General features: G+C 37.9%; 58 protein-coding genes, 1 tRNA gene and 3 pseudogenes. 41 read left to right on the top strand and 21 right to left on the bottom strand.

The genetic code is table 11. The annotated features are described in order from the left end of the window. The first annotated feature begins 3 nt into the window (after positions 1-3). Both JFU50_RS03225 and JFU50_RS03220 read left to right on the top strand, forming a co-directional pair. The gene (locus JFU50_RS03225) at positions 4-834 is read left to right on the top strand and encodes a hypothetical protein (protein WP_201181840.1); all 831 of its coding nucleotides are present in this window, start codon (positions 4-6) and stop codon (positions 832-834) included. 344 nt (positions 835-1,178) lie between these two features. Next, positions 1,179-1,361 (top strand): ComZ family protein, encoded by a 183-nt coding sequence (locus JFU50_RS03220; protein WP_053344991.1) that lies wholly within the window; start codon positions 1,179-1,181, stop codon positions 1,359-1,361. A gap of 47 nt (positions 1,362-1,408) precedes the next feature. Here JFU50_RS03220 and JFU50_RS03215 read toward each other — a convergent pair whose 3' ends face one another. After that, positions 1,409-1,630, bottom strand: a complete 222-nt coding sequence (locus JFU50_RS03215; protein WP_053344992.1) for a hypothetical protein — start codon at positions 1,628-1,630, stop codon at positions 1,409-1,411. 196 nt (positions 1,631-1,826) lie between these two features. Here JFU50_RS03215 and JFU50_RS03210 point away from each other — a divergent pair, with 196 nt between their 5' ends. The 4 genes from JFU50_RS03210 (at position 1,827) to JFU50_RS03195 (ending at position 5,873) form a co-directional block, all read left to right on the top strand. Continuing rightward, positions 1,827-2,762 (top strand): beta-ketoacyl-ACP synthase III, encoded by a 936-nt coding sequence (locus tag JFU50_RS03210; RefSeq protein WP_201221667.1) that lies wholly within the window; start codon positions 1,827-1,829, stop codon positions 2,760-2,762. Between the two features lie 54 nt (positions 2,763-2,816). Then, entirely contained in the window at positions 2,817-4,055 is a 1,239-nt protein-coding gene (fabF, locus tag JFU50_RS03205; protein WP_201181836.1) for a beta-ketoacyl-ACP synthase II, read from the top strand. Positions 4,056-4,238: 183 nt separating this feature from the next. Then, positions 4,239-5,009 carry a DUF2268 domain-containing protein gene (locus tag JFU50_RS03200; protein ID WP_201221666.1) on the top strand — a complete coding sequence of 257 codons (771 nt, stop codon included), beginning with the start codon at positions 4,239-4,241 and terminating at the stop codon, positions 5,007-5,009. Between the two features lie 108 nt (positions 5,010-5,117). Continuing rightward, entirely contained in the window at positions 5,118-5,873 is a 756-nt protein-coding gene (locus JFU50_RS03195) for a YjbA family protein (RefSeq protein ID WP_053344996.1), read from the top strand. A 56-nt stretch (positions 5,874-5,929) separates the two neighbouring features. On the opposite strand, the gene trpS is transcribed toward JFU50_RS03195, so the two are convergent. Beyond that, complete coding sequence (gene trpS, locus JFU50_RS03190; RefSeq protein WP_053344997.1) at positions 5,930-6,916, bottom strand: tryptophan--tRNA ligase; 987 nt, start codon at positions 6,914-6,916, stop codon at positions 5,930-5,932. 643 nt (positions 6,917-7,559) lie between these two features. On the opposite strand from trpS, the gene JFU50_RS03185 reads away from it, so the two are divergent. Continuing rightward, the gene (locus tag JFU50_RS03185; RefSeq protein ID WP_242486178.1) at positions 7,560-8,699 is read left to right on the top strand and encodes a putative glycoside hydrolase; all 1,140 of its coding nucleotides are present in this window, start codon (positions 7,560-7,562) and stop codon (positions 8,697-8,699) included. 52 nt (positions 8,700-8,751) lie between these two features. Here the strand turns inward: JFU50_RS03185 and JFU50_RS03180 are convergent, their stop codons facing one another. After that, positions 8,752-8,940: a hypothetical protein gene (locus tag JFU50_RS03180; protein ID WP_053344998.1), complete on the bottom strand. Its 189-nt coding sequence runs from the start codon at positions 8,938-8,940 to the stop codon at positions 8,752-8,754. A 96-nt stretch (positions 8,941-9,036) separates the two neighbouring features. Here JFU50_RS03180 and JFU50_RS03175 point away from each other — a divergent pair, with 96 nt between their 5' ends. The 6 genes from JFU50_RS03175 to pepF all read left to right on the top strand — a co-directional run bounded on the left by JFU50_RS03175 (position 9,037) and on the right by pepF (position 16,900). Beyond that, positions 9,037-9,624: a GNAT family N-acetyltransferase gene (locus JFU50_RS03175; RefSeq protein WP_201221664.1), complete on the top strand. Its 588-nt coding sequence runs from the start codon at positions 9,037-9,039 to the stop codon at positions 9,622-9,624. A gap of 785 nt (positions 9,625-10,409) precedes the next feature. Then, the gene (gene spxA / locus JFU50_RS03170) at positions 10,410-10,805 is read left to right on the top strand and encodes a transcriptional regulator SpxA (protein ID WP_034314502.1); all 396 of its coding nucleotides are present in this window, start codon (positions 10,410-10,412) and stop codon (positions 10,803-10,805) included. Positions 10,806-11,274: 469 nt separating this feature from the next. Beyond that, positions 11,275-11,943, top strand: a complete 669-nt coding sequence (gene mecA / locus JFU50_RS03165) for an adaptor protein MecA (protein WP_053345000.1) — start codon at positions 11,275-11,277, stop codon at positions 11,941-11,943. Between the two features lie 123 nt (positions 11,944-12,066). After that, positions 12,067-13,578, top strand: a complete 1,512-nt coding sequence (cls, locus tag JFU50_RS03160; RefSeq protein WP_201221663.1) for a cardiolipin synthase — start codon at positions 12,067-12,069, stop codon at positions 13,576-13,578. Positions 13,579-13,681: 103 nt separating this feature from the next. Next, positions 13,682-14,890, top strand: a complete 1,209-nt coding sequence (locus JFU50_RS03155) for a competence protein CoiA (RefSeq protein ID WP_201221662.1) — start codon at positions 13,682-13,684, stop codon at positions 14,888-14,890. A 192-nt stretch (positions 14,891-15,082) separates the two neighbouring features. Further along, positions 15,083-16,900, top strand: a complete 1,818-nt coding sequence (gene pepF / locus JFU50_RS03150; protein ID WP_056528213.1) for an oligoendopeptidase F — start codon at positions 15,083-15,085, stop codon at positions 16,898-16,900. A 1,018-nt stretch (positions 16,901-17,918) separates the two neighbouring features. On the opposite strand, the gene JFU50_RS03145 is transcribed toward pepF, so the two are convergent. The 4 genes from JFU50_RS03145 to JFU50_RS03130 form a co-directional block, all read right to left on the bottom strand. Next, the gene (locus JFU50_RS03145) at positions 17,919-18,818 is read right to left on the bottom strand and encodes a ClpXP adapter SpxH family protein (RefSeq protein ID WP_082527662.1); all 900 of its coding nucleotides are present in this window, start codon (positions 18,816-18,818) and stop codon (positions 17,919-17,921) included. Then, positions 18,815-19,219, bottom strand: a complete 405-nt coding sequence (locus JFU50_RS03140; protein ID WP_053345004.1) for a globin domain-containing protein — start codon at positions 19,217-19,219, stop codon at positions 18,815-18,817. Before JFU50_RS03140 ends, JFU50_RS03145 begins: the two co-directional genes overlap by 4 nt. 234 nt (positions 19,220-19,453) lie before the next feature. Beyond that, positions 19,454-20,113, bottom strand: coding sequence for a lytic transglycosylase domain-containing protein (locus tag JFU50_RS03135; RefSeq protein WP_342366267.1), 660 nt, complete (start codon positions 20,111-20,113; stop codon positions 19,454-19,456). Between the two features lie 24 nt (positions 20,114-20,137). Beyond that, positions 20,138-20,716: a CYTH domain-containing protein gene (locus tag JFU50_RS03130; RefSeq protein WP_201181814.1), complete on the bottom strand. Its 579-nt coding sequence runs from the start codon at positions 20,714-20,716 to the stop codon at positions 20,138-20,140. Positions 20,717-21,042: 326 nt separating this feature from the next. Here JFU50_RS03130 and JFU50_RS03125 point away from each other — a divergent pair. The 3 genes and pseudogenes from JFU50_RS03125 to JFU50_RS03115 all read left to right on the top strand — a co-directional run bounded on the left by JFU50_RS03125 (position 21,043) and on the right by JFU50_RS03115 (position 23,427). Beyond that, positions 21,043-21,664: pseudogene (locus tag JFU50_RS03125) on the top strand (GTP pyrophosphokinase). Positions 21,665-21,715: 51 nt separating this feature from the next. Beyond that, the gene (locus JFU50_RS03120) at positions 21,716-22,510 is read left to right on the top strand and encodes an NAD kinase (RefSeq protein WP_053345008.1); all 795 of its coding nucleotides are present in this window, start codon (positions 21,716-21,718) and stop codon (positions 22,508-22,510) included. 17 nt (positions 22,511-22,527) lie between these two features. Further along, the gene (locus JFU50_RS03115; protein WP_201221661.1) at positions 22,528-23,427 is read left to right on the top strand and encodes an RluA family pseudouridine synthase; all 900 of its coding nucleotides are present in this window, start codon (positions 22,528-22,530) and stop codon (positions 23,425-23,427) included. Between the two features lie 108 nt (positions 23,428-23,535). Here the strand turns inward: JFU50_RS03115 and prpE are convergent, their stop codons facing one another. Next, a complete protein-coding gene (gene prpE, locus JFU50_RS03110; protein ID WP_201181809.1) occupies positions 23,536-24,279 on the bottom strand; it encodes a bis(5'-nucleosyl)-tetraphosphatase PrpE in 744 nt (247 codons plus the stop codon). Between the two features lie 114 nt (positions 24,280-24,393). On the opposite strand from prpE, the gene mgtE reads away from it, so the two are divergent. Next, positions 24,394-25,767, top strand: a complete 1,374-nt coding sequence (mgtE, locus tag JFU50_RS03105) for a magnesium transporter (protein WP_201181808.1) — start codon at positions 24,394-24,396, stop codon at positions 25,765-25,767. A 149-nt stretch (positions 25,768-25,916) separates the two neighbouring features. Continuing rightward, on the top strand, positions 25,917-26,690 hold the full coding sequence (gene fabI, locus JFU50_RS03100; protein WP_056528230.1) for an enoyl-ACP reductase FabI: 774 nt from the start codon (positions 25,917-25,919) through the stop codon (positions 26,688-26,690). A 28-nt stretch (positions 26,691-26,718) separates the two neighbouring features. On the opposite strand, the gene JFU50_RS03095 is transcribed toward fabI, so the two are convergent. Genes JFU50_RS03095 through JFU50_RS03085 form a run of 3 tightly spaced genes read right to left on the bottom strand, consistent with a single transcriptional unit; the run spans position 26,719 to position 30,519 of the window. After that, on the bottom strand, positions 26,719-27,906 hold the full coding sequence (locus JFU50_RS03095; RefSeq protein WP_201221660.1) for a Ger(x)C family spore germination protein: 1,188 nt from the start codon (positions 27,904-27,906) through the stop codon (positions 26,719-26,721). Beyond that, entirely contained in the window at positions 27,903-29,426 is a 1,524-nt protein-coding gene (locus tag JFU50_RS03090) for a spore germination protein (protein ID WP_342366266.1), read from the bottom strand. The genes JFU50_RS03095 and JFU50_RS03090 overlap by 4 nt, the downstream gene beginning before the upstream one ends. Beyond that, positions 29,386-30,519: a GerAB/ArcD/ProY family transporter gene (locus tag JFU50_RS03085; protein WP_201221659.1), complete on the bottom strand. Its 1,134-nt coding sequence runs from the start codon at positions 30,517-30,519 to the stop codon at positions 29,386-29,388. Before JFU50_RS03085 ends, JFU50_RS03090 begins: the two co-directional genes overlap by 41 nt. 229 nt (positions 30,520-30,748) lie before the next feature. On the opposite strand from JFU50_RS03085, the gene JFU50_RS03080 reads away from it, so the two are divergent. Genes JFU50_RS03080 through JFU50_RS03070 form a run of 3 tightly spaced genes read left to right on the top strand, consistent with a single transcriptional unit; the run spans position 30,749 to position 32,042 of the window. Continuing rightward, the gene (locus JFU50_RS03080; protein ID WP_053345015.1) at positions 30,749-31,063 is read left to right on the top strand and encodes a hypothetical protein; all 315 of its coding nucleotides are present in this window, start codon (positions 30,749-30,751) and stop codon (positions 31,061-31,063) included. Between the two features lie 11 nt (positions 31,064-31,074). Continuing rightward, positions 31,075-31,662: a hypothetical protein gene (locus tag JFU50_RS03075; RefSeq protein WP_201221657.1), complete on the top strand. Its 588-nt coding sequence runs from the start codon at positions 31,075-31,077 to the stop codon at positions 31,660-31,662. 14 nt (positions 31,663-31,676) lie between these two features. Further along, positions 31,677-32,042, top strand: a complete 366-nt coding sequence (locus tag JFU50_RS03070; RefSeq protein ID WP_053345017.1) for a DUF1360 domain-containing protein — start codon at positions 31,677-31,679, stop codon at positions 32,040-32,042. Between the two features lie 305 nt (positions 32,043-32,347). On the opposite strand, the pseudogene JFU50_RS03065 reads toward JFU50_RS03070, so the two are convergent. Beyond that, positions 32,348-33,702 (bottom strand): annotated as a pseudogene (locus JFU50_RS03065) (IS1182 family transposase). A 390-nt stretch (positions 33,703-34,092) separates the two neighbouring features. Between JFU50_RS03065 and JFU50_RS03060 the strand changes: the two are divergent. From JFU50_RS03060 to JFU50_RS03035, 6 genes are all read left to right on the top strand, one after another. Next, positions 34,093-34,590 (top strand): YhcN/YlaJ family sporulation lipoprotein, encoded by a 498-nt coding sequence (locus JFU50_RS03060; protein WP_098174851.1) that lies wholly within the window; start codon positions 34,093-34,095, stop codon positions 34,588-34,590. A gap of 18 nt (positions 34,591-34,608) precedes the next feature. Then, positions 34,609-35,079, top strand: a complete 471-nt coding sequence (gene spoVAC / locus JFU50_RS03055; RefSeq protein WP_053345019.1) for a stage V sporulation protein AC — start codon at positions 34,609-34,611, stop codon at positions 35,077-35,079. A 3-nt stretch (positions 35,080-35,082) separates the two neighbouring features. Next, complete coding sequence (spoVAD, locus tag JFU50_RS03050; RefSeq protein ID WP_057217808.1) at positions 35,083-36,108, top strand: stage V sporulation protein AD; 1,026 nt, start codon at positions 35,083-35,085, stop codon at positions 36,106-36,108. A 16-nt stretch (positions 36,109-36,124) separates the two neighbouring features. Continuing rightward, on the top strand, positions 36,125-36,481 hold the full coding sequence (gene spoVAE / locus JFU50_RS03045) for a stage V sporulation protein AE (RefSeq protein WP_053345021.1): 357 nt from the start codon (positions 36,125-36,127) through the stop codon (positions 36,479-36,481). Between the two features lie 103 nt (positions 36,482-36,584). Next, positions 36,585-36,737, top strand: coding sequence for a YjcZ family sporulation protein (locus tag JFU50_RS03040; RefSeq protein WP_201221655.1), 153 nt, complete (start codon positions 36,585-36,587; stop codon positions 36,735-36,737). 118 nt (positions 36,738-36,855) lie between these two features. Further along, positions 36,856-37,110, top strand: coding sequence for a stage VI sporulation protein F (locus JFU50_RS03035; protein ID WP_053345022.1), 255 nt, complete (start codon positions 36,856-36,858; stop codon positions 37,108-37,110). A 66-nt stretch (positions 37,111-37,176) separates the two neighbouring features. Here the strand turns inward: JFU50_RS03035 and JFU50_RS03030 are convergent, their stop codons facing one another. Then, entirely contained in the window at positions 37,177-39,450 is a 2,274-nt protein-coding gene (locus JFU50_RS03030; protein ID WP_201225000.1) for an ATP-dependent helicase, read from the bottom strand. Between the two features lie 156 nt (positions 39,451-39,606). Here JFU50_RS03030 and JFU50_RS03025 point away from each other — a divergent pair, with 156 nt between their 5' ends. After that, positions 39,607-39,798, top strand: a complete 192-nt coding sequence (locus tag JFU50_RS03025; RefSeq protein ID WP_201221653.1) for a hypothetical protein — start codon at positions 39,607-39,609, stop codon at positions 39,796-39,798. 153 nt (positions 39,799-39,951) lie between these two features. On the opposite strand, the gene JFU50_RS03020 is transcribed toward JFU50_RS03025, so the two are convergent. The 5 genes from JFU50_RS03020 to JFU50_RS03000 all read right to left on the bottom strand — a co-directional run bounded on the left by JFU50_RS03020 (position 39,952) and on the right by JFU50_RS03000 (position 42,859). Beyond that, complete coding sequence (locus tag JFU50_RS03020) at positions 39,952-40,437, bottom strand: spore coat protein (protein ID WP_201181794.1); 486 nt, start codon at positions 40,435-40,437, stop codon at positions 39,952-39,954. A 236-nt stretch (positions 40,438-40,673) separates the two neighbouring features. Further along, complete coding sequence (locus tag JFU50_RS03015; RefSeq protein WP_056528256.1) at positions 40,674-40,937, bottom strand: hypothetical protein; 264 nt, start codon at positions 40,935-40,937, stop codon at positions 40,674-40,676. Positions 40,938-41,098: 161 nt separating this feature from the next. Beyond that, entirely contained in the window at positions 41,099-41,524 is a 426-nt protein-coding gene (locus JFU50_RS03010) for a GNAT family N-acetyltransferase (protein ID WP_201221651.1), read from the bottom strand. 4 nt (positions 41,525-41,528) lie between these two features. Continuing rightward, entirely contained in the window at positions 41,529-42,044 is a 516-nt protein-coding gene (locus JFU50_RS03005; protein WP_201221649.1) for a YjcG family protein, read from the bottom strand. A 92-nt stretch (positions 42,045-42,136) separates the two neighbouring features. Beyond that, positions 42,137-42,859 carry an alpha/beta hydrolase gene (locus JFU50_RS03000; RefSeq protein WP_053345028.1) on the bottom strand — a complete coding sequence of 241 codons (723 nt, stop codon included), beginning with the start codon at positions 42,857-42,859 and terminating at the stop codon, positions 42,137-42,139. A gap of 188 nt (positions 42,860-43,047) precedes the next feature. Between JFU50_RS03000 and JFU50_RS02995 the strand changes: the two genes are divergently transcribed. After that, entirely contained in the window at positions 43,048-43,605 is a 558-nt protein-coding gene (locus tag JFU50_RS02995; RefSeq protein ID WP_201221647.1) for a phosphatidylglycerophosphatase A family protein, read from the top strand. Between the two features lie 26 nt (positions 43,606-43,631). Here the strand turns inward: JFU50_RS02995 and JFU50_RS02990 are convergent, their stop codons facing one another. Continuing rightward, positions 43,632-43,853 (bottom strand): hypothetical protein, encoded by a 222-nt coding sequence (locus tag JFU50_RS02990; protein ID WP_201221645.1) that lies wholly within the window; start codon positions 43,851-43,853, stop codon positions 43,632-43,634. 206 nt (positions 43,854-44,059) lie between these two features. On the opposite strand from JFU50_RS02990, the gene JFU50_RS02985 reads away from it, so the two are divergent. From JFU50_RS02985 to JFU50_RS02955, 7 genes are all read left to right on the top strand, one after another. Continuing rightward, positions 44,060-44,131, top strand: a tRNA-Val gene (locus JFU50_RS02985). Between the two features lie 413 nt (positions 44,132-44,544). Further along, positions 44,545-45,069 (top strand): type 1 glutamine amidotransferase domain-containing protein, encoded by a 525-nt coding sequence (locus JFU50_RS02980; protein ID WP_201221643.1) that lies wholly within the window; start codon positions 44,545-44,547, stop codon positions 45,067-45,069. A gap of 446 nt (positions 45,070-45,515) precedes the next feature. After that, positions 45,516-47,618, top strand: a complete 2,103-nt coding sequence (locus JFU50_RS02975) for a YhgE/Pip domain-containing protein (RefSeq protein ID WP_201181785.1) — start codon at positions 45,516-45,518, stop codon at positions 47,616-47,618. A 393-nt stretch (positions 47,619-48,011) separates the two neighbouring features. Further along, positions 48,012-48,854 carry an ABC transporter ATP-binding protein gene (locus JFU50_RS02970; RefSeq protein WP_053345033.1) on the top strand — a complete coding sequence of 281 codons (843 nt, stop codon included), beginning with the start codon at positions 48,012-48,014 and terminating at the stop codon, positions 48,852-48,854. After that, positions 48,787-49,545 carry an ABC transporter permease gene (locus JFU50_RS02965; protein WP_053345034.1) on the top strand — a complete coding sequence of 253 codons (759 nt, stop codon included), beginning with the start codon at positions 48,787-48,789 and terminating at the stop codon, positions 49,543-49,545. The genes JFU50_RS02970 and JFU50_RS02965 overlap by 68 nt, the downstream gene beginning before the upstream one ends. 35 nt (positions 49,546-49,580) lie before the next feature. Beyond that, positions 49,581-50,594 carry an aliphatic sulfonate ABC transporter substrate-binding protein gene (locus tag JFU50_RS02960; RefSeq protein ID WP_201181781.1) on the top strand — a complete coding sequence of 338 codons (1,014 nt, stop codon included), beginning with the start codon at positions 49,581-49,583 and terminating at the stop codon, positions 50,592-50,594. 129 nt (positions 50,595-50,723) lie between these two features. Further along, positions 50,724-50,897 (top strand): hypothetical protein, encoded by a 174-nt coding sequence (locus JFU50_RS02955; protein WP_201221641.1) that lies wholly within the window; start codon positions 50,724-50,726, stop codon positions 50,895-50,897. A gap of 83 nt (positions 50,898-50,980) precedes the next feature. Here JFU50_RS02955 and JFU50_RS02950 read toward each other — a convergent pair whose 3' ends face one another. Next, positions 50,981-51,922 (bottom strand): DHH family phosphoesterase, encoded by a 942-nt coding sequence (locus JFU50_RS02950; RefSeq protein WP_201221639.1) that lies wholly within the window; start codon positions 51,920-51,922, stop codon positions 50,981-50,983. Between the two features lie 523 nt (positions 51,923-52,445). Here JFU50_RS02950 and JFU50_RS02945 point away from each other — a divergent pair. From JFU50_RS02945 to JFU50_RS02930, 4 genes are all read left to right on the top strand, one after another. Continuing rightward, positions 52,446-53,633 carry a CaiB/BaiF CoA transferase family protein gene (locus tag JFU50_RS02945; protein WP_201221637.1) on the top strand — a complete coding sequence of 396 codons (1,188 nt, stop codon included), beginning with the start codon at positions 52,446-52,448 and terminating at the stop codon, positions 53,631-53,633. Positions 53,634-53,647: 14 nt separating this feature from the next. Further along, entirely contained in the window at positions 53,648-54,853 is a 1,206-nt protein-coding gene (locus JFU50_RS02940) for an acyl-CoA dehydrogenase family protein (RefSeq protein WP_201183407.1), read from the top strand. A gap of 23 nt (positions 54,854-54,876) precedes the next feature. Continuing rightward, positions 54,877-55,188: a DUF3870 domain-containing protein gene (locus JFU50_RS02935; RefSeq protein WP_053345038.1), complete on the top strand. Its 312-nt coding sequence runs from the start codon at positions 54,877-54,879 to the stop codon at positions 55,186-55,188. 492 nt (positions 55,189-55,680) lie between these two features. Beyond that, the gene (locus tag JFU50_RS02930) at positions 55,681-55,884 is read left to right on the top strand and encodes a hypothetical protein (RefSeq protein ID WP_201181775.1); all 204 of its coding nucleotides are present in this window, start codon (positions 55,681-55,683) and stop codon (positions 55,882-55,884) included. Positions 55,885-55,947: 63 nt separating this feature from the next. On the opposite strand, the pseudogene JFU50_RS31900 reads toward JFU50_RS02930, so the two are convergent. Next, a pseudogene (locus tag JFU50_RS31900) lies at positions 55,948-56,025 on the bottom strand (CotG/ExsB N-terminal domain-containing protein); the annotation flags it as partial. Between the two features lie 150 nt (positions 56,026-56,175). On the opposite strand from JFU50_RS31900, the gene JFU50_RS02925 reads away from it, so the two are divergent. After that, positions 56,176-57,267, top strand: a complete 1,092-nt coding sequence (locus JFU50_RS02925) for a CotH kinase family protein (RefSeq protein ID WP_201224999.1) — start codon at positions 56,176-56,178, stop codon at positions 57,265-57,267. The last annotated feature ends 5 nt before the right edge of the window (positions 57,268-57,272 follow it).

Genomic DNA, 57,272 nt, shown 5'->3' with positions numbered 1-57,272 from the left:
TTTATGCAAACATTCATTGTCATTGGCTCTTATCAATTTGTAGGTTTCTATGTGACCCAATATTTATTGAATCAGGGCGAAGAGGTAATCGGAATTGATTGGACAGATTCCCAAGCAAGTCAGTGTATTATAGAAGAAAAGGAACTTGAAATTGGTCGAAGTGCTAATTATATATATTTTCCGATAAATAAACTTAGATTATTAGATATTTCCCAGCAGGACACTGTTTTTATATCTTGTTACGATATTAGAAAAGGTAAAATAGGTAGAATCAATTGTCTTATAGACGATATCGTTTTCTTTCTTGAGAAATGCAAAAAAAATGGCTTAGATAAAACGCCAAATATTGTGATTCTCATGCCTGTTGAAGACGATGTGGAGGATTTTCAGTCAATAATAACCTCAATTGAAGGAATTGCTTCTGTTAAAATCATATTTTTACCGACGATTTATGGCCCCTGGCAACCAGAAAGCATGTGCTTTGAAGCCGGAATCAACCAACTTGAACAATCAGCTATCAAAGCTACGCTTGCTCGTGAATATACCGAGGATGCGCTCTTTATTACTGATTTTGTGAACGCTTTAGAAAGAGTTGCTACCTTATCAGATAGAAACATCCAGCTGTGCAGCAGTATAGATGATCACTGGAATAAATGTGCCAAGTTTATTTTTGGAGAAAGTATTGATTACTTATTTATTCAACCAGCAACTAAGATAATAAAAGGGACCGTCTTTGAGGTGCAAAGTAAAACGGGTCCAGAAGAAGGTGTTTCCTTACAAAGGAAACATAATAAACGATTAAACTTACTTAAAAAGTGGAGAATGCGTGATTAAAGAGAGCCTTTGGTTAAACTCTAGAAGCACTGTTAAAAAGGGTGCGAGTAATTCAAGAAACTAAAAACATGAATATCAAATCCTATTTTAGGTAAATGTATATGACAAGGCAGGTACAGTATCAATAGACATTAATTCTAGGAAAAATCCAAAACCTGTTAATTTGGCCTGTATCTTATATGCCTCATACTTTAATGAATGGAATAAAACTATCAGGAAATTCATTTTTTAATGTCTGTGCCTTTACGAAAGGGCTACGGGGAATTATGATAATAATGAGATATTCTTTAAGTGAAAAAATGATTATCTGGTAAATTATCAAGTAGATAAGGAGGCAACTAAAAATGAGTTCAGATAAAACACTTGAATTTATGGGAATCGCTATGAAATACTTCCCAGAGGCTAAAGCAAAGCTGGAGGCAAATGGAATTCCTTTTTCAATGGATATGGCAGAGCCGTTCATGGACCTGTTTAAAAAAGTTATGCAAGAAGCTTATGAGCTTGGAAAACAAGATGCTCAGCGTTAATTAAGCTTAGGCTGTCCAGTCATGCGGACAGCCATCATTTTTTTCAGTTAATCTTTGTTTAAGAACTTGGTAATCAATGGGTTCATTTTCTGAATGGTTGGTTTGTATTGGTCATATAATCCCATTAATGTTTCTACGCTCACCATCAATTGCATGTAGTCAACTTTTGATTCCTCCTTTTGGAGTTCAGGCTCCGCTTTTCTACCAAACATCAAATCCGAAAAATGATCATCTTGTGTACTTCGATTGTTGCGAGTGAAAATGTCCATAATAAATTCCTCCTTTTTTCTATAATGTATGTCTATAAAACACCTTGGCGTAGGCCCTTGTCCGATTCAAGAAACAGATTCTTTTATACTTTCAAACTGTTAGCTCTTGCAAGGAAGAGTTTTTTTATATAAAATTAGTACCAGGTAATAATAGATGATGATAATTATTTATTAAAATAAATAAGGGGATGGCAAAATGAACGCTGGAATATTAGGGCTTGGACGCTACTTACCCGAAAAAATCGTTACAAATGCGGATTTAGAGAAAATCATGGACACTTCTGACGAGTGGATTCGGACTAGAACAGGTATCGAGCAAAGAAGAATAGCCGATGATAATACAAATACTTCTGATATGGCTTATGGAGCGGCAAACGCTGCATTGATAAATGCAGACATCTCAGCGGACGAGATAGATTTAATTCTTGTAGCTACCGTGACACCTGATCAGTCGTTTCCTTCTATTGCTTGTATGATTCAGGAGAAATTAGGAGCAAATAAGGCGGCTGCTATGGATGTTAGTGCTGCATGTGCTGGCTTTATGTATGCGATGATTTCAGCACAGCAATTTATTCAGTCAGGTGCTTATAAGCATGTGTTAATTGTTGGTGTTGAAAAGCTTTCAAAAATAACCAATTGGGAAGACCGCAATACTGCTGTCCTATTTGGGGATGGAGCGGGTGCTGCTGTCCTTGGGCCTGTTGCAGAAGGAAAAGGGATTCTTTCCTTCGAATTAGGTGCAGATGGAACTGGTGGTAAGCATTTATTACAGGAAGGAGATTATATTTCCATGAACGGACGTGAAGTGTTTAAGTTTGCTGTCCGTCAGATGGGAGAATCTAGCCTGAATGTACTTGATAAAGCGGGATTGACAAAAGAAGATGTGGATTTACTTGTCCCTCATCAAGCCAATATTCGAATTATGGAAGCTTCGAGGGAACGTTTGGGACTGCCAGTTGAAAAAATGACAAAAACCGTTCATAAATATGGAAATACCTCTTCAGCATCGATTCCGATTGCTCTTGTAGAAGAAATGGAAGCGGGCAGGATTAAGGAAAATGACCTAATCGTCATGGTCGGTTTTGGAGGAGGACTCACTTGGGGAGCAATTGCTCTAAGGTGGGGGAAATAAAAATAGAAAACAAAAAAATCGTACGAGTTTTATAAAAGGAAGGAGCCATTTCTAATGACTAATCGCCGTGTTGTTGTAACAGGTATTGGAGCAATCTCTCCAGTTGGTAATGATGCAGAAACTGGATGGAAGAATATAATTGAGGGGAACTCAGGGATAGGGCCATTAACACGCTTGAATGCTGATGATTTCCCTGTAAAAGTGGCTGCTGAAATAAAAGACTTCGATATTGAGACATATATCAATCGTAAAGAAGCGCGTAAGATGGACCGTTTTACGCATTATGCCATTGCTGCATCAGTTATGGCATTAAATGATAGTAAGCTAGAAATAACAGATGAAAATGCCACACGTGTTGGTGTTTGGATCGGTTCAGGTATTGGTGGACTAGAGACGCTTGAAACACAACATGAAAACTTTTTAAATAGAGGCTATAAGCGTGTAAGTCCATTTTTCGTGCCAATGATGATTCCGGATATGGCTGCTGGCCAGGTTTCTATCTTACTAGGAGCTAAGGGAATCAATTCTTGTACGGTAACAGCTTGCGCAACTGGAACAAATTCAATTGGTGACGCGTTTAAAGCAATTCAACGTGGCGATGCCGATGTAATGATCACAGGTGGTGCCGAAGCGCCGATCACGAAAATGTCGGTTGCAGGCTTCTGTGCGAACACGGCTTTATCGACAAATCCTGATCCAAAAACGGCAAGCCGTCCTTTTGATGCAAACCGTGATGGGTTTGTAATCGGAGAAGGAGCTGGGGTAATTATTCTTGAAGATTTAGAACATGCATTAAACCGTGGAGCCAAGATTTATGCTGAAATAGCTGGATATGGATCGACTGGAGATGCTTTCCACATTACGGCTCCAGCGCCTGGTGGAGAAGGCGGAGCAAGAGCGATGAAGATTGCGATTGATGATGCAGGTTTGAAACCGGAAGACATCCAATATGTAAACGCCCATGGAACAAGTACGCCTTACAATGATAAATATGAAACGATGGCAGTCAAAGAAGTCTTTGGTGACCATGCATATAAACTTGCATTAAGCTCTACAAAGTCAATGACTGGACATATGTTAGGGGCAGCAGGTGGAGTCGAAGCAATTTTCACCATTCAGGCAATCAGAGACAGCATTTTGCCACCGACTATTAATATTGAAACACCGGATTCTGAGTGTGATTTGGACTATGTGCCAAATCAAGCAAGGAAAAGTGAAATTAATGCGGCCATCAGCAATTCACTTGGGTTTGGCGGACATAACGCAACTATTCTTTTCAAAAAATATCAATAATTAATGTTAAGAGCAAATCTTTAGAGATTTGCTCTTTTTTTGTTTGTGATGGTCCATGGATCGAAGCGGTTACCTTCATTGATAGAAAGCTTTGTTTCATTCTTAAACATGTATAGGGAAATAATATGTGTCACCCGCAATTATAAAATCATACGATAGTTAAAAGAGGCGGGGGTGTATGGGATGGGTGTTATTTCAACAAATGAATGGTTGAAGAAGGATTTCGACCGCCCGGTTCAGATGATGGACAGACTGAAAGATAAATTCAACAACAATATTAATGGAGATATGATTTATCGCCACTTACAAAAGCACGGCATGTATTCTCCAAATCAAAAAACGAAAAGTACATGGGGAAACTTAACAGAAAATAATGTTTGGGAAAAGACACAAAGCCTTTTTACTTCTTATAAGAAGTTATGGGAAGGGCCAGACGTTCCCATTTATATCTTTCCTCTTATGTCTTCAGGTATGTGGAAGCAATCTATTGAAACGAAATCAGGATTGGCCTTTGAAGATAAATTGTTTCTTTTTTATGACAATGGTATAGCGGAAAGGGAAATGGAGGCCCTTTTGATTCATGAATATCATCATGTTTGCCGATTACACCAATTGAAAAAAGAACAGAAAGATTATACACTTCTCGATACGATGATTATGGAAGGGCTCGCTGAAAGAACTGTTTGTAAATATTTAGGAACGAAATATTTAGCGAAATGGACAAAGTTATATCAGGAAGACAAACTCCGGGGATTTTGGAGTAAGCACTTAAAAGCAAAGCATACCATAAAGCGTACAGACCCGCTTCATGATGTTCTTCTGCTGGGGAAGAAGGGGTATCCGTATATGCTAGGATACTGTACAGGATACTATCTGGCGAAGAATGCTGAAAAACTCTCTGTAAAAAAATCATTCATTATCCAATCTGAAGAATTCTTAACAGAAAAGAACTAATTTATACGTTCTATTTTTCTTAATCTGTTTTCTAGAATAGGAATAAAATGTCTGGTTCCTGCCTATACTGATTGACAAACAGAAATTTGTTTAAGTGAGGGATGAATGATGTTATATCTTCATGATGTATGGGTTAATTGGTTTGAAGGAGAAGAAAACGGCTATAATATTTGTCATTTTCATGAATGGAGGAAGGATGATGGGATCGAGCTATTAGATCAAGTTCCTCTGTTGAAAGTCTCAGCAACACTCTTCCACTACATAGAAAATGACTTATCAGAATTACCTAAGCCATTGCTTAGCGATGTCTATCAAAAAGCGTATGCAAGGAAAAACCATGAACGAATTCAGCTTGACTATTGTTTTATCGTTACCGATGGAAATGGAATTCTAGCTGTAGATACAATAGGTTATCATATTCCGATTCGGAAAAGCAGAATAATTCCTCGGCAGGAACAAATTGTTTATGACATGATAGAAAACCATGATGAGATGGATTACACTTTTACTGAAAAACCTACATCTGAGAAAGAATATCATATTTTATCGCCGTCACCCTTATTTATGAATGGATTGACAAGAAAAGAAAGACAGCTAAAGCAGCTTCTATTCATGGCCATGGATCAATTATTTACAGCGAAAAACACTGCTGAAATCCGTTATTGGTATACAGAATGGGCTCCAGAAAAATATGAGAGCATTCAAGAAATGGATTTTCAAATAGCTTGGCTTGAGTTATATGAGGAAATGAAGGAAGGCTGGTCAGAGAAACACCTACAACTATGCGAAAACTTAGTAAAGGGGCAGCCATTTTTTGAAAAGCTTTGGCAAGTAGAGACAGGAGATAGTCCATCAATATTATAGGAGCATTTAACATTCTTAAAAAGAAAAGACGATCCGATTAGGATCGTCTTTTTCTTTTATCTTTTTCTGCCAAGCCCCATACCGTTATACATTTTTCTGATCATTTTATTCGCTTCAATGTTCGCTTTTTCTGCACCACGGTCAAGAATTTCATCCAATTCAGGAGAATCAATTAATTTGTAATAGCGCTCTTGGATTGGTAAGATTTCTCCAAGTACTACTTCAGCTAAATCACTCTTAAAGTCTCCGTAACCCTTTCCTACGTATAATTCTTCAATTTCGGGGTAGGTTTTCCCGCTAAAGATGGAGTAAATCGACATTAAGTTGGAAACCCCAGCTTTGTTTTCCTTATCATAACGGACAATACCCTCGGAATCGGTAACCGCGCTCTTGATGTTTTTTTCGATTTGCTTTGGATCATCCAATAGGGCAATCGTGGCCTTTTTGTTAGAATCTGATTTACTCATTTTCTTAGATGGTTCTTGAAGCGACATTATACGCGCCCCTGCCGTCGGAAGGCTGATTTCCGGAATCTTGAAAATCTCGTTGTACTTATTATTGAATCGTTCAGCTAAATCACGTGTTAATTCAAGATGCTGTCTTTGATCTTCGCCGACAGGAACAACATCTGTACTATAAAGAAGAATATCGGCAGCCATCAGCGGAGGATAGGTCAGTAGTGCTGAAGAAACCCCTTCTTTACCGGCTGATTTGTCTTTAAATTGAGTCATACGCTCAAGTTCGCCAATATAAGAGATACTTTGTAATATCCAGCCTGCTTGAGCATGCGCAGGTACCTCTGATTGAATAAAGATTGTATTCTTTTCCGGATCGAGGCCAATAGCCAAATATAAAGCGGCTAATGTTTTAATGTTTTTTCTTAATTTAAGACGATCTTGTGGAACTGTAATTGCATGCTGGTCAACGATACAAAAGAAACAATCATATTCATTTTGTAAGTTAACAAATTGTTTCATTGCTCCGATATAATTCCCTAAAGTAACGGAACCGGATGGCTGAATGCCGGAGAAAATCCTTTTCAACTGCTAGTCACTCCTCTAAATACGTTTATTAAGTAAATGGATATTCGCTCTTCATTATTGTAAAGGATAAATAGAAAATGAAGCCACTTTTTTGAAAGTAACTGGCGCCTTATTAAGATAGGAAAGCGCTCATTTATATCTCGTGGAGGGGCCGTTTTGAAGTGATCACTTCGTGTATCGACGTCATTCCAGAAATACGAATTGTCCACTATAAATGTATTTTAGCATTTATTCATATTAAATGTATAATCGAAACAGCATAAAGACTATTATCGAGCCCATGAAAGGAAATTTTATTTCCTTCTATAACCATTCTGAATTATATAAGACGATTTCAAGAATGTGAGATTGTTTTTTATTTTTCAATGTGTAGACGATTTTGGGGAAGGATACAAGGTAATACGTTTCTAACAAAATTATCGTGTATGACAACGTAATTCAAAGGTACACATAGATTTTATTACCTTTTTTGAGACTAAAACCCAAAGTTTTTTTATTTATTAACTAGATATAGGAGTAAAGTTCAATCGTTGTGGTATTAAAGAAAGGGGTCTGTTGTAATTGTAAAATAAAATTGAAGACTGATGGCGAATGAGGTGGAGAAATGAAACCAATGACTAAATGGTTGATGACAGGGATGTGTATGTTCCTGATTCAGCAGCCTGTTCATGCAGAAAGTATGAACGAGACTAGATATGTAGCACTTGAAAGTAAAGAACTACCTGAGAGGGCCCCGCGTTTTGTATTTAATTCGGGTTTGAAGTTTGACTATCCGGATGCTGTGCGCGGAATTTATGTGACTGGACCTGCAGCGGGCGGCAACAAATTCAACGAACTTATTAAATATGTAGATGAAACCGATTTGAATGCGATGGTCATTGATATTAAGGATGACTGGGGAAACGTTACGTATAAGTCAGAAGATCCTGATTCTCCTTATGCTGGGATTGGTAAAGACCATATAAAAGATCCTAAGGAAATGCTGAGGAAAATGGAGGATAAACAGATTTATCCGATTGCCAGGGTAGTTGTGTTCAAAGATACCCTTCTCGCAAAAGAGAAGCCGGAATGGTCATTTTTAGATGAAAAAAAGGTATGGGAAAATGGTCGTGGAGAATCTTTCGTTAACCCATTCATGAAAGAGGTATGGGATTATAATGTTGGAATAGCTATTGAAGCGGCAAAGATGGGATTCAAAGAAATTCAGTTCGACTATGTCCGTTTTCCGGAAGGGTTTGAAAAAAAAGAAGACGAATTGAAATATAATATGGGTGACTATGATGAAGCAAAAATTAGTCATACTGCAAAAAGGGTACAGGCAGTAACGGATTTCGTCAGTTATGCGAAGAAACAACTAGAACCATACGGAGTGGATGTATCAGTGGATATTTTTGGCTATGCCGCTACGTTACCGGAAGCTCCAGGAATTGGCCAAAATTTCACCAAAATATCTGAAAATGTTGATGTTATTTCCTCGATGATATATCCAAGTCATTGGACATCTTATTTCGGTATCGAGAAACCTGATTTGGAGCCTTATGACCTCGTTAAGGAATATGCAAAATTGGAGAATAGGAAGCTGAAAGAACTGGAAGCACCACCGACTTCTAGACCTTGGCTTCAAGATTTTACAGCTTCTTATTTAGGGGCGGGGAATTATCAAAAGTATGGTAAGGAAGAAGTGGAAGCCCAAATTAAAGCTTTAAATGATAATGGAATTGATGAATATTTATTATGGAATGCAGCGAATCGGTATACCAAAGGGGTAGATTATACGCCGTGAAAAATGGATGACCGTTAGGGAATGGCTTTCGGTCATCCAATTTCTGTAGGAATTACCGTTTCTTATTTCCACCAACTTGATTCCATCCTGACTGAATTCGCTTTGATTGATCGAAAATATGAGAGTGACGTTTACCGCCAAACCATTTTTCGCCGATCCCATTCGTCACTACGCCATTCACGGCTGTAATGCCAATTACGCAAACCGCGACCAAAATCAGGTCTGTAAAATAACTAATCATCCTAACCCTCCTAATATTTTCAAGTTATTTAAGTTCTATTGTAGTGGATAAGAAAAATTGTGGAAAGTAAAAAGTAGTAAAAGAGGAGATTAAATTATGAATTGGTATGAAAAGTTAAATCAGTATTTTCCAATTGAAGAAATGAAGTCAAAAGAGCATATAGAAATTCTTTTAACGGATAAGCAGGAAATTTACAAAAAAGATGAAGGTCCTGACCATGTTTTATTATATGTGGAAGGGGATGAGTTTATTTTCATTGATTACCTATTTGTTTCCAAGAAATCAAGGGGGCAGGGGTTAGGAAGAAAACTGATTCAAAAGTTGCAAAAAAGGCAAAAAACAATATTACTTGAAGTTGAGCCTGTGCAAGAACATGATGATGATACATTAAAACGACTACGGTTTTATAAAAGGGAAGGGTTCAAGCATGCTTCTTCTATATCATATAGCAGGAAATCGCTTGCTACCAAGGAGAATACACCGATGGAAATCTTATATTGGCCATCTGATTCATCTATAGAAGACGAAGAGGTATTTAATTTCATGAAAGAGATTTACTCTGAAATTCATACCTATAAGGACAATCACCTTTATGGAAAGTCTTATCAAAATGTAGAGGATGTACTGAGTATAAGTATGGGGCATGAAACGGATATATTTGAAGAGATAAGCATGAATAACTAGAGCCGGTATATTACCGGCTCTACAGTCTTTTTTTGTTTTAAAATTTTGACCGTTGATTTCCACTCCAGGCACTCGCTTTCCGCGGGCGGTCTGGGAGCCTCCTCGGCGCCATTGCGCCTGCGGGGTCTCCCTTGGACGCGCTTTTCCCGCAGCAGTCTCGTACCTTCCGTTCCAATCAACTTTGTTTTAACATTTAGATAGAACTCCTTTTGTCTACAAACTGAGAGCCGGTAAAATTACCGGCTCTTTTCTTATGTATTTTTTGCTGGGCTACCGAATAAGAATTAACTTCTTGAATATTTACAAATCTCACCCCATTCTGATTCTTTTGATTTACCTTTTTTTTATGTTTATGGTTATATGTGCTAAAAGAATGGTTTTTTGAAAGAAAGGAGGATTTTGTTCTTCATTAAAGAAAATATATTAAAATGAACTTGTTTATTGACAAGGAATGGGGGTAAATAAAAGTAACGAACTAATTAAAAAAATATGAGGGTTAAGATGAGAGTTAAATGAGAATGGTAGCTAGGTATTTTCAATTAGAAAAAGTGGATTAAAATGTATTACATAAAAAAATGAATTAGCTATAGTACAGGCTAAACAAGAAGTTTTAAAGGATTTTTTCAATTTTGAAAAAGGGTATTCATTTTAAATAAATTAGTGTATAATTAACATTATGAAATACTTATTTAAAATTATTTCAAATTAGAGTGGTACTTATGAATACTAATAGTAGATTTCCCCTCATAGATCACCGATTCTATATTTAGGGAGTGTGAGTAAACATGGTAACATTATATACATCGCCTAGTTGTACTTCATGCAGAAAAGCAAAAGCATGGTTAGAGGAACACGAAATTGGATATAAAGAGAGAAACATTTTTTCAGAACCGCTCACGATTGATGAGATTAAAGAGATTCTGCGTATGACTGAAGATGGTACGGATGAAATCATCTCAACAAGATCAAAAACTTTCCAAAAATTAAACGTAAATTTGGAGAGCCTGCCTCTTCAAGAATTATATAAATTGATTAAGGAAAATCCAGGACTGTTAAGACGTCCAATTATCCTTGATGAGAAAAGGCTTCAAGTTGGATATAACGAAGATGAGATTAGACGCTTTTTACCACGTAAAGTTCGTACGTTCCAGTTACGAGAAGCACAACGTATGGTCAATTAATAAGGTTTTCAAGCTCTGCCGAGAATTGTGCAGAGCTTTTTCTTTATACATAACTGAATTCCCACTTAAATTTCACCTTTTAATCTGGATTTTAGGAAAATGCACCTTTTTGATATTAGCATTCGATTTGGCTACACTTGGTCACCTTTAAAGATAAAAGGTGAATGTAACTCACGATGTTATGTATATAATAGAGCATTAACTAAAATTAAAGGAAGTTCCGATATAGTTGCATGCGGATGAATTTTTTTATAGAATGTATGGAATATTAGGCAAACAATTGTTTTTTAGAAAAGTAATGTTTTTTATTTCCCTTCTTAAAGGTTTTGTCATAAAATGATGTAAAATAGTCTGTTTTAATGACTAACATGATTTACAGTATTCACTTACGGGTAAAGAGCTTTTAAGAGCAATTTTCGCTTGGGGGTTATTATCCCTTCAAAATGAGAAAGGAAGGGAGAGGGGAATCATGGAAATCGAACGCATTAATGACGATACAGTTAAATTTTATATTTCCTATATAGATATTGAGGAAAGAGGCTTTGATCGCGAAGAGATTTGGTACAGTCGTGAAAGAAGTGAGGAGCTTTTTTGGGAAATGATGGATGAAGTGCATCAAGAAGAGGAATTCATGATTGAAGGACCTTTATGGATTCAAGTTCAAGCTCTTGAAAAAGGCTTGGAAGTTTTGGTCACAAAAGCCCAACTTGCCAAAGATGGTCAGAAACTCGAGCTGCCTCTTTCAGAAGATAAATTAAAGGATTTGAATGTATCAGAGAAGATGGATACACTTCTTGACCAACATTTTCATGATAAGGATGAAGAAAGCGGTATTACCTTTGAAGATGGAATGATTGAATTCATCACAATATTCGAGGATTTCGAAGATGTTATTTCTTTAAGCAAGCGTCATGGCTTGGATAGCTGGACAACGAAACTTTATGTTTATCAAAATAAATATTACCTCTATATCGAATTTTCCGAGGCCGAAATTGACGAGGAAGAAATTGATAATATTTTAAGTCTTTTATTGGAATACAGTCAGGAGTCACCGATAACCGTACACATGCTAGACGAATACGGTAAAATAGTGATAGAAAATGATGTATTCGCAACGGTTGATAAATATTTCGTATAACTAATAACTGTGGAGCCGATTTCAGTAGAAATCGGTTTTTTTCGCCCTAGAATGAATGTTTTTATCTTAGACAGGAAGGTCTTATTAGAGTGTGCCTGTGTTTGTTAATTGGAGGTAGTCTAGGTGAAGAATAAAGTCGGCATTAGTCTGCTTATTCTCTTGTTGGGTAGCACGTGGTATTTTCTATTAAAGGAGATCAATGGAGGGCTCTTCGGTTATTTCAGTCTGATATTGACTCTTTTCTTGGTGATTATTGGATTTATCATCTTCCTCGAAAATCGGGATCCCGCCCATACCATAGCGTGGCTTGTTGTATTTGGTGCTTTCCCAATTATCGGTTTCATGTTTTATTTTTTGTTTGGACGTAATTTCCGGAAAGAACGGATATTTCGTAAGAAATATTTTTTAGATAAGCAAAGTTTCGTAAAAGTAGACAGCGAAGCAGAACTTAATTATCGGAAATTTAAGGAGATGGGGGAGCACCCCCAGAAGTTATTTTCTCTTGCACAAAGGCTTGGGAATAGTCCCATCTCATTTACAACTGAAACTCGAATTTTAACAAATGGAGAGGAAACATTTTCTAATATCATCCAGGAATTAAAAAAAGCCAAACATCATATCCATTTAGAATATTATATTGTTAGGGATGACCATATTGGTGGTGTTCTAAAGGATGTATTGATACAAAAAGTAAGAGAAGGGGTAAAGGTTCGTTTTATATATGATGCGGTTGGCTCTTGGAAGTTAGCCAGATCCTATATTTATGAGCTGAGGAATGTAGGGGTCGAAATTGTTGCCTTTGGCCCGCTGCGTCTCCCTCTATTAAATAATAAATTCAACTTTCGTAACCATCGTAAAATAATTGTGATAGATGGGTCTGTTGGTTTTATGGGGGGACTCAATATAGGTGATGAATATTTGGGACGTAATCCGAATTTTGGATTTTGGCGTGATACGCATCTTATGGTGAAGGGAGAAGCAGTAAGGTCGTTACAGCTCATTTTTTTACAGGACTGGTATTACAGTACCGACCATAGCTTTTTATCTGATGAATATCTCCAAACCAGCCTGCCGCTTCATCATGAACATGGTGGTGTACAAATGATTGCAGGTGGTCCGGATAGTGAGTGGACAATCATTAAGAGCATTTTTTTTAAGATGATTACATCTGCAGAAAAGTCTGTATGGATTGCATCTCCTTACTTCGTTCCTGATGACGATATTTTTCAGGCATTAAAGGTTGCTGCTTTGAGTGGTTTGGATGTCAGGCTGCTCGTTCCGAAGAATCCTGATAAGCGTATTGTATTCCATGCTTCCAGAACGTACTTTCCAGAAATGCTTGCGGCTGGAGTCCGGATTTTTCAATATAATGAAGGGTTCATGCATAGTAAAATTGTCATCGTTGATCATCAACTGGCTTCAATTGGGACAACCAATATGGATATGAGGAGTTTTCACTTGAATTTTGAGGTCAATGCCTTTCTCTACCGGACGGAAAGTACACAACACCTGGTGAATGACTTTTTGGAAGATATAAAGGTTTCACAAGAAGTGAATCTAGATGAATTCACCAAACGGAATATGGGGTTAAAAATACTGGAGTCCACTTGCAGATTACTTTCACCACTTCTTTAAGTGCTTGCACCTTTTAATGCCAATCAGGCATTTTTTTTTTGCTTAAATTTAAAAGGAATCCTATGTGATAATAGCGAATGGATATAAATTAAAGAGGTGACGTATGATAACTGCGATAAAAAAGGATGGGACTTGGATTACCCTTCCTGAAAAAATGACAGCAAATTTGCTTGCTGAATTGAGAATGTCAACAGATTATTACTGTCCGTGCTGCAAAGCAGAAATGACAATCAAGGCTGGAATGATTAAAATCCCCCATTTTGCCCACAAAAATAATTCTTCGTGCCGCGCTTCGTCGGAACCGGAATCCGCTTATCATTTAATGGGGAAAAGAAAATTGTTTCATTGGTTTTTATCACACCACTATCAAGCTGATCTAGAAGCCTACCTTCCTGAAATAAGGAAAAGGGCAGATATCTTAGTAGCGATAGGAGGTATACGCTATGCAGTAGAGTTCCAATGTTCCGTTATTTCCGAGACTGAATTCATAGAACGAACAAACGCCTATCAAAGTGTCGGTATCAAACCAATTTGGATCCTAGCAGCTAAACACTTGAAAAGAAGGAATCTGCATGAATTCAGTTTATCAGGCTTTCATTGGTTGTTTGTTACTGGCAGCTACAATCACCCGTTTCTTTGGATGTATTGTCCAGAAACTAACCAATTATCAGCTTTAAAAAACCTCACCCCTTTTTCCCCTAGAAACGTGTTTGCCGAATTAACTACTGCTTCATTAGTGATACTTCCACCTAGTCAGATATCGCCTCGAAACTGCTTCAGCTTTCCTTTTCTACCTGCTTGGAGAAGTAAACGAAAAAACTGGTGCCTTAACCGTGTGAAAACTGCACGGAGAAGTGATTCATTTTTCCAGGGACTCTATTCACATCATATTTCGCCTGCGACGATTCCTATTGAAATAGGGGTGCCGGTTAGAGGAATGCTTTTGATCGAAACACCGCCGATTGAATGGCAAGCTTGGCTTTACATGGATGTGTTTCAAAAGAAAAGGCCTGGGGAAAAGATTATTATGAATGATGTTATCTATTTTTTTAAGAAGCGGGCAAAAAACGGGGGAATAAAGTTCAGATCATTGCCCTTGCTTAAGGAAATAGACATAGAGTATCCTGTTAGGCAATATATTCAGCTTTTAGAGCAAATGGGTTTAATATCAGAGTTGGAAGAAGGGGTTTTTAAAATTGTAAATCATTTCTCCCTTCCTTCGACTAGTGATGAAAGTCAAGTGATGGAAAGAATTTTTTATAATGAGCATAAGTTGATGATAGAAAAGGGGAATATCCATAATAATGAGTGATACCAGCGCGATTTACCTTGAATTCAGATGAAAGGGCAGGATTATTTTTGTTAATGGAGAAATAGTAAGAAGAAGGATTTTTATACTTTAAGAAAGCGTGATTGTTGTATATAGTAAATACAACGTTCAATCCGGTTTAAGGAAAGGGTTAGCTAACTGGAAAGTTTTCTATAGAATGGAGAGGAAATTATTATGACACAAGAAACAAAAGTAAATACATTGCCCTCAAGAAGTGAAATTGCAGCTGAAGATACTTGGAGGTTGGAAGATATCTTCGCGACTGAAGAAGACTGGGAAGCTGCCTTCAAAGCTGTAAAAGAAGACCTTAAGAAAGCGGATGCGCACAAAGGAACATTAGGTGAAAGCGCTGAAAAGTTATTTAGAGCCCTGCAATTCCAAGATGAAGTATTTGAGAAGCTAGGGAAAGTTTATTCTTATTCACATATGCGCAATGATCAAGATACAACCAATCCTTTTTATCAAGGAATGGAAGACCGTGCAAAAGCTTTATACGCCCAGGCAGCAGCGGCATTTTCTTATATGGTTCCTGAACTATTGAGTATTGACGAAAGCAAAGTGGCTGGATTTTTAGAAGAAAAAGAAGAATTGAATTTATATAAACATTCATTGGAGGAAATTAGTCTTCAGAGGCCTCATATCTTGTCTGCTGAGCAGGAAGCTTTATTGGCACAAGCATCAGAAGTACTCGATGCATCAGGTAATACTTTCGGCATGCTTAACAATGCAGATTTGAAATTCCCGACCATCAAGGATGAAGAGGGGAATGAAGTGGAAATAACTCACGGAAGGTACATTCGTTTCCTTGAAAGTGAAGATCGTCGTGTACGTGAGGATGCATTTAAAGGGGTATATAGTAAGTATGGAGAGTTTCGCAATACATTTGCTTCAACCTTGTCAGGTGAAGTGAAGAATCATAATTTCAATGCGACAGTTCGAAAATATGATTCGGCACGCCATGCGGCTTTAAGTAACAATAACATTCCGGAGACCGTATACGATAATCTCGTTAAAACGGTCAATGACAATTTGCCGTTACTGCACCGTTATCTTGAATTACGTAAAAAAGTATTAGAATTAGATGAACTTCATATGTATGATTTATTCACTCCGCTTGTAAAAGAAGTGAAAATGGAAGTGACATATGAGGAAGCGAAAGATTATGTCCTTAAAGGCCTTGCTCCACTTGGGGAAGACTATTTAAATGTTTTAAAAGAAGGATTTGAAAATCGTTGGGTTGATGTGCATGAGAACAAAGGGAAACGAAGCGGTGCCTATTCCTCTGGTACATACGGGACGAATCCTTATATTTTAATGAACTGGCAGAATAACGTGAATAACTTATTCACTCTCGTTCATGAGTTTGGGCATTCGGTCCATAGCTTTTATACACGTAAATATCAGCCATACCCATACGGAAATTACTCTATTTTTGTAGCAGAAGTTGCATCGACATGTAACGAAAATCTATTGAATGATTATTTATTAAATACAATCGAGGATGAAAAGAAACGCATCTATTTATTAAATCATTATTTAGAAGGCTTCCGTGGTACGCTGTTCCGTCAAACGATGTTTGCTGAGTTTGAACATACAATTCATTTGAAAGCTCAAAATGGAGAGGCATTAACAGCAGATATGCTGACGAAGGAATATTATGAACTAAACAAGAAATACTTTGGAGAGAATGTAGCCATTGATGAGGAAATCGGTCTGGAATGGGCTCGAATTCCACATTTCTACTATAATTACTACGTTTATCAATATGCGACTGGTATAAGTGCAGCTACAGCCTTAAGCAAGCAAATTCTAGAAGAAGGAGAACCAGCTGTCAAAAGGTATTTGGAGTTCTTAAAATCAGGAAGCTCCGATTATCCAATTGAGGTTCTCAAAAAGGCTGGCGTCGATATGACAAAAGCAGAGCCAGTGCAAGAAGCCATGAATGTATTTGAAGAAAAATTAAATGAGTTGGAAGAACTTTTGGCTAAATAAGAATCGGAAAAAGGACCCGCAAAGATGCGGGTCCTTTTCAGCTTACGTTATAATCCTCTAAAACGATTTCTTTGATTTAAACTGTGAAGAATAATGAAAAAAACAAAAAATAAAATAGGGGAGGTGAAATACAGAGGAATGAGATTCATGATACCGAGTAGCTGGACGAACAGCGACCCTATTAAGAGAATTAGTAAAATAGTGCCTTTCAATTTGGCCACCTCCAACCTGATAGAAGTAGAAAATCTGAAGCCTCCTTATAAGATTTTATGTTTTAGAATAGGCAGTATTCTAAGAATATGACAATAATGTGAAATGACGCACAAAGTGCTTGCGTTAGATAAGTATTATCTGATATAGTACAGATATAGAAGTTATCACATCCAAACATATACCCCTTTGTTTGATCGTCGTGAAATTTCTCCCATCCCCTTTGTTCGTATAAATAGATGAAAACTCGGCAAATTTCGCGATTTGCCGGGTTTTTTTTCATTAGAAAATATATAATTCATACTTTCAGTGATAAATATAGTGAAAAATGCAGGTATTTAAGGGAATTCACTTCTGTAAATTGGTTTTGAGCTCTGTGAATACGTTTGCAAAAAATATTATGTTTTATTAATAAAAAAATATACAAATAAATAAAAAATAAGAAGAAGGGTGGTGTGAATATATTGTGAAATTTTTCACAATATATTCACACCACCTTTAATTATAAAATGAATTTTTAACACTTATTTTGAAAAAGGCTCCAAATCAAGGGTTTATTGATTATATTAATAAGGAACTGCAAATACAGAAAAAATATTTTATGTACAAATTGTGAAATGTTACACAATGTAGTTGAAATATAGGTGAGTTATCTGTTATATTATTTATTGTGAAGTGAATCACAAACAAACTTATACCCCTTTGTTTGATCGTGAAAAGTTTCTCCCATCCCCTTATTTCTTATAAAAAAACCATGCAAAGAATGATTTGCATGGTTTTTCCCTTTTTATAATTAAATAAGAAGCAGTCATTCTAATGACTGCTTCTCTGTATATCTCCAAAATGTACCGTATTTAGCTGGGATTTTTTCAGCAACTTGTTTTAAAACAAGTTTCTTCATTTCTAACTCGACGTTATTTTTATTCATATTGTAAACCGTTTCGATTTCTTTAGTAGCAACTAGTTTAAAACAACTTAAAAATTCTTCGAGCGATGGCGGTTCAGCAGGGGCAGGAAGACCATTCAGCATGTCTTCCAAAATTTGAACATATACCTCGTAAGAATAGACACCCGAAACTTTTATTCCTTCTTCTTCAATATTTTGATTAAAAAAGACAAGGGAGGGTATTTCTGTTACTTCCATTTCACTTGTGATTTTTAAGTCACATTGAAAGCCCTTTGCTGCACTGGAAGAATTGATATCATGTAGAAATTCCTCAACATCTAATCCTACGGTTTTGGCGCAATCGGTCAGGACTTCTATATTAGAGATATCCCTTTTTCCAATGAATACATGCTCTTGAAGCTGTCTTAAAAAGCGAATCGCTAATTTTCTGCCCTGTAATTCGGCTGCTTTAATGGCAATGGAAGCTGAATATGGAGAAGAGATTGGGTTTTCTAACCAAAGGCTTCCGTCACAGGACATTCCCGAGCGGCTGGCAGTCTTTTCCCAAACTTGAGCAAGGTTTTCGTAATTTTTATTTTTCCCCATATTAAGAGAATCGATTTTACCGCTTAAAACATGGCGTAAGCTGAATAATTGGCCATATTCTATCTGTAATTTTCTTATAATTGGTTCTAAGCCCCAGCACTCGGGACAAAGTGGATCAACAAAAACATAAATTTCAATTGGCTTTTTTCCTATATCATAACAATGCTGTGTCTTTATCCAATCGGAAATATTGAAAACTGGTTTATGTGCGCTCAACTGTCTTCTCCTTTCCCGTCCATACCGGATGTATTGATCATATGTTGTGCCGTCAAATAGAGGCGGTGATAGAAAAACTCCCGTATTTCACCCTCAAGGCCTACTTCGTCCATAGCTTGATACATGCAGGAAAGCCATGCTTTCGCACGTTCTGGTGTTATTTCAAAAGGTATATGTCGAGCCCGCAACATAGGATGACCGTGTTCTTCAGTATATAAAGAGGGTCCACCTAAATATTGAGTCATAAATTGTTTTTGTTTACGGACCGTTTCTGTTAAGTCGTCAGGGAAAATCGGCTGCAAATCCGGGTGTTGACTAACGTTGGAGTAAAACACATCAATTAACTTGTGTAATTGCCCTTCTCCAATTAATTCATATGGTGTAGGGTTCCCTTGCATCATGCTGATTACTCCTTTTAAAAGAAAGATGGTTGATATTTATTCATATTTTAACAATGACGTACTCATAAAACAATTATATAGCTTGAAGAAAGTTTTACATCTGTATTATGACAAGGGAAAATAAATAAAAAAAACCGCTTTTTTGGCGGTTTTTAAATCTGTGTGAGGTGTAAATATAGCTATATCTTTCCACTAAAAAAAGCCGACCCAATTTAAATTAAGGGCCAGCTTTTTTTAGCTGGAGAATGTGGTGAAAACTTTTTGAACATAGTTTTGTGTTTCTTTAAAAGGTGGAATGCCGTTATATTTATCTACATTACCTGGTCCGGCATTATAAGCAGCAAGGGCAACTTGGATATCTCCGTTATAACGAGTTAGCATTTGGCTCAAATATTTACTCCCACCCATAATGTTTTGTTCTGGATCTGTGATATCATCCACACCTAGGCTACGGGCAGTTGCGGGCATTAACTGCATAAGGCCTGCAGCACCTGCATAGCTAGTAGCTTTAGGATTAAAGTTCGATTCTTGTTTAATAACTGATTTAATTAGTTTTTCTGGGAGATTATATAAAGTGGCCGCCTGGCTGATAATGTCATCATAATTTGTAACAGTTTCGCTAGCTTTATGGCTAGTATTGGCGGTTTTTAACGGATTTATAGATGTCAGGTTGGTGGATTGAAGAATGGATTTTGCTTCAGTTTCCACATTAGACAGCAAGGATCCCAATGACTGCGATGTACCTTTTAAAGTATCACTCGAAACCAGTTCCGACAGCATGTCCTGGAAAATGGATTGAGATGAATTAGCATTTGTGATGTCGCCAGTTGTAAATTTCTGGATGGACAGCAGTTCAATAAATGTCTTGAAATCTTGGATTTTCAAACGCTCCACCTCCGAATTTGGGTTTTGTTAGGATTAGTCCTGGAATTTGGCCATATAAAACCTCTTAACTTTATTTTCGGTTTTTCTTACCGGAATTTGAAGGGTTTCTAGGAGAGTAAGGAAAATCTTTTTTCCAGTTTCAGCATCTGTTACTTCGTATTCAAGCTCAAAGTCTTCCTGATTTACATACGAACTGTGGTCTAAAACAAGAATCCCTCCTTGGTATGGAAATTCAAAACGGTCTGTCTGTAGGGTCCCAAAGCAAGTAAACTCATTAGGATTGAGCCCGCTTTCGAGAATTAGATGCTTGATTGGCCCTTCAGGAAAAGTATTATGGTTTAGAAATAAATAAGCGGTTTCCTTAGTTATATCTTGATTCGTTTCTAATAGTCCTTCTGTTGCCGGTTGTTTTAAAGTTAGCTCGTATCGTTCATTTTTTTCCCTGATTCGAAGTGCAGAGTTTTGATTTTTTAAATTGAATTTCAAAGTATCAAAATAATGATTTTGCTGAGATTTAAAGTTCGAGGTGCAGATTTGAAAATAATCAATTAGTTGACTAAACTCCTTTTCATTTAAAAGGTTTTTAAATTCAATTTCAATATGCTGGCTCATGTGTTTCCTTCCTTTCTGCCTGTTATCTTAGATTAATCATATAAGAACCATTCCTGCTGTCAAATTGAATACAATAATTTTTAGTTATTGTACTTGAATATTTAGGAATCAATTGCCGGATATGATAAAATATAAACGTTAAGCATGATGAAGTGGATTACAGTATATAGAGAAATTATACATATTATTATTTCTGGACGATTTTAAAAGATCCATGTGTAAAGGCAGTTAGCTATAGAGCTGCCGGATTAGAGAGAAGAATCGAAGCGTCCTGCCCATACCAGAGTTGAACAGGCGCTTTTTCGATAGATATAGGTGGTGTGGCAATGGAGAGTTGGGACGATTTCTTGGCGCCTTATAAACAGGCTGTTGAAGAATTGAAGGTTAAGTTAAAGGGATTAAGGAAACAGTTTGAAAGAGAGAATATTCACTCGCCTATCGAATTTGTAACAGGCAGAGTAAAGCCGATTGTCAGCATTTTGGATAAGGCGAGTCAGAAGGATATTCCTATTGATAAATTAGGCACTGAAATACAAGATATCGCAGGCCTTCGGATGATGTGTCAGTTCGTGGATGATATCGAACAGGTTGTAGAGCTTTTACGCGGTCGCAATGACTTCGAAATAGTCGAAGAGAGGAATTATATTTCTCATAAAAAAGCAAGCGGCTACCGTTCTTATCATGTTGTCATACGCTATCCGGTTCAGACAATTCATGGCGAGAAAAATATTCTTGCTGAGATTCAGATTAGAACTTTAGCGATGAATTTTTGGGCGACGATTGAACACTCGTTAAATTATAAATATAAAGGTATTTTTCCCGAAGCTATTCAAATACGGTTGAAACGAGCGACAGAAGCGACGATTTCTGCTGGATGCAGAAATGTCGCAAATACGTACGGAAATTCAAGAAGCACAGCGTCTTTTTTCAAGAAAAAAAGATTCTTAAAAACGATAATAGTGAAATAAGAAGAAATCTAAAATAGTAAGGTGGGATTATATGAAATTTGCGATTACGTCAAAAGGAGATGCGAAATCTAATACTTTAATGCAAAGGATGAGAACGTATCTTCAGGACTTTCATTTGGAATATGACGAAGATCAGCCGGATATTGTAATTTCGGTCGGTGGTGATGGTACATTGTTATATGCTTTTCATCGTTATAAGAACCGCTTAGATAAGACAGCCTTCGTTGGAGTACATACAGGTCATCTTGGGTTTTATGCAGATTGGACCCCGGATGAAATTGAAAAATTGGTGATAGCATTAGCAAAAACACCATTTCAAATTGTTGAATATCCGCTACTTGAAACGATTGTCCGATATCAGCATGGAGGACGTGAAGCAAGATTTTTGGCATTAAATGAATCTACAGTCAAAAGTGTTGAAGGAACCCTTGTCATGGATGTGGAAATACGTGGCCAGCACTTTGAGACGTTCCGTGGTGATGGTTTATGTATTGCGACACCGTCAGGAAGCACAGCTTATAATAAAGCGCTTGGGGGAGCGATTGTCCATCCTTCGATTGATGCAATCCAGATTACCGAATTGGCATCCATTAATAACCGGGTGTTTAGGACGGTCGGATCACCACTTCTGCTGCCGGCTCATCATACATGTATGTTCCGGCCCGTCAATGCCGTCAATTTTCAAATCACGATTGATCATTTAACCCTGCTTCAGGAAGATGTAAAATCGATTCAATGCCGTGTTGCTGATGAAAAGATTCGTTTCGCTAGATTCCGCCCATTTCCATTCTGGAAAAGAGTTCATGATTCATTTATTGCTAACTAAGGAGCTCAGATCACTACATGTCAAATCAAAACTTTTCTTTAACTTGGTCGGTTTCTGAAGAGGATTCTGGCTCTTTACTGCGGGAATTTCTCAGCAAATACGATATCTCAAAACGAGCATTAACGGATATTAAGTTTAAAGGTGGTTTAATCAAGGTGAACGGCTTAGAAGTGACAGTGAGGGAGCGGATTAATACTGGTGACAGCGTCACAGTCATATTTCCTCCGGAACAGGCAAGTGAGGGCCTTCTGCCGGAACCCATCCCACTTCTTGTCAGGTACGAAGATGAATTTGTATTGGTAGTTGTCAAGCCTCCTTCTATGAACACCATTCCATCTCGTGAGCATCCCAATGGCAGTCTTGCGAATGGGTTGGCAGGGTATTATAAGAAGATGGGAATCCATGCAACGATTCATATTGTTACAAGACTTGACCGTGATACATCGGGTTTGGTTTTAATTGCCAAACATCGACATATCCATCATCTTTTAAGTGAGCAACAAAAATCTGGACAAGTTAAACGGCGATACCAAGCAATTGCTGAAGGACTTGTTAACGGACCAAAAGGAATGATAGAGGCGCCAATCGGACGGAAATCGACCAGCATTATTGAAAGGGAAGTTCGGGAGGATGGTCGCTATGCCTGTACTCTTTTTGAGGTATTAGCCCAAACTGAAACCTATACATTTCTTAATTTGGAGCTCCTAACTGGGAGGACACACCAAATCAGGGTGCATATGGCTCATATTGGACACCCGCTTGCTGGGGATGATTTATATGGAGGACACAGGGAAATGATCGCCCGTCAGGCCCTGCATTGTTTCGAATTAAAATTTCTTCATCCTTTTACCAAGAAGGTGATGTTGTTTCAAGAAAAATTACCGCAGGATATGATACATTTGCTTGATGGGAATTAATGGTTGAGAGGTCATTGCATTTGTAATGAAGGTAAAACGTCAAAAATAAGAATATAATTTAAATCTGTCGTCACAAAAGAACTCACCAAAATGGCGAGTTTTTTTTGGTTAATCAAAAGAAGTCCTGAACTTCTCTGCTATATAAGGCATTGTTGAAGGCACATCTTGAAGATCCATTTCAGGATAACGGACAGCAGTTAGTTTTCCACCGAAGACACACCCGGTATCAATGTTGTATGTATGATTGACTTGTCTTGCCTCCGGAACCGGTGTATGCCCATACACAATCCAGGCTTTCTCTTTGTAGTACTGGGCCCAGTCCTTTCTGACCGGCGAGCCGTCTGGATGCTTGGTGCCATTGATATCTCCGTAAAGGACAAAAGTTTTTACTTTACTTCCATATTGACCGATATAATCGGCCCGAATACCAGCATGCGCAATAATTAAACGGCCCTCATCGATGAGTTGATAGAGTGGGGATCGTTCATACAAATCGATGAATTTTTTTCGGATTTTCTTCTGCTCCCGAACGTTTAAGGATTGATATTCAGCTACTGTAGTCTCTAAACCATGAGATACTTGCACTTTATTGCCTGAAAAATAACGATACAGTTTATTGCAATGATTACCTGGAGCATATAGCGCAATATTTTGGTTAATGACTAATTCATAGACCACTTCAATTACACGGAGAGAATTTGGGCCGCGATCGGTTAAATCCCCTACAAAGCCAAGAATTCTTCCCGAGGGATGGACAGGTATGCCGCTTTCCCAGGTATATCCCATTTTTTCTGTCAGCTGCCTAAATTCGGTGAAACATCCATGGATGTCCCCAATGATATCAATGTTCATTTGTCACACCCTTTGTTTGTTTTGTATATGTTTATGGTATTAGTATAGTATTATTTAAAAAAATAAAATATAAACGAGGAAATTAAAAAATAAGTTTATTGGAGGTGTTTAGTTATGGAAGAGTTGAGGGAACTGGAAAGAAATCAAATGAATAATGAACTATTGCTTGACGCACTTAAAACAGAAAACCTAGATCAGTTCCGCACGGAGTTCCTAGAAATGCATCCATACGATCAGGCTCAATTTTATACAAGCTTGTCGGATGAATTTAGGTCAGTTGTGTACAAATATTTATCTCCGGAAGAAATGGCTGGTCTATTTGAAAACATTGAAATAGATGAAGACGATTACGAAAGCCTCCTCGCTGAAATGAATCCTTCTTACGTAGCTGATATGCTATCCCATATGTATGCGGATGATGCTGCAGACGTGTTGAATGAGATAAATGATGAGCAGGCCGTTAGCTACTTGACGATCATGGATGATGAAGCAGCTAGTGAAATCCAGGAGCTTCTAAACTATGAGGAATCTACAGCAGGAAGCATAATGACGACAGAGTTCATTGCTATTGAGGCGAACGAAACGGCTCGCTCAGCGATGCAGATTTTGAAACGGGAAGCACCGCAAGCAGAAACGATTTATTATGTATTTGTTACAGACCAAGATAAGAAACTGCTTGGTGTGTTATCGCTCCGGACCTTGATTATCGCTGATGAAGAGGCTTTAATTAGTGATTTAATGGATGACAGGGTAGTATCCGTTCCTGTAACAGAAGATCAAGAAGAGGTGGCCCGTAAAATAAGGGATTATAATTTCCTCGCTGTACCGGTCGTAGATTTTCAAAACCATTTGTTAGGGATCATTACAGTTGATGATATCATCGATGTCATGGACGAAGAAGCATCCGATGATTATTCTAAATTAGCGGGTATATCAGATCTTGACCACGTCGATAAGAGTCCATTTTCAGCTGCAAAAAAACGGCTGCCATGGCTGGTCATTCTCTTGTTTTTAGGTTTGTTGACTGCGAGTCTGATTGGTCGATTTGAAGAGACACTAAGCCAAAAAGCCATTCTTGCTGTTTTTATTCCATTGATTGGTGGCATGGCTGGAAATACAGGAACACAAGCACTGGCAGTAGCGGTTAGAGGAATTGCAACAGGGGAATTAGAACAGGAAAGCAAGTGGAAACTGGTCCTTCGAGAGGCTGGAACTGGCCTTATTATTGGTCTAACATGCGGAATTGCCATCATTTTTATCGTCTTTTTTTGGCAAGATGATTTTATGCTTGGATTATTAGTCGGTATTTCGATTTTCATTACTCTAATCGTTGCCACACTTGCAGGTTCACTTGTCCCGCTCCTCATGCATAAAATGAAGATTGATCCAGCGGTAGCTTCCGGTCCTTTCATTACAACCATCAACGACCTTATTAGTATACTGATTTACTTCGGATTGGCAACATTATTCATGGGGTATTTACTGTAAGCGAAAAGGTTAACCACTCGCTAACAGGATTTCAAAATGTTTAATGCAAGCAGTAGATTAGAAAACGGTGTTTTTCTCACCATAAATTTGTTATACTGTCATTAGTAGCAGGTACTAATAACTTGTATCAAAATAGGAGGTCACATACGATGACTTTTTCATTAGAGGGAAAAACGTTTGTCATAATGGGTGTTGCCAATAAAAGAAGTATTGCTTGGGGAGTGGCCCGTTCCTTACACAAAGCAGGTGCCAAGTTGATATTTACTTATGGGAAAGAACGTACAGAAAAGAGCGTCAGGGAGCTATCTTCCACTTTGGAAGGTGAGCCTGCAATCATATTGCAATGTGATGTAACAAAGGACGAAAGCATTGAAAAATGTTTTGCGACGATCAAGGAAGAAGCAGGTATCATTCATGGTGTAGCACACAGTATCGCATTTGCAAATAAGGAAGAGCTGGACGGTGATTTTGTTAACACGAGCCGTGAGGGTTTCTTGCTTGCTCATAATATTAGTTCGTTCTCTTTAACAGCTGTAGCTAAAGCAGCGAAAGAAATTATGACAGAAGGCGGCAGTATTGTCACAATGACGTACCTTGGCGGTGAACGAGTTATGCCAAACTATAATGTAATGGGAGTGGCTAAGGCGTCACTTGAAGCCAATGTACGTTACTTGTCGAGTGACCTTGGTAAGGATAACATTCGTGTGAATGCAATTTCTGCTGGTCCAATACGTACATTATCTGCAAAAGGAGTACGTGATTTTAATACAATCTTGAAGAAGATTGAAGAAGAAGCACCGCTCCGTCGTACGACGACACCTGAAGAAGTGGGAGATACGGCTGTGTTTTTACTCAGTGACATGTCCCGCGGGATTACTGGTGAAAATATTCATGTGGATTCCGGTTACCATATAATCGGATGATAGAAGGGGACCAATCAAGGTCCCCTTTTTATTGATTTTCAATTCCTTTATCCTTCTGTCCATCAAAGATTGGTGTTAATCTTTGTTTTCCGGTATCTTGAATTTCTACATCAATCTGGATAGACCTGAGTGTGTCTTCTTCTAATGGAATTCTCCCTTTGATTTCAATTTTCTTCCAAGCTTTATTATCCTTGCGGTAGAGTGTTTCAGAAAGCCTGAGGAGGTCGATCTCCCTTTTTTGTGTATATTGATACGTTTTATTTATTTCCTTTTTGATAGAGCGCATTATTTCTTTTTCATATTGTTTACGTGTTATATCCATTATCATCATTTCAACACTAGCTTTAAGTTTCATTTTTACATCAAAACGAACTGTTCCATTTTTCTCTACAACAGGAATTATTTTAGTCTTTTTATCGTAAATAACAACAAATGCGTCATTTTTAGTTTCTGGGAAAATGGTTAAGTTGTCCCGAACGAAATCTTTATTGAACCATCTTCCTCCATTCATCACCTTCTTAGGTAGAATTGTTTTTATTTTATTTTCTGAAATGATAGCTACCCTTTCTATTAATAAATCCTGCTTCTTTTCATTCTGACCGGTCCATTGCTCTGTGATTTTTAGTTGTGGAATCGCCACTTGATGAGCAGGTTCATCAAGTTCAATAATGAGTTCTCTTAAATTAATAGGTGGGATAAAAGAGCTTTGCTTATAGTTACCATCTGGATCGCTTAATTTTGAAAAGGCCATGGAAACATTTTCGATAGGAGAAATGAGCATTGCATCTTTAAGTGGGTCTTTAGCCATAAAAAAGTAAATCCGGTAGCGTGTTTCGCGGTAGCGGTCCAAAAAATCAGCAATATACTTGAGGCCGCCTACTTTCATGGCTTCTTCCGAAAAAATTACAAAAGAGAGATGACCCCAATAAATACGGCGATCGGTCGTATGATACAAATTAAATATGGCTTCGTCCAATGTGTTTCCGGTAGCGCGCCCAACATCTGCTTGGCTAAGTGAACTGAGGTCTCCTCTTGCTTCCGATCTTGCTAACCCTTTCACGTTGATAATTTGAAGGTAAACAATGACCTTCCCGTCTTTGTAATCGATTCCTAAACCGTTTGCATAAACGAGACGTTCAGGTTCATTTGAATCCCAGCAGCCTGAAAGTATAGAAACGCACAACAGTAGGAGGAGTGTATTTTTCATTTTTTTCATTTTTGTCCATCATCGCCTTTCCTCGTAGGATCTTTTGAAGAAAAGATAGATGGGCGTTTTTTATCCAAAGAGGGAGGTATCTGAAAAAGAGTTTTTACAATATTGGACAAGCTTAAGTTGGCGGTCACTTCCATGTAAGGAACACCTAATATTCGGATATTACATACATACACACATAGAAATAGAGCTACCAGCATAAATGCAAAAAGTCCTAAAAAAGAAGCAGAAATAATAGCTAGGAGCCTTATTAAGCTGATGACGCCATTGATGGATTGATTGACCAATGTGTAAGTAGCGACCGCTGAACCAGCAATGACTACGAGCATGGCGGGACTTGTCAAACCGGAACGAATTGCTGCATCTCCAATGATTAAAGCACCCAATACACTTAATGTTGGCCCGACTGAAGTAGGTAATCGCATGCCTGCTTCTTTGAATATTTCAAACACGATGACCATGGTAATCGCTTCCAATGAAGTGGGAAGTGGCAATCCCCTTCTTGATTCGACTACAGTAGCAAGCAGAATCAGTGGAATTTGGTCTTGATGAAAGGTGGTTAAAGCAACCCAAAATCCTGGCAAAAGCGCAGCGACAAAAATGCCAAATAATCGAAGAGCTCTTTCAAAGGAAGCATAGATAGACGTGTATTCATGATCTTCCGATGTTTTTAACACAATAAATAGGTTGATGGGTGTGATCATTGTGTAGGCAACGCCATCAATTAGAATTAATAGTCGGCCTTTTAAAAGGCATTGCACTGCAAAATCAGGCTTACCAGAATAGTCATGCCTTGGAAAGAGAAAAGAGGGCTGCTCTTCAATTAACTCCATAAATTGATTGCCCCCATATATCCCATCTATATCAATTGCTTCAATCCTTTTAGCTACAGTTTGAACCATTTCAGAGTCAGAGATATCATCCATATATAACAGGGCAACTTTAGTCAATGTTCGCCTGCCCACTTCGAAGTATTTTACACTTAAGGAATTTGTTCGCATTCGCTTTCGAATTAAAGCGACATTAATGGATAAATCTTCAATGAAATTATCCCTCGGCCCTTTTATCGTTACTTCTGTAGTTGTTTCCTCAGGACTACGCTGGGGTCGATTTGCAATGTTTACAGAAACCAAATAGTCGTATCCTTCAAAGTGAATCAATAATTTCCCAGAATAGATATCTGCGAACAACTCTTCCTTTGTGTTTATATCAGCAAGTTGAGGAAGATAAAGAGAGTCCTTTATGTCATTAATAGTTAATGTTCCTTTTGGATGTTTGCGGAAAAATAAAGTTAGCCTTTCAAATACAAGATTATTTAACAATTCAGTATCGACAAGCCCTTCACATCCAATTAATGTGACTTTTATCGGAGACTCATCACGATATAAACTGCTTTGGAAAAATACGTCTCCTGAACTATGAAAAATTTCTTTTAAATCGTATTCGTCTTTTATTACGAGCTTCTCTGATTTTTCAATTTTACTATTCGGTTTGGATGGTTGCTTTTTCATTTTTTTGAACACCGGATGAGGACCTCCTTTTTCTACGATTACTGAAGAAAACAAAAATACTTAAAAGTATGGAAACCGCTAAAAAGAACCAGAATGTAATCGGCATAATAAATGTTTTAATAATGTCATATAAAATGACATCACTGAAGCTAAATGAATTGGAAACGATAAGAATAGCTGAATAGATAATGAGCAATTTCGTTTTGTTTCGCTTGTTTTTTATAGATAGCACTTCAAGTGATAAAAACAGGAAAAAGGATACCCTTATGAAGGCACCAGTTAACCATTGGTAAATCGACAAGAAGTCAAGATGCTCAATGAATCTTCCCAAGGTGACTAATCCCCATTGCTCAAAGGCAGGGTACTTTTGTCTTGAAGCTTCGATTGGACCGAATTCAGTAATGGAGCCAATAAGGGGCCCAAGGATAAGCCAGGTAAGGATAAAGGTATTTATAACAAATACTTTAAATTTTATTTTCCCATGAACTTTTTGTTGCAAACAGAGAAACACGATCAATTCAATAAGCCCAGACAAAGGATAAATAATACCTGCAAAAACAGGAGACCAGCCATGTTCAAGAATTGGTTGCAAAAGTGAATAATTTTTAAATTGAATATTTGTGATTGCTACAAAAAAACCTAACAAGATTACCGCCGATAATACGAACGTATTGACAATAGCAATCGTTTGTATGTTTGTTGAGGCAAGGAAAAGGCATAAACCTGTAAATAGGATTATTTCAAAAATCGGTGGAGTTACGGGCAAGTAGGATACCTTTGTCCAAACAACCATCTCTTTCAATGAAACCGCAGCTAATGAAGTGAAAAAGAGACTCACAGTAATGGATAAAATCCTGCCTGGTACCTTCCCAATATTTTTTTCCACCCATACAAATATATTTGCCTGACCTGTGGCTTTATGGATATAGAATAAGAGCAGACACCAAATCAATATCAGGCCAAAAGCAAATAGAACAGAAATCCAGGCATCCCTTTTGGCAGCCGGTAACAAATGAGGAAGAATCGTTACATGGTTTTTCAGTCCGATCGCAGTCATTACGATTAAAGATAGTTGTACGATTGAAATTTTACCATTTTTAACCATCTGTAATATACTCCTTTAATAACCATTATTTTTTTAGGTTACTCCATTAACCCCCAGCTTATCCAAGTTTTAATGAGTGTCCCTTTTTTAGGAGAAGGGCACAACACCAGCATAAAAAAGGGTGAATTTCATATAGTTGATACATAGAGCAGATATTCATTGTTTGGGGAAAATCAGCAGAATCCTGTTTTCTACCTTATTGGGTCGATGAGAAAAGGAGGAGGACATCATGGACGTGAAAAAAGATCGTCTGCCTTGTACTGTTGGTAAGCAAACAGTACACAATACTCCGAAGAGCCAAATAAATTTGAATAGAGAAAACTTCACCACTTCGTTTAGTACCGAAGAAATGGTGGAGTTATTGTCCCGACTTCCAGCCTTTGCACCTAAACCAGTTTGTAAGTTCATCATCAATGGTCGTACAATGTTTGGTAAGTTGGAACATAAAAAAGAATCCAGTCTTTTTATTAGGCATAAATTTGGTAAAAAGGTTGTTCAATACCATATAGAGCAGCTGCAGTCTGTGGATATTCTGAAATATTAAGGAGGATTTGCATGTCAGAGAATAAAAGCGATAAGGACTCCAAACCCCTTTTATATGTCAATCAGGCTAAGATATCGGATCAACGAGGGAATATGCAAAGTGATTACCGAACGAAAAAAGGTACACATCAGGAAACGGTAGAGCATGAATCTGTGGAAACGGAGCAGGGAGAAGAGAAAATAGAAAAAATCAAGCGGGAATTTGGAGTATTTGATGCTATGAAAGAAATTGAATCAGAAATTACGGCTATTAAAAAAATTACTGATCAATATGTTCCAGAGCAGCCATCAGTTGAGCAAACTGAACTTCCTGTACAAGAAGAAAAGGAAAAGGTTGTAAAGAAGAAAAAGAAAAAGGTGGAGAAAAAGGTGGAGGATAAGGTGGAGAAAAAGGAATCCTCAAGTGAAATCATAACTCGTCTATCCAATCATCAAGGTTATCCAAAGCCGGTATGTGAGGCGGTTATTAACGGAGAAACGCTTAAGTTTCAGGTATTGGGAATGAGGGGGGAATCAGTGAAAATTAAAAGAGGAAATCATATTCGCTTCGTCGGTCTCCCGAATATTATTGATGCCAAAATTATTGAAGAATCCAAGTGAAGGAGCAGAATTGAATGTTTCTCTCACAGCATGAGTTCACCTTAATACTTCTATTAGGTTTAGCTTCATTTAGGCTGACACGCTTAATTGTTTTCGATAAAATTATGGAACCTTTGCGCCGTCCTTTTTTTAAAGAGATAGAAGAAAAGAATGAAAAGGGTGATGTGGAGATTTATTTAATTCCTAAGGAAAAGGGTTTGCTTGGCTGGTTTGGACAATTGCTAAGCTGTTTTTGGTGTGTGGGTATCTGGGTCAGTCTATTTCTGGTTTTGCTTTATCTACAACAGTTATTTATAGGGGAAGTGCTGATTTTAATCCTCGCAGTTGCCGCAGTAGGGTCAATCTTAGAGGTTATAATCAGCAGAATTTTGGACATTTGATTGGAAACAACTTGTCTCTTCAATCATATAGTATGGTATAGAGGGAAAAGGGGGAGTCACAATTGAATAACAAGCAAAGTCCATGGACGTATGCAAAACCGGTGAAAAAGGAACAACCGGTCAAAATAAAAAAAGACTGTGGCTGCAATAATAAAAATAAAAATAAGGGCTATTGAATGAAAAAAAAACCTTTCCGAATTGGGAAGGTTTCAGTTTGTAGACAAAAGGGGTCCAGAATGTTTTAATTCTGGACCCCTTTTGAATTTTGATCAAGATTAAGATTGGGCCTCTACGAGCCCACTTTATTAAGCCATTATTGGACCTTGCCATGTCCAATTGGCAATCTTCTTTAAATTCATGGCAGCGAATGTAAGCATCGCCTGCATCGACAATTTTTTAAGTCCCCTTAAAGTAGTCCAACGCATACCATGCTTTTCTTTTGCATCTGCGAATACACGCTCTATTGTTTCTTTGCGTTTCGCATATATAGGTTTTACATCCTTGTGGTGACGCAGATGATCTGCTTCTTCCATATAATTTTGCCAGATATGGCGTGTCACCACTTTTTGATGGTCTTTGCTTACTGTACACTGTGATAAAAATGAGCATGTCAAGTGTGTTTGGGTGATTTGTACTCGCGATAGCCCTCTTTATTTGTTGTTGAGTACTTTAAAATCTCGCCCGATGGGCAGAGATAACAATTAAAATGTTCATCGTAAACATAGTCATGCTTGCGAAAGAACCCTTCTTTTGTTCGTGGACGTGTATAGGGTAAAGCTGGTGTGATTTCTTTCCCAAAAAGGTAGCTTGTAATGGCTGGTGTTTTGTAAGCTGCATCTGCGGCAACAGCTTCAGGTTTTCCAACTTTCTCAATCACTTGTTCAACAAGAGGCTCTAAGATATGACTATCATGCGTATTTCCTGGTGTTACAATCGTCCCCAGTACAAAACCGTTGCGGTCTGCAGCCGCATGAAATGAATAGGCAAACTGTTTTGTTCGTTCATCTTTTACATAGTAGCCACTCTCAGGGTCAGTTGAACTTTCTTTAATTTCTTTGGTTTCTTCTTTATCAAATTTATCCGGTGGAAAAGGCTTCTTTCCATTGTTTTCACGATCTTGTTTTATTTCTTCTTGAAGGCGTCCTTGATATGCTCGTGTTTCCTTACGAACGATTTTCTTTTCGAATTTCCGCTTATTCGCACTGGCTTTTACATGTGTTGAATCAACGAATACGTGCTCTGCACTAATTAACTTTCTTTCTGAGGCTGTCATTAAGATACGATAAAAAATCTGTTCAAACAGGTCTGTATCTTTAAAGCGACGCTCATAATTTTTCCCGAACGTTGAGAAGTGAGGTACTTTATCATGGAAACCGTAACCTAAAAACCAACGGTAAGCCATATTCGTTTCAACTTCTTCAATCGTTTTACGCATCGAACGAATACCGAAGGTATATTGAATGAATGTCAATTTAACTAAAATAACTGGATCAATACTTGGGCGGCCTATCTCTGAATACATCTCTTTCACCAAGTCATAAATGAAAGTGAAGTCAATGGCCCCCTCAATTTTACGAACCAAATGGTTCGCTGGCACCAGTTGATCCAAAGTAATCATTTCAAGTTGATCTCGCTGAATAGAATTATGTTTCGAAAGCATCGTCATCACCTCAAGTTTTAATACTCCTATATTAAAACAAAAAAGACTGTAGGAAAAAGTGTTTATTTCTAATTGTTAAAACAAAGTTGATTGGAACGGAAGGTGCGAGACTCCTGTGGGAAAAGCGTGTCCAAGGGAGACCCCACAGGCGCAAAGGCGCCGAGGAGGCTCCCTGCGCCCGCGGAAAGCGAGTGCCCTACGTTCCAATCAACGTTCGAATTTTTACAACCCCTCAAAAAAACTGTAGACAAACTCGATTTTCATCGAGTTTGTCTACAGTCTGAAACCTTTCAGAATTGGGAAGGTTTTTTTATTTCCTAATCCTACCATTCATAAAAAAACAGTTAAACAAGAAAATAAAAATAGAACAATAAATTAGGATGTGATTCTATGTTCAGACGAGGAAGTTATTTATATGTTATCTGGATGGTTTTTGCAGTAGTTGTGTGTTTGCTAACAGCCTGTAGCAGTAAAGGAGACGGAAAAACAGAAAACTTAGCGTTAATTAAGCGCACGAATCCTGAACCGATGGATATCATTAATGGAATGGATGAAAAGGATGAAAAAGGACTCATTTCAAAGGTCAAGGAGACAGTAGCCAACGAAGACACCATCTATGATGTAATCGTGGTGAAAAATGGAAAAAAGATTATCGTCGCCTATAAAGTTAAGCACTTGAAACGTTTTCATATGAAAAAAATTGAAAAGAACGTGACTGGCAAGTTGGAAGAAAAGTTTCCAAAGTATGATTTTATCGTTTCGAGCGATTATAAAATCTTTTTGGAATCTTTAAGATTGAATGAGTTTCTTAAGGAAAAAGAGGTTCCTGAGAAAAAGGCAATAAAGAAGTTCAAGGAAATTGAAGAACTTCAAAAAGAATTAATATAGAAAGAGAGGTTTCTCAATATGAGCAGCAAGGAGAACACAACCCCCCAGCAGGATGCGTATAAAGAGCTTCAAGAGAAGCATGAAATAAAAAGGCCGATCCTGAAGAATTGTATAAAAGCCTTTTTAGTAGGCGGTATTTTCTGTTTAGTAGGACAAGCTATTTCTTACTTTTATATTTATTTTTTCAACTTTACGGAACAGACAGCCGGAAGCCCAACGACTGCGACCATGGTGTTTCTCGCACTTTTAATGACTGGCTTCGGATTTTACGACCGCATCGGACAGTTTGGGGGAGCAGGGAGTGCTGTCCCAGTAACGGGATTCGGTAACGCAGTTATTTCAGCAGCAATCGAACACCGGACGGAAGGATTTGTTCTTGGTGTTGGTTCCAATATGTTTAAATTGGCCGGATCGGTGATTCTATTTGGTGTATTTTCAGCCTTTGTCGTGGCGTTGATTAAAACGATTTATCAAATGATTGGGGGCTAAGCGGTGTTAAAGGGAAAACAAACATGGACGTTCGCCAATAAACCGGTCATTTTGGAAACAGGGGTAACCGGTGGGCCTTTTGAGGCAAATGGAGAAATCGCCGGAGATTTCGATATCCTGTACAGTGATTTATGGATGGAGCAGGATTCGTATGAGAAGGCTCATCGTCATTTGATGGAGAAAGCGGTGGAGCTTGCATTGGAGAAAGGTAAGATAGACAAGGAAAAGGTACAATTTTTCTTGGCGGGTGATTTAATCAATCAGATTACACCCACAAGTTTTGCGGCTAGAACAAATGGTATTCCATATTTCGGTCTGTTTGGTGCCTGCTCTACTTCAATGGAGGGGCTTGCACTATCGGCCTTCATAACCAATTATGGAGGAGCGAACTATGTGTTAACGGGGGCTTCAAGCCATAATGCAGCTGTTGAAAAGCAATTCCGTTATCCGACTGAGTATGGCGGGCAAAAACCACCCACAGCTCAGTGGACGATAACAGGGGCAGGGGTAGCGCTGGTTGCTCCAAACGGTAGCAAGCAGGGAGTATTTCCCCATATTGTTTCAGCCACTATCGGTAAGGTCATTGACATGGGATTGAAAGATCCTTTCAATATGGGAGGAGCAATGGCCCCAGCGGCTGTCGATACGATTTTAGCACATTTCAACGATACGGGTCTGACCCCAGATGATTATGATTTGATCATTACAGGTGATTTAGGACAAATAGGCAGAGAAACGGCAATGGATCTATTAAAGCAGAAAGGCTGCAAGATCAATCAGGAAAAATTCAAAGATTGCGGTTTGATGATATTTAAAAAGGACCAGCCTGTTATGGCAGGCGGTAGTGGCGCGGGATGTTCAGCAGTGGTTTTATATGGCCATATACTTAATGAAATGATTCAAGGTAAATATAAAAAAATCCTGCTTGTTGCAACAGGAGCATTATTATCACCGCTATCTGTTCAACAAAAAAATTCAATTCCATGTATTGCCCATGCGGTGGCCATTGAGTATGGGATGAATTCGTGAAAAAGGAGAGATTTGGATGTTAGCAATGTTTTTTTGGGCCTTTGTCATCGGGGGCTTGATTTGTGTAGTCGGCCAGCTTCTTTTCGATGTGGCTAAGCTGACACCAGCACATACCTTAAGCCTGTTCGTTGTAATTGGAGCTGTACTTGGAGGGTTTGAATTATATGAACCGCTTGTTGATTTTGCCGGGGCAGGAGCTACCATACCAATCGTATCGTTTGGGAATTCGCTTGTAGGCGGTGCCATGCTAGAAGCGGATAAACATGGACTCGTTGGCGTACTTACCGGTATGTTTGAAATCACGAGTTCCGGTATCTCGGCAGCCATCATCTTTGGATTTATCGGTGCCTTAGTCTTTAGACCTAAAGGATAAAGTTTCAGTAGAATAGGCAGCCTGGACTAGGACATGGCCTATACATATTTGTCCTGACCTACATATGTTATCAGTAAGCTAAGCGAGAGCGAGGTGAATGAGTATGTTTGGTTTCGGTGGCTACGGCGGCGGCTACGGCGGATGTTGTGGCGGTGGCGGTTATGGATATGGCGGCGGTTTCAGCGGTGGATCTACGTTCGTTGTAATTGTTGTTTTGTTTATCCTATTGATCATTGTAGGGGCTTCCTTCTGCTAAAAGAAATGGAATAGGCAGAAGAAGCCTATTCCATTTCTTTTTATTTATATTTACATAATCCTTGCACCATTTTTCTGATACTTCCATAGGATAGGTACAGAAAAGGAGGGGCTTAGGCATGGATAATAACTTTTTTAAAAACATAGAAGGTAAAACGGGCGTAAATATGAAAGATGTATTAGAGTTGGCAAACTCTCTACAGGGTGCCAATTTTAAAGATGAATCTACTGTAAGGAGCGTTATTAAACGTGTTTCGAAAATAGCTAATAAACCTGTTACTAAGGAAATGGAGGATAAAATTGTTCACTCCATCGTAGCTGAAGGGAATAAACTGGATTTCGGGACGATTTCTAATATGATAAATAAAAAATAATCAAAAACAGGGGCCTGCGGTAGATGCGCCCCCTGTTTTAATATCTAGTTACAGGTTAACCTTGGGTCAAAACTTTAAGAATCGTGAAGGGTGGGCGGTTCGTCCGCGTCTAGTTTGCAGGACGGAAAGGTAAAGATCCTTCTTCGCCCGGGTTGCTGCTACGTAGAGCAAGCGTCTTTCCTCTTCAAGAGGTGCAAGTTCCCCTTTCCGGTATGATTCAAGCGCAAAGTCATGCGGAATGCTGCCATCGACAGCAGCAAGAACGTAAACAGATTGATATTCAAGCCCTTTGGAACGGTGTATGGTCGTTAGTTGTATGGCATCTTTAAAATGTTTTGACAGCTGTTTAACCTCCTGGACCATGGCTGTCATATGGTCGACATGGTCTAGGAAGGAGGCGACGGTTGGAAAACGGTTTGCAGCCACTTTTAGGTCGCGGATATCATCAGAACCTTTTTCGAGATTGGCTTCATTTCCGCGTTTTTTTACATATTCTTGATACCCTAAATCTTTCTCGATGATTTCTAAAGCTACGAGCGGTGACATACTTTTTATAGCACGGATTTGTGTCGGAATCGTCTTTAATTTCCGTTCCTGAAAAGCATGTCCCGTTTTAACAAAAGCAAATGCATCAATAAAATCACAATCCTGAAGTATCGTCTGTGCCTTTAATTCCTGTAGTATACTTTGCTTTAAAAATAATGAAGAAAGGACATCCGATGCTGCCTTGCTATCCTGAGGAAATAGACTCAAACGCATGAAGGCAAGCATACCTCGAATCACTCGGCGCTGATAAAACGAATCCGCATCTTTTTCAATTACAAAGGGCAGATTTGAAGCTGCTAGTCTTTCAAAAATGGCCCGCGACATTGTATGTGTTCTGTACAAAACTGCAAAGTCACCAGGGTTTGCTCCTTTGGCGATTTTTTCCTGGATATCGGATACAATCATCGTGGCCTCTAATTCCTCATCATGAGGATAAAATAACACAGGAGGATTGCCATGATTATGCTGTGCACGCATCTTTTTTTCCATTCTGTGCTGATTGCGCTTAATCATCCGGTTGGCTGTAGCGACAATTTCATGTGAAGACCGGTAATTTTCGGTTAGTTTTACAACTTGAGAACCGGGGAAATCGTAATTGAAATTTAGAATATATTTCGGATCACTCCCACGGAATGAATAGATGGCTTGATCGTCATCTCCGACGGCGCAAACATTTTTTGATTCAGCCGAAAGAAGTTTTATCAGTTCATATTGAACTTTATTTATATCCTGAAACTCATCAACTAAAAAATAGTGAAACCTTTGCTGATACTTTTTTAAAAATTCTGGGTGATTTTTAAAAAATGTATAACAGCCGACAAGCATATCATCAAAATCGTATTTTCCTGTTTGCTCTTTATATTCTTCATAATTCTTATATAAAAATAGACAGGATTTTTCCCATTCGTCATTCGGTTTGATATCGTCTGGAAAAACCAATGAGTTTTTCCAAAGACCAATTTGCTGAAGAGCTTGATCATATGCAAATTCCTTATCATCGAGTTCCAATTCTCGACCAGCCTGTTTCAATATTTTTTCTTTCTCCCAATCCCACTTTAATAGTAAATCCCGTTGCCATTTGGTTGGCTCATGGAAAATCAGTATTTTATAAAAGATACTATGGAAGGTACCACTAACGATTTGAGAAACAAGGGAAGGAGTCATATAAGGGTAGCTTAGCAGGCGCTGTTGCATTTCCTTGGCGGATTTCGCCGTAAAGGTTACAAGCATGATACTTTTTGGATTGATCTTTTTTACCGTTAGCATATAAGCAGTCCGAACAGTTAATACCCGAGTTTTTCCGCTGCCGGCTCCTGATAGGACAAGAAGTGGTCCATCAATCGTCATTACTGCTTTTAATTGCTCCGAATCGAGTACTACTCCTCGTGCGGATAATTCTTGAAAGTAAGGGACTTCTAGTTGTTCTAGGATAGAAGGTTTATCTGTAAAAGGCGGGTTACCTGTAATCGTTCGGCTTTTTAGGTAAGGTTCAGTAATTGTTTTCGTTTCAGTAATGGTCCGTGATTTAGGAATCTTAAACCCATTCTGTTCCATATATTCTAATGGTTTATCCTCATTTATTGGTTCCAAATTTGGCACTTCACAGTCTGACCGTGAAGGGTCACTATGATAAAAATAGGGTGTCTCATGGATCCCGATAAATAATTTTAATGGTTTATGACAAATGATACAAGAAAGCTGGTCACGTTTTCCTTTTTCAAAAAGTGTCTGCAGCTCACCAGCTGAAACAGTATGTAAATGTACGATTTCATTGCCAGATTTTGCTTGATTCATATAAATGGATACCTCTAATCTATTAAAAATATCGGCAATATTCATCATACCAGAAGATTAGTAAAATAAGAATGTGAAAATGATGTTTCAATATCATCCCAGATGGGTAAGTAAATTAAATAACATTATTTCTATTTATAATGGAAAGGGATAACGATGGGATACATAGCACCTGTAACACAATTTGATTATATTCAATACGCCAACCGGATAGTCAAGGCTGCAGAGAATGTAAGAAATGTGAAAGAAACAGCACCCATTCAACCTATCCGTTATAATCAAGTTATGGAAGACGCAACGGATCATTTTGAAAAAAATACCAAATTTATTACCAAAACCAGGAAATAACAAATGGAACAGGAACTTATAAGATTCAAATCGGGATGAGGAAGAAAGAAGTACTAACGGCTGAAATAACAGGAATAGGGGGGATTTTAACGAAGTAGTGTAAATCTTTAATAAAAACAAAAGAGGACACGTAAGTGTCCTTTTTGTTCTTTCTTAAAGAATGTCTATTTCTACAATTAAAGCTAACAACAATTGCAGTAAAAGTTGGATGTTAATAGCGATATCTGCATCAGTTGTTGTAATATCGATATCACGGCTGTTTTCAACAATCGTTTTTTGGCGTGTAATTTGTCTTACATTAGAAGATTGAATTAACTCTTGGGTAATTCGATCAGCATTTTCAGAATCTGCAATGGAAATACTTACGATGACCGCAATTGCTGCTTGTAGAGCCGCTTGTAATGAAAGTGCCGCTTTAACATCTGTAGAAGTAACATTTACATTACAAGAATCTTTAATGTAAATTAGTTCTTCAGAAAGTTGAAGTTGAGAATTCTCCTGTCTTGCCTCTTGTTCAATCTGGTTTTCTTCGTTGCAGAATCCTGTTAAGGGATGGCGTGAAGCGGAATCTAGAGCCGACCATGATCTGTCAGAGTCTTCATGAGTGTTACAGTTGCTACGAAATACATTTTGGTTCATGTCGTTTTTTCCTCCTTAGGTTTTATTCCCTATTAAAATATGCTTGGATGGTTAATCTGGTTGGACGAATAAATCAATTCATTCGTCTATTTTTTAATACTTAAGAAAATTATTAGTGAGACGGGGATGAAATTATAACGAAGCTGGAACTTTAGGAATGAAATGTAAGTGTTGCTAGGTCTAGTTTTACTTAATTCTCCAGCAAGTAAGGTTTCTTTAGATAAATAATGGTGAAGTTATTTATCTTTCGAATCCCTATATTTGGTTTGATAAGAATTTGTTACTGGGTTAACATCATTTTCCGTGATTTTCTTTTCTTGGTTTATGAGAATTTGTGATTGTTCCTGTAAATAGCGGATGGTTTCTTTTAAGTTGTTTCTCTCTTTTTCAGACAAATCAACTTTCTCTTTTTTGAAACCATTTTTTCTCAAAGTCCGTGAAACCAGCAGTTCCATTAGTCTTTTTTGAGACTCCTCCAGGTTAAATTCATTGTTACTCATAAAATTTTCCCTCCTTCTTGCTTTCTATATATAGACTATGTATATTTGCGAAGATTGCCATTGAACGGAAACGGTTTTTTTAAAAGATTTAAAAATTAACTCGTGAAAACAAAAAAAAACGCTGCCCATCCAGAAAAATGGATGGACAGCGTTTTGTATTATTAAATGTTTTTCTTCATCGTTTTATGGGGTATGCCAGCGTCCATAAATTCATCGGAAACAATCTGATAACCTAGTTTCGAATAAAAAGGAATCGCGTGTAGCTGAGCATCAAGCTTTAATTGAGGAATTTTATTTTGTTCGGCAAATTCCCCAATAGCACTCATAATCATAGCACCAGCTCCATTTTTTCGTTCTGTTGAAAGTACACATATGCGCTGGACCTTACCAACGCCGTCAATGACCCTGAATCGCCCGGCCCCAACCGGCTGTTCTTGTTCATTATATAAAACGAAGTGAGTGGAGTCTTCTTCGTATTGATCAATCTCTTCTTCAATTGGGACATTTTGTTCATCGACGAATACTTTTTTTCTAATCATATAAGCATACTCACGCTCTTGGGTGTTCTCGGCAATTTTTACAAACACGAAATTATTCAGCTCCTAATCTAAATGTTTCATATACAGTCCATGCCCCATCTTCAAGCTGGTACAATAAGTGGATTCGCTTTACTTCTTCTTCCTGGCTAACATCTAGCATACTAAGTTGGCCTAAAACATCAGAGTGCTCATTATCGGATAAATCCTGAGCAATCGTAATATGCGGAACAAAGGCATGTTCACTTTCACTTTTACAAAATTTCTCATCGTGAAGTGCTACATGCAGCTCTTGAAGTTCCTCGGATAATTCGACTTTAAAATAAATTGTATTGCTCACGGGTTGGAAAGACTTCGCTTTCGTTACATTTAACTTAAAAGGCTGGAATTTTTTTGCAATGTCTTTTAATCGATCTGCAACTGTAGAAATTTCCATATCCGTAGCTTCAAACGTTTGTTTAAGTGTAATATGTGGTGGAATGAAAGCGTACTTCGTATCATAACGTTTTCGATAGGAGTTAGCTAAATCTTGAAGTTTTTTTGAAGGGAAAATTGCAACACCATATTTCATAATTGAAACCTCCTGAAATTTTTAATAGTTGTAATATTGTATTTGGATATGTTTTATAGAAACCTTTCTTAAAAGAAGGGTTTCTAGTTTTGTTAGAACATTTCCAATAGTGCTCTTTTTAAATCTGCCTGCCAATACTTCCAGGTATGATTACCTTCAAATTCTTCATAGAAGCAAGGAAATCCTTTTTGGTTTAATAATTTATGCAATTCCCGGTTAGGTTCTATAAAGTTAGCCCGATTTCCATCTGTCGTGGGAACATCGGTTTCCTCGGTCCCAATTACATGATAAAGTTCTAGGAGATGCGGATTCTCAAAATTACGGACGGCATCCAATACTGCTTCATTTGCAAGAGGAGATTGCATGATGCACTTCCCAAATGTATGAGGATATTGAAGAGCAGCCAATAAAGAAACAGTGCCACCAAGAGAGTCACCGATTAAAGCACGACCATGCCCCATTTGATAGGTTGGAAATTCATCATCTAAAAACGGAACAAGTTCATGGGCGAGAAAACGTATGTATTCAACGTGCTGTTCCCCATCTGGATGATATTTACGTCTGCGGTCAAATCGATCTTTATAAGGAATACCGACGACGATGATATTCTCAATTTCATCGTTCCCTAATAGTTCATCGGCTACGCGACCAATCCGTCCCATCTGAAAGTAATCACGGCCATCCTGAGCAATGACAAGCGAATATTTATATAGTGGAGAAAAATTAGCAGGCAAGTAAACAAGTAGCTCCAATTCTTCTGCTAAAGCTTCACTTTTAAACATGTACTCTTTTATCGTGCCTTTACGTAAACTCATTCTTCCGCACCTCTATAATTAATAATGAAAAACCACTTACTTGGCTATTTTATCACAGCTTCGCATCTTTTTCTCGTGACAAGAATTTCAAATAGAAAAATTTCATTTTATTTTCTGAAAATTTGAAATATAAGATGCTATAATGAAAGGATATAGAAAAATATTACAAAAAAAGAGGTGGCAGAGAAATGACAGATGTACACGTACACAGCAGGGAAGTAACAAGAGCGGCCAAGCAAACATTAATAGAACGTGGTGTCAGTGTGGAAGCCATTGCAGAAATTGTATATGAATTGCAGTTCCCTTACAAAGCTGATTTGAAATTGGAGGAATGCATTCGCAGCGTAGAGCGCGTTCTTTTAAAAAGGGAAATTCAACATGCTATTTTAGTCGGTGTGGAGCTTGATAAACTTGCTGAGCAAAAGAAGTTATCAGAACCGCTGCAATCAATTGTTGAATCGGATGAAGGCTTGTTCGGAGTGGATGAAACCATTGCCTTTGGTGCAGTTCTAGGCTACGGAAGCATTGCTGTAACAACCTTTGGACATTTAGATAAAAATAAAATAGGTGTCATTCACGAACTGGATAAGAAGCAAGAAGGAGTCGTTCATACATTCCTGGATGATATCGTTGCAAGTATTGCTGCGAGTGCCGCTTCAAGATTAGCACATCGTCTAAGAGATGAAGAAGAATCATTAACTGAGAAAGAAAAGAACATTCAGGAAGAGGAAGAATTAATCGGTTAAATTTTTACGAAATAATACCATATTTTTCATCCGGATCTATCATACCTAGGTTTAATAAGGCGGGCAGAAAGAATATTGTCCATTTTAAATGTTCGTTTTGTCTGCCTTAGAAAACAATAGGCACGAATATGTCCTGGATTTATTTCAAGCACCTGAATTTTCCGCTGGGTAATCTTCCCTTGTTCGGAAAGATAAATAATCTCTAAGGGAATATTTCCCTCCATATGTTTACGAAGAATATATTTCATTTTTTATCACTCCTTAGCTTACTTTTATTATATGCGAACGTATGTTTTTTATGCAAATAAAAAAGAACGCTAGTTCGTATTTTTGGTAGAGAAATTCCTTTAAAGATAAACATAAAATTTTTTTGAAATAATTCGTTGACTTTTTATTAAAAAAACTTATAATAAATTATGTACTTAAGTAGTAGAACAAGCTAAATAATACATACGACTTGTTAGCTCAGTGGGAGAGCACTTCCTTGACAGGGAAGGGGTCGTGGGTTCGAATCCCTCACAGGTCATCCGAACGGCGGAAGCATTGTTAAGCAATGTTTTTGCCGTTTTTTATTTTATCATTTTACTATACAAAGAAGATCGTTACGTATAAACCTTACCCTCGAATATCTTGTTCGGGGGTTTTCTATGTCAATAGAATAGAATGGAACAGTGTCGATAATAGATATTTGAAAATGTAAATTTCTGTAGGAGGAAATGCTAGTTTCGGAGAAAAAATCATGAAAGACTAAAAATTCAATTGCAAGGAAAATATTAAAAAGGTAATTAAATGGTAAAATAACTGTGGGAATAGAGTAGCAAAAATAGATACTTTCATTGTTATATTAAAAGGTTAGCTGGTAGCAGGAAAGGGCAATATATGTGGAAGGATAGTAAAGTGAAGGGGAACCATGTATTTTAATAAAGAAGGAGAGATTACATGCGATTAGTAGGAAAGAAAATTATCAGTCTTGTGCACCATGATTTCGAAGATTTAGAGCTCTGGTATCCAATCTTGCGTTTAAAAGAAGAGGGAGCGATTGTTCACCTCGCTGGAGAAAAGGCAAATGAAACATATATTGGAAAATATGGTGTGCCTGCTGTATCAGATTTTGCATATAGTAGTATTAAAGCGGATGAATATGATGCCATCCTTGTCCCAGGAGGTTGGGCCCCTGATAAAATTCGTCGTTTTCCTGAAGTGATTACACTTATCCAGAACATGGAAGAAAGTAAAAAGCCAATCGGACAAATCTGTCATGCAGGATGGGTCTTAATCTCTGCTAAAATTTTGCAGGGGAAGAATGTTACGAGTACACCTGGTATTAGAGATGATATGGAGAATGCCGGGGCAACATGGATAGATAAGGCTGTTGTAGTAGACGGACATCTTGTATCCAGCAGACGTCCTCCAGATCTTCCAGATTATTTAAGAGAATTGATAAAAGTAATTGAAAAACGTTAAAACATAATATGACAAAAAAAAGTGGTTTTTCCTCATGGAGAAATCACTTTTTTATCAATGAATTTCTGATTAATTTTTAGAAAATATAATAAAGAACGAACCCGAAATGTTAGTAATTATGGTCTCAAAATTGTAACCGACTATACAGTAAAATTCAGGATACAGTAAACAAGGGCCTTGGGCACTGGTTGGGAAGTGTTATTGAGATGTTTGAAGGTAAGGTAAAAATCAGAAGAGGATAAAAAGTATTCGTACCAACTAGCAATTCTTTATTAAAAGAAATAAGTCAAAAAAAAGAAATAAGTCAAAACTCTAAGAAGCGGGTGTCGTTATCGACACCGGCTTCTTTTCAATATGGGGAAAGACTATGGATATGTTTACTTAGTATTGATCGAGACTATTTTTCGAATAATAGTAACAAAAAACTATTTGCGCGGGGGTAAGGTTTGAAAAATATTCGAGAAATTTTCATTGACGATTTAAAAAGTATTTATAGGAATTTGTTTGTCTGTATCGTTGTTGTTTTTCTAATGTTTATCCCGTCTATTTATGCTTGGTTTAACATTGTTGCTTCTTGGGACCCTTATGCAAATACGGAAGGAATCCTTGTCGGTGTTTCCAATAATGATAAAGGTACAGAGTTAAATGGTAAAGCCGTGAACTTAGGCAATGAAGTTATAGAGGGGCTAAAGGGGAATTCAGATTTAGGCTGGAGATTCACAACAGAAAAAGATGCCATTGCAAAGGTGAAAAAGGGAGATTATTACGCATCTATCATCATTCCAGCTGATTTTTCAGAACATATTGCGACCATCATGACAGATGACCCCATTAAAGCGGAGATTGATTACTATGTTAATGAAAAAATCAATTCCATTGCTCCTAAAATGACTGCTGCAGGGGCTAATAGTATTGTGGACAATGTGAGCAAAAGCTTTATTAAAACAGCTAGCGGGAGTATCCTTTCAATCTTTAATGAACTGGGAATCACGTTGCAAAATGAGTTACCGACCATTCAAAAAATGAAGAATATGGTGTATTTATTAGAGGAGAAACTGCCTGAGCTTGAGCAAAATATCAAAACGGTCCAAACACATGTAAAAAGGGCTGAAGACATCATTAAGATGGTTAATGATGGTCTGGATTCAATTGAAGGAATAACGTCACAAAAAGACAAATTAGTGTCAGACGTTTCTAGTTATGTAGATTCAACAAGGCAGGCATTCGAGGGGATCAATCCACTATTAGAAAATGATCTTGCAAATGTAAGAAGCGATAATGAATCTATTTTAGTGCTAGCAAACCGGTTAACGAATCAGGAGTTGCCTAGCGATGAAGTGGATCAGATAGTTGAACAAGGGATAACGAGGATAAAAAAAGAGTTGTACCTGTTGGACAGTATGTATAATTTATTGGTGAGAGTCAATCAATTTAGTGAGAATAACTGGCTTCAACCAGAAATAAAGCTAATGGATAATCTGCGGGATAATGCTTCGAATCAACTTCAAGCGCTGAATAACCGTTCCTTTGGCTCACTTATAGATCTTGGTGAGAACAATGATAAAGTCTTGGCAAGCTTCCAGGATAACTATTCAAAGGAAACAGGACCAAAATTCAATGAAATTTGGAATGAAACGGATTCCATATTGAAAAAAGTTCAGCTCACAATGGAAGAGGGTAGCCAGGTTCTTCCCGAAGTAAGGACACTGTTAAATGAGACCAATCGAACGTTGGAAACTCGCACAGGAGAAATCGATAAGTTACAGAATAAGTTTCCAGAAATCGAAACGAAAATAAAGGCTCTAGCGGCTAAAATGAGAGAAATCGATAAGTCTTATAACATGGAAGAAGTGATTGCTTTCTTAAAAAATGACATCGAGCAAGAAAGCGACTTCTTTTCAGAACCAGTGCTACTCAATAAACACAGTTTATTTCCGATTCCAAACTATGGATCAGCCATGTCCCCATTCTTCACCGCACTTTCACTTTGGGTGGGTGGCACAATATTAATTTCCATGCTAAGCGTGGATGTTTCTCATAAAGTTTACAGCCCGTATCAAATATATATTGGGCGGTACCTAATATTCTTCATCATTGGGTTAATGCAGGCACTCAGTGTTTCTATAGGCAATATTATCCTAATTGATGTATATGTAGCTGATAAATTTGAGTACATCGTGTTTTCTGTCTTGATTAGTACAGTATTTACACTCATTGTCTACACCTTTGTTTCAGTTCTTGGAAATGTGGGAAAGGGAATAAGTGTTGTCTTAATGGTCCTCCAAATATCAAGTTCAGGCGGGACCTTCCCTATTCAAGTGACACCACCATTTTTTCAACATATCAATCCCTTCTTGCCATTCACCTATGCAGTTGGTTTACTTCGTGAATCGGTTGGGGGAATAACCTGGAGTGTCGCTGGCAAGGATATTTTTGTCTTATTTCTCTTTTTAATAATCACTCTCATCTTAGGTATCGTTCTGAAGAAACCATTGCATGCTAGAACGCAAAAAATGAAGGATAAATTATATGGAAGCAGAATTTTTTAAAATAGAAACGAGAATATATGTATGTCTCCAGTTCGTCAAATAGGTAGGGTAGTCTTTGAAGTCTGTCAAGTATGTTTGCGCTAGAAATTGGTCCAACTACTTTTCTTAAATGTGAAAGGTTTGCGCGTTTACAAAAATAATCATTGCAGAATAGTCTGGATCTTTGTTTTATTAAGGGTCTCAGGCTATTTGTCTATTTATGGGTTGGAACTAGAATAATGTTTCTTACGAAATTAAGTAGTATTGTTTTATTTATACAATAAAAAGAGTTGATTGAAAAATACCGATAAATTAGAATTTTTGCATTTTTATAGTTGACAAAAACCATTGGATTAATCATTATTAAGAAATAATGTTTAGTAAATCAATGCGATTTAAAAGTGGGGTGACTTTATGTATTTAACAATAGATGGAATTGAAAAAAGTTTTTTGAATGAAAAGAAAGAAAGCATAAAGGTGCTCGATGAGATTAACATAGAGGTGGAGAAAGGAAGCTTCGTTTCGATAGTTGGGCCATCAGGCTGCGGTAAATCGACACTCCTGTATCTAATTGCTGGTCTGGATAAGGCTGATAAAGGGGAGATCCGTGTAGCTGGAAAAAAGGTGATGAAGCCAGGACCGGAACGAGTCGTAGTGTTTCAAGAGGCAGGGTTATTTCCTTGGTTAACGGTACTTGAAAATGTTACATACGGATTGAAGTTAAAGAAAATGCCCAAAGAAGAGGCGAAATCGAAGGCATTAGACATTTTAAAAATGGTTCACCTCAGCCGCTATGTGGATTCCTATCCACATCAGCTCTCAGGGGGCATGAAACAGAGGGTAGCCATTGCAAGAGCGCTGGTTATGGAACCGGATATTCTGTTGATGGATGAGCCATTTTCTGCGCTTGATGAGCAAACGAGGATGGTCTTGCATAAAGAGCTGCTCGAAATCTGGAGAAAAACAAAAGTGACAATCTTTTTTGTTACCCATAATATTCGTGAGGCTGTTCAGCTTTCTGAAAAAATTATCGTCTTTGCAACCCGTCCCGGGAAAATTAAAGAGACGATTTCCGTCCCATCCATGAAAGATGGAGTTATGCCAGATAGTGTAACTTTGAACACTGAACAAAGGGTTCTATCGATCTTGCAGGAGGAAATTGAAAAAGTGTTGAAGGAGGAAATGGGGAATGATTACAGCTTTAAGACGAATCATATTCATCGCGATGATAGCGGGGATATGGGAAGTCACATCTAGACTTTCCAGTCTTCCAGATTTCATGTTTCCGAGCCTGACTCAAGTGTTGGAAACTCTGTTTAATGGACTAGTTAGCGGACAAATAACCGATGCTATCGGAAAAAGCCTTGGCCGTATCCTGATCGGCTTCACGATTGCCATTATAATAGGTCTGATATTAGGATATTTCATTTGGCGCTTTAAACTGGTTGAAGATACGCTTGGATTCGTCGTGACGGCTTTACAGTCCATACCGAGTATCGTTTGGTTCCCTTTAGCAATAATTTGGTTTGGATTGAATGATTTTTCGATTCTCTTTATCGTCACTATCGGCGCAACTTGGACGATGACAGTTAATGCAACCAGTGGATTCCGGAATGTGCCCCAGCTGTATCAACGGGTTGCCAAAACATATGGATCGACCGGGTTTCATTTTCTACGTACCGTGATTTTACCAGCATCTGTTCCACAAATAATATCCGGGCTGCGAATTGCATGGGCATTTTCTTGGCGTGCATTGATGGCAGGTGAATTACTTGGCGGTGGCGGCGGTCTTGGACAATTGCTAGAAATGGGTAGATCGCTCGGACAAATGGATTTGGTCATCTCCGTAATGATCATTATCGCAATTATCGGAACAATCGTGGATAATGTTGTCTTCTCACGTCTAGAACGAAATGTTCAACTGAAATGGGGAGTAAATCAACGGTAGTTTAATAAGATTATATTTTAAAAGGAGAGGGAAATATGCTGAAAAAATCATTTTTTGCCCTTATTATGTCTGTATTGTTAATCGGAATAGTAAGCGGATGCACACAATCCACAAGTAAAGAAGAGGGAAAAGGCACTGGGAAACAAACTGTGAAAATTGGATATTTTCCTAACTTAACTCACAGTGCAACGATTATTGCACTTGAAAAAGGCTTTTTTGAAGAAGAGTTCGGTGAAGATGTTAAGATTGAAACCAAAACAGTGGCTAATGGTGGGCTATTTATGGAAGCAATGGCTACAAACGCTATTGATGTCGGAACAGTTGGGCCTGGTCCATTACTTAACTTTTACGTTAAAAACCCGGAATACCACCTGATTTCTGGAGCTGTTAATGGCGGGGCCGTTCTTGTGGCTAGTGAGGGCAGCAAGGTAACGGATTTAAAAGATTTAGACGGTAAAAAAGTAGCGATTCCTGTTATAGGGAGCACACAGGATGTCATGCTTAGAAAAGCGCTTCAAGACGTTGACTTAAAACCGACTACTAACGGAGGAACAGTTGAGTTATATGCGGCAGCACCCGCTGACACAACAGCACTTTTTGTCCAAAAATCAGTCGATGCTGCAGCTACCCAGGAACCATGGGGATACGTATTGGAAAACCAGGCAAAGGGAAAGTTAGTGCTTGACTGGGATCAGTTTGCATGGGGAAAAGATTCACCAAACACGGTAGTGGCTGCAAGTCAGAAGTTCTTGGATAAAAAGGGGCTCGCCGCATCTTATTTGAAAGCTCACAAAAAAGCAGTGGATTTTATCCAAAACAATCCTGAAGAAAGCCAAGAATTAGTTATTAAGCATTTAAAGAAACTAACTGGAAAAGAATTAAGCAAAGAAGAAGTTACCTCTGCGTTTTCACGCTTAGAAGTAACGACGGAAGTTAATGAACAAGTTATTCAGGAAATGGCTGATATAAGCAAAGAAGCGGGATATGTTCCTAGCAGTGATATTAAGGGTATGGTTGACTTATCTATTCTTAAAGAAGTATCCAAGTAATTAATGTAAAAAAACGCCTCAGCCGATTTTTGGCCTTGGGCGTTTTTTTTGTGCGCCTTAATAGATTTGAGAAATATTGAATGTTAAATACGGTTTATATAGTAATGTGAAAATGTTTTTGCAAATCATATGAAAGTAATAGATGAATTCGAATATCAAGCGGAGAGGTTTGAAATGAGTCAAAAGAGTAGTCAAACAACCATTGCTGTGAATTTCCCAATAACTTCTTATGATAAATCTGAAAATTTAACATTCTTAGTAGATGAACTGGGTAAAGTGGAGCTGAAGGCAGTTAAAAAATAAATGGTAGAGAGAGCCTCATGCCTTAGACTGATATAGGTTTGAGGCTTTTTACTTTACCTAGGAGCAGGCAATTTTTCTCTAGCTTACTTTGGGCAAACTTGATTTAAGGCCTCAATAACATGATCTACTTCTTCCCACGAATGGATGGTTGCACCGGCAGCAAATGAATGCCCTCCTCCATTGAATTGCCGGGCAATTGAAGAGATAGGGATATTTCTTGAACGAATTCTGACACGGATATCCGTCGGATATTCGATAAAGAACGCCCAGATTTTGTTTCCTTTAATAGAAGAAAGGGTGTTAACTAAATTTGAAGCTTCTACTCGGTCTACACCATACTTATTTAACAGTTCCTTTGTCATAATAAAGTAAGCTACCCCTTTATCGGTTACTTTGAAGCTCATAAGAATATCTTTTTGAAGCCTTGAAGAATTTTTAGTCTTTGTATTAAGGAGGTTATGGATTCTTTCTGGCTGAAAATTATAAGTTCGTAAGAGCGAAACCGTTTTTAAGGTCCTAGGAGAAGTATTTCCATTCAAGAAACGCCCTGTATCACTAATTATCCCTGCATAAAATGCTTTAGCTGCTTCTTTGTTTATTTTAAAATCCTCTGGAAAATTCAAAAATAAGTCAACAAGCATTTCACTTGCAGAGCTATAAGAAGGGTCAACCCAAGAAAGGTCACCGAATTGTTCATATTCGGGGTGGTGGTCAATTTTAATCAACATGTCCCCAAGTGTATATCGGGAATCACTAATGCGTGAAGTGTTAGAAGTATCGCAAACGATCACTAATGCGCCCTTGTAAGTTTTATCAGGGATAACTTCCATTTTACTAATAAACAACAGGCTATTCACTTCTTCTCCTACCACATAAACCTCTTTGGAAGGGTAGGAATGTTTAATTAGTTGTTGTAGACCGACTTGTGATCCTAATGCATCCGGGTCCGGATTAATATGACGGTGAATGATAATAGTAGAATAGTTCTTGATGGCTTCGACTATTTCGTTTTTAATATTTTCCATTTTGCCATCTCCCTTTGAATCATTAATTACCTCGCCGATCAATATTAAATTTTAAAAAATTTAAATAAGAAAAGAAAGCAAGTACTCTTGAATCATATTTACATATAGAAATAGGTACTCTAATCATCACATGTCACAACTATTAAGGCAATTCCAAACACCATAAAGATGAGTATAGAGAGATTTCAGAGTGTATTAGGAATGTCAATATTTCAAATTCATAATTAAACAGTTTAGAGGGGGGTACAATTAAATTAGCTATTATTAAGTAATAAACAAAATTATTGCAAAATTCAATTAATAGTTTTATACTTAATTTACCAAACCGATGACGGCAAGTTACCTTGCTTCGCAAAGCCGGCTTGGTTTAAACTTAGAATTTATAAAATTGACTTTGTTCACTTGATCTTCCTTTGCCGGTAGACAAGCCATGGATAAGAGTCAGTGAAACGTTCAATGTAATAACATTGTTGGTTTTGCTGGCTCTTTTTGTGTATCCCGAAAGTTAGAAAGGGGTGATAAAATGAATGGAGCTTTGGATGGAGTCCGGATTATCGATGTATCCCGTGTTTTGGCGGGGCCGTTTTGTTCAATGATTCTCGGAGATTTGGGAGCGGATGTAATTAAAATTGAGCACCATGAATCAGGTGACGAAACGAGAGGCTGGGGTCCACCGTTTGCCCAAGGAGAAAGCGCTTACTATTTATGCGCCAACCGAAATAAGCAAAGCATGACTTTGAATTTAAAGTCTGAAAAAGGGAAAGAGATTTTCCGTAAGCTGGTGTCTTCGGGGGATATAGTGGTTCAAAACTTTAAGACAGGTACCTTGGAAAAAATGGGGATAGGTTATGAGGAATTAAAGGAATTCAACCCCCAATTGATTATGGCCTCGATCACAGGGTTTGGTTTAACCGGCCCTTATAAAGATTTACCTGGCTATGATTATATCATTCAAGCGATGAGTGGTTTGATGAGCATCACGGGAGAAACGGATGGGAGTCCCATGAAAGTCGGCGTTGCTATTGCTGACATATTGACTGGTTTATATACATGCATAGGCATTTTATCAGCTTTACATCATAGGGAAAAAACGGGGGAAGGACAGGAAATTGATATTTCGTTAATGGATTGTCAGGTTTCTTCGTTAGTAAATGTTGCCAGTAATTATTTATTCAATGGAATAACTCCTGAGCGAATGGGAAATCAACATCCGAATATTGTGCCTTATCAAACTTTTCATGCAAGCGATGGAGAGTTAGTCGTGGCTGTAGGAAATGATGAGCAGTTCAGGCGATTCACATATGTTTTAGAAAGACCGGATTTAGCGGAGAAGGAACAGTTTAAGCGTAATGAAAATCGTTTGCTTAACAAGGAAGAATTAATACCGATAGTTGAAGATTTGTTAAAAAGAAAGACAAAAAAAGAGTGGAAAATGCTGCTTGATGACGCGGGGATTCCAAATGGACCAATTAATACTATCGCAGAGATGTTAGAGGATCCCCAAATAAAAGCGAGAGACATGTTGGTGAATATGGAGCATCCTACTGTTGAAAATCTGAGAGTAACAGGATCCCCCTTAAAACTTTCGAAAACACCTGTCACGATGAGAAAGCATCCACCCCTGTATGGAGAGCATACTGATTCGATTTTGGCTGGAATTGGGTATAAACCAGACGAAATAATCAAATTTAAACAAAATAAAATTATTTAGGAGGAATTTAGATGATGAATTTCGAATTAACAGAAGAGCAGCAAAGTGTGAAAAAAGTGGTAAGGAAATTTGTGGATAAGGAAATTATCCCATACATTCAAGAGTGGGATCGACAAGGACAGTTTCAACCTCATATTCTAAAGAGATTGGCAGAATTGCAGCTGATGGGTGTTTGTATCCCTGAAGAGTATGGTGGAGTCGGAATGGATTATAATACCCTCGCTATCGTTTGTGAAGAGTTAGAGCGTGGTGATACGGCTTACCGCACTGCAGTTTCAGTACATACAGGGTTGAATAGCATGACTTTATTGCAATGGGGAACTGAAGAACAAAAACAAAAATATTTAGTACCGCAAGCAAAAGGAACTAAGATTGGCGCTTTCGGACTGACTGAACCGAATGCAGGGTCTGACGTAGCAGCAATGAAATCAACGGCTAAGCGTGATGGGGATTATTACATTTTGAATGGATCAAAAACTTGGATTTCTCTCTGCGATTATGCGGATCATTTCCTCATTTTTGCTAAGACGGATCATGATCTTGGCTCCAAAGGGATTACTGCTTTTATTGTAGAACGTACTTTTGAGGGAGTGGAATCCAAAGCCATTAAAGGAAAATTAGGAATTCGCGCAGGAAATACAGGCGAAGTCTTTTTAACGGATGTAAAGGTTCCAATTGCGAATAGACTTGGTGAAGAGGGAGAGGGCTTCAAAATTTCCATGTCAGCATTGGACAGCGGTCGTTTTACAGTAGCTGCAGGTGCTGTAGGGTTAATCGAGGCAAGTCTAGAAGCAAGCTTAAAGTATTGCCATGAGCGCAGTACATTTGGAAAAGAGATTGGTAGGCATCAGCTTGTTCAACAGATGATTGCTAAGATGAGCGCGAATCTAGAGATTTCCAGATTGCTGGTCTTTAAAGCTGGAACATTAAAAAACCAAGGCAAACGTAATACCAAGGAAACATCACTTGCTAAGTGGGTTTCATGTAATGCAGCGAACGAAGCAGCGAATGATGCGGTTCAAATCCATGGTGCCTATGGCTACTCGGATGAATATCCGGTGGAACGTTTCCTACGGAATTCAAAAGCTCCAGTCATTTACGAAGGAACGCGTGAAATTCATACTGTAATGCAGGGGGAATACGCTCTGGGCTTCAGACAAGATAAAGAACTACGTAAGCAATTGCCTGCATGGCCCTTCGAGCAGGTTTCCGTACATTAATTACAGACAGAGGAGATCAGATGATGAACACATATTTTATTGCAGGACATGCAAAACTTCCACAAGGTATGGCAGCGAGGAATGTATATGATTCCATCACAATCACTGTAGAATTGGACTTTAAATATGGTGTTATCGTTGATGCATCCTGTACCCTTGCTACAGAACATGGCAGGGAATACATTCGTCAACTACTTCGCGGTTATTGTCTTAAAGATGGTATCGAAGAATTGATTGATCGTGTGCAAATGTATTATCGTGGTAAGGCAGGTCAAGCGATTCAAGCAGGGCTGAAGGATGTATATGCACAGTTCGAATTGGTCTCCGTTAAATAAGAATTAAAATGGATCGTGCCGGTCTTAAAGCCGGTAGGATCCTTTTTTTGACTGCATTGCAAGGTACGCACTTTCATTGTGCAAAAATAATGAAGGTGGTCCATGCCCCCCTAATTGGGCATGTGTTGAATTGCCGTTAATGCATATGGTAGTAATTCTGATTTCTACATTGGGTGATCGTTCATGAGATTTGACAGATTCTTTAGTAGTTTAAAAAAAGCTAGTTATATTTTTTCATAATAATAGAGGTGATAAAAAAGTATCACCTCTTTAAAAATATTTTCAACGTTCTGAAGTTGCCTCTTCTAAAGATTTCTCCTCAAAACATTCATACAATTAAAAGTTCCATCTACAATTATTTCGGAAGCAAATGGAAGGCCTTCTATGGCATCGCCGATTGTTGGAAGAACGTCGATTTCCGCAAGAACGCCGATTTCTGCTAGTACGTCGTTCAGTCCTGCAGGTAGATCTCCTTCTCCAGCAAGAGCCTAGTTGAGTCCTGCAAGTACATCTCCTTCTCCAGCAAGAGCGTCGATGAGACCTGCAAGTAGAACGGTTCCTGCTGGTGCGTCGGAGAGACCTGCAAGTAAACCGGTTCCTGCTGGTGCGTCGTTGAGTGCTACAAGTAGAGCGGTTCCTGCTGGTACGTCGTTGAATGCTACACGTGGCCCGATTTCTGCTGGTGCGCCGTGGTGAACGACGAGTACTCCGCCTTTTTCTATTCTTTTTCCTCGTAGAACGGGCTCTTGAACGAGGGTCCTGATACATGAAGTCGCTTAACCCAAAAGAATTAGCCCTATCCACCGCATTTTGTATATCACGAGAAATATTTGACATATATTTATCCTCCTTTTCCATAATAAACTATGTTGCTTGTACGTAATGTGCTATTGATTATCACAAAACCTTTTTAAAAAAATTAGTTATTTTTGTGGCATCCTTCGCTTTCTTTCATAAATTAAAATGAAAATGAAAGGGAAGGGTTATATGAATGCTGACAAGGAAATACCTATATATCAGCTTTTTATTCCACCTGTAAATTTAATGGAACTTCGTAGAGACATTTGGTGCAATGATCCGGTATGTGCAAAGTTAACAATAAACAGAAAAAAACTCGATATTGATATCGTTTACCGTGGCTCCCATATCCGAGATTTTCGGAAGAAGTCCTATAATGTAATCTTTTACAAGCCAAATACTTATCGAAATGCCAAAGAAGTGCATTTAAACGCTGAATATAAGGATAAATCTTTACTAAGAAATAAATTATCATTAGATTTTTTTGCAGATATAGGAACTTTATCACCAAGATCCCAATTTGTTTTCCTGAATTTGAATGGGAAGGACGAGGGGATATACCTAGAATTAGAATCAGTAGATGAACATTATTTGAAGAATGGAAACTTGCCTAAAGGATCTATTTTTTATGCAGTTGATGGAGATGCTAATTTCTCGTTAATGAGTGATTTAGACAAAGGAATTAAACAATCTTTAGAATTGGGCTATCAAAAAAAATGTGGGACAGCTCAGGATGAATTATATTTACAAGAATTAATTATCAATATTAATACAATTCCAAGAGTGGATTTTGAAAAGGAAATTGTAAAATATGTAGATGTGGAAAAGTATCTGCGGTGGCTGGCTGGTGTCATTTTCACACAAAACTTTGATGGATTTGTTCACAATTATGCTTTGTACCGAAATGGAGACACTGGACTATTTGAAATCATCCCGTGGGATTATGATGCGACATGGGGGAGAGATGTAAATGGAAAGGTGATGGAGGAGGACTATGTTGGTATTAAAGGCTTTAATACATTGACTGCAAGAATTCTGGATATAGATACATTTCGTCAAAAATATCAACGTCTTTTAAAAGAGATTATGAACAATCAGTTTAACGTAAGATATATGGAACCTATTATTCAGGATATGTATAACCAAATCAGACCGTATGTTCCGAAAGATCCATATATTAGGGATAATATTGAAATTTTCGATAAAGAACCTGATTTCATCCTCAATTTCATAGAGTCACGGGCAAATTATATAAATAGTCAATTGCATACATTAGATTAATTACT

The sequence above is a fragment of the Peribacillus sp. TH14 genome (assembly GCF_016651145.1).
GTDB classification, from domain to species: domain Bacteria; phylum Bacillota; class Bacilli; order Bacillales; family DSM-1321; genus Peribacillus; species Peribacillus butanolivorans.
The sequence above is the reverse complement of the archived record's forward strand: the minus strand, read 5'-3'. Positions and strand labels throughout refer to the sequence as shown.

Excerpts from the sequence above, each read along its gene's own strand:
- JFU50_RS03180 (WP_053344998.1), bottom strand. The coding sequence starts at position 8,940 with ATGATTAGTTATTTTACAGACCTGATTTTGGTCGCGGTTTGCGTAATT.
- JFU50_RS02980 (WP_201221643.1), top strand. The coding sequence starts at position 44,545 with ATGCGATTAGTAGGAAAGAAAATTATCAGTCTTGTGCACCATGATTTC.
- JFU50_RS03175 (WP_201221664.1), top strand. The coding sequence starts at position 9,037 with ATGAATTGGTATGAAAAGTTAAATCAGTATTTTCCAATTGAAGAAATG.
- JFU50_RS03085 (WP_201221659.1), bottom strand. The coding sequence starts at position 30,519 with ATGGTTAAAAATGGTAAAATTTCAATCGTACAACTATCTTTAATCGTA.
- JFU50_RS02990 (WP_201221645.1), bottom strand. The coding sequence starts at position 43,853 with ATGAAATATATTCTTCGTAAACATATGGAGGGAAATATTCCCTTAGAG.
- JFU50_RS03005 (WP_201221649.1), bottom strand. The coding sequence starts at position 42,044 with ATGAAATATGGTGTTGCAATTTTCCCTTCAAAAAAACTTCAAGATTTA.
- JFU50_RS03210 (WP_201221667.1), top strand. The coding sequence starts at position 1,827 with ATGAACGCTGGAATATTAGGGCTTGGACGCTACTTACCCGAAAAAATC.
- JFU50_RS03080 (WP_053345015.1), top strand. The coding sequence starts at position 30,749 with ATGGACGTGAAAAAAGATCGTCTGCCTTGTACTGTTGGTAAGCAAACA.
- JFU50_RS03095 (WP_201221660.1), bottom strand. The coding sequence starts at position 27,906 with ATGAAAAAAATGAAAAATACACTCCTCCTACTGTTGTGCGTTTCTATA.
- JFU50_RS03140 (WP_053345004.1), bottom strand. The coding sequence starts at position 19,219 with ATGATGCAAGGGAACCCTACACCATATGAATTAATTGGAGAAGGGCAA.
- JFU50_RS03185 (WP_242486178.1), top strand. The coding sequence starts at position 7,560 with ATGTTCCTGATTCAGCAGCCTGTTCATGCAGAAAGTATGAACGAGACT.
- JFU50_RS03200 (WP_201221666.1), top strand. The coding sequence starts at position 4,239 with ATGGGTGTTATTTCAACAAATGAATGGTTGAAGAAGGATTTCGACCGC.
- JFU50_RS03030 (WP_201225000.1), bottom strand. The coding sequence starts at position 39,450 with ATGAATCAAGCAAAATCTGGCAATGAAATCGTACATTTACATACTGTT.
- JFU50_RS02935 (WP_053345038.1), top strand. The coding sequence starts at position 54,877 with ATGAACACATATTTTATTGCAGGACATGCAAAACTTCCACAAGGTATG.
- JFU50_RS03035 (WP_053345022.1), top strand. The coding sequence starts at position 36,856 with ATGGATAATAACTTTTTTAAAAACATAGAAGGTAAAACGGGCGTAAAT.
- spxA (WP_034314502.1), top strand. The coding sequence starts at position 10,410 with ATGGTAACATTATATACATCGCCTAGTTGTACTTCATGCAGAAAAGCA.
- JFU50_RS02960 (WP_201181781.1), top strand. The coding sequence starts at position 49,581 with ATGCTGAAAAAATCATTTTTTGCCCTTATTATGTCTGTATTGTTAATC.
- JFU50_RS02950 (WP_201221639.1), bottom strand. The coding sequence starts at position 51,922 with ATGGAAAATATTAAAAACGAAATAGTCGAAGCCATCAAGAACTATTCT.
- JFU50_RS02970 (WP_053345033.1), top strand. The coding sequence starts at position 48,012 with ATGTATTTAACAATAGATGGAATTGAAAAAAGTTTTTTGAATGAAAAG.
- JFU50_RS03220 (WP_053344991.1), top strand. The coding sequence starts at position 1,179 with ATGAGTTCAGATAAAACACTTGAATTTATGGGAATCGCTATGAAATAC.
- JFU50_RS03120 (WP_053345008.1), top strand. The coding sequence starts at position 21,716 with ATGAAATTTGCGATTACGTCAAAAGGAGATGCGAAATCTAATACTTTA.
- JFU50_RS03115 (WP_201221661.1), top strand. The coding sequence starts at position 22,528 with ATGTCAAATCAAAACTTTTCTTTAACTTGGTCGGTTTCTGAAGAGGAT.
- JFU50_RS02945 (WP_201221637.1), top strand. The coding sequence starts at position 52,446 with ATGAATGGAGCTTTGGATGGAGTCCGGATTATCGATGTATCCCGTGTT.
- JFU50_RS03070 (WP_053345017.1), top strand. The coding sequence starts at position 31,677 with ATGTTTCTCTCACAGCATGAGTTCACCTTAATACTTCTATTAGGTTTA.
- JFU50_RS03060 (WP_098174851.1), top strand. The coding sequence starts at position 34,093 with ATGTTCAGACGAGGAAGTTATTTATATGTTATCTGGATGGTTTTTGCA.
- JFU50_RS03075 (WP_201221657.1), top strand. The coding sequence starts at position 31,075 with ATGTCAGAGAATAAAAGCGATAAGGACTCCAAACCCCTTTTATATGTC.
- JFU50_RS03155 (WP_201221662.1), top strand. The coding sequence starts at position 13,682 with ATGATAACTGCGATAAAAAAGGATGGGACTTGGATTACCCTTCCTGAA.
- spoVAC (WP_053345019.1), top strand. The coding sequence starts at position 34,609 with ATGAGCAGCAAGGAGAACACAACCCCCCAGCAGGATGCGTATAAAGAG.
- spoVAE (WP_053345021.1), top strand. The coding sequence starts at position 36,125 with ATGTTAGCAATGTTTTTTTGGGCCTTTGTCATCGGGGGCTTGATTTGT.
- JFU50_RS03015 (WP_056528256.1), bottom strand. The coding sequence starts at position 40,937 with ATGAGTAACAATGAATTTAACCTGGAGGAGTCTCAAAAAAGACTAATG.
- JFU50_RS02955 (WP_201221641.1), top strand. The coding sequence starts at position 50,724 with ATGAAAGTAATAGATGAATTCGAATATCAAGCGGAGAGGTTTGAAATG.
- JFU50_RS02940 (WP_201183407.1), top strand. The coding sequence starts at position 53,648 with ATGAATTTCGAATTAACAGAAGAGCAGCAAAGTGTGAAAAAAGTGGTA.
- JFU50_RS03040 (WP_201221655.1), top strand. The coding sequence starts at position 36,585 with ATGTTTGGTTTCGGTGGCTACGGCGGCGGCTACGGCGGATGTTGTGGC.
- fabI (WP_056528230.1), top strand. The coding sequence starts at position 25,917 with ATGACTTTTTCATTAGAGGGAAAAACGTTTGTCATAATGGGTGTTGCC.
- JFU50_RS03000 (WP_053345028.1), bottom strand. The coding sequence starts at position 42,859 with ATGAGTTTACGTAAAGGCACGATAAAAGAGTACATGTTTAAAAGTGAA.
- JFU50_RS02925 (WP_201224999.1), top strand. The coding sequence starts at position 56,176 with ATGAATGCTGACAAGGAAATACCTATATATCAGCTTTTTATTCCACCT.
- JFU50_RS03025 (WP_201221653.1), top strand. The coding sequence starts at position 39,607 with ATGGGATACATAGCACCTGTAACACAATTTGATTATATTCAATACGCC.
- JFU50_RS03215 (WP_053344992.1), bottom strand. The coding sequence starts at position 1,630 with ATGGACATTTTCACTCGCAACAATCGAAGTACACAAGATGATCATTTT.
- JFU50_RS02965 (WP_053345034.1), top strand. The coding sequence starts at position 48,787 with ATGATTACAGCTTTAAGACGAATCATATTCATCGCGATGATAGCGGGG.
- JFU50_RS03020 (WP_201181794.1), bottom strand. The coding sequence starts at position 40,437 with ATGAACCAAAATGTATTTCGTAGCAACTGTAACACTCATGAAGACTCT.
- JFU50_RS03225 (WP_201181840.1), top strand. The coding sequence starts at position 4 with ATGCAAACATTCATTGTCATTGGCTCTTATCAATTTGTAGGTTTCTAT.
- mecA (WP_053345000.1), top strand. The coding sequence starts at position 11,275 with ATGGAAATCGAACGCATTAATGACGATACAGTTAAATTTTATATTTCC.
- JFU50_RS03195 (WP_053344996.1), top strand. The coding sequence starts at position 5,118 with ATGTTATATCTTCATGATGTATGGGTTAATTGGTTTGAAGGAGAAGAA.
- pepF (WP_056528213.1), top strand. The coding sequence starts at position 15,083 with ATGACACAAGAAACAAAAGTAAATACATTGCCCTCAAGAAGTGAAATT.
- prpE (WP_201181809.1), bottom strand. The coding sequence starts at position 24,279 with ATGAACATTGATATCATTGGGGACATCCATGGATGTTTCACCGAATTT.
- JFU50_RS03130 (WP_201181814.1), bottom strand. The coding sequence starts at position 20,716 with ATGAGCCAGCATATTGAAATTGAATTTAAAAACCTTTTAAATGAAAAG.
- mgtE (WP_201181808.1), top strand. The coding sequence starts at position 24,394 with ATGGAAGAGTTGAGGGAACTGGAAAGAAATCAAATGAATAATGAACTA.
- fabF (WP_201181836.1), top strand. The coding sequence starts at position 2,817 with ATGACTAATCGCCGTGTTGTTGTAACAGGTATTGGAGCAATCTCTCCA.
- JFU50_RS02995 (WP_201221647.1), top strand. The coding sequence starts at position 43,048 with ATGACAGATGTACACGTACACAGCAGGGAAGTAACAAGAGCGGCCAAG.